Below are 56,526 nucleotides of genomic sequence, written 5' to 3' on the forward strand. Positions count from 1 at the left end.
CGTCGTGCCAGGCCTTGTGCGCCAGCAGGTCGTTGTCGGACTGCAGCCGGCGGTGGCGGGCCATCAGCTCGGCCTGCCCGAGCTGCACTTCATCGAGCATGGCGTTGAAGTCCTCGCTCAGCGTCTGCAACTCGGCGATGCGGGCCGCGGGCGCGCGCCGGTCGTAGGCGCGCTCGCTGCGGATCGAGCGGGTCAGCGCCGCGAGCTGGTTGAGCGGCGTGATGATCGAGCGCTCCATGCGCCGGGTCATCAGCGTGCCCACCGCCAGCGAGGCGCCGATGCACAGCACCGCGCCCACGGCGCCGTAGACCAGCAGCCAGGCGTACGCCGTGCCATCGCCGCGCAGATGCACCAGTCCGATGGTCCGCCCGTCGAGCAGCACGGGCGCCCGGGCCTCGGTGTGCATCAGCCACTCGCCGGCTTCGCGCATCAGGCGGTCCAGGGCGCCGCCGGTCGGCGCCGCATGGCTGGCCAGCACCTCGCCGGTGGGCAGCTGCACGCGGGCCTCGACCAGACCCTCGCGTCCGGCGATGTCGCGCAGCAGTTCGCTGGCGGCCTGTTCATCGCGGAAGGTGATGGCTGCGCCGACCGAGTAGCTCAGCGTGCGCGCCACCAGCGCCAGGTGGCGTTCCTGCACGCTGCTGAGCAGCACATGCGCGATCAGCGCCAGGGCCAGTCCGAAGGTCATCACCGCTGCGGTCGCCACCTGGAGGTGTCCCCGGCGCAGCAGGTTCAGGAAAGACACCGGGCGCGTCATGGTGCGACTCCTGTTCGGGGCAGACCGATCTTGAGGACCTGCGGGTGCACATGCAGACCACTGCGGGCGACCGCGTCGAGGTTGACCTCCACCCGCAGACCGTTGCCTCCCGGGCGTGGCACCAGGCAGAACAAGCCCCCGCTGCTGCAGAACTCGGCCCCTTCGCCCATGGTGAGCACGGGCCGCCCGGTCAGCTGGGCCAGCGGCTCCGCCGCTGCCGGACCGGCGCCCAGATAGACGGCGTCACAGTCGAGCGGCAGTGCGTCGGCCAGATCGACCAGTCGGACCGGCGCCAGCCGGCCGGATGCCACGCGCTCGTGCAGCGTGCGCAGCTCCAGCACGCTGCTGCTGCGTTCGTTGACACACAGCTGCAGCGGCTGTGACTGCGACTGCAACTGCGAATGTGGTCTGTGCTGCGGCCAGCGGGTGTGGGCGAGGATGCCGAGCACGGCGTCGACCACGGTCAACCGCAGTGCGGTGCTGCCTGTCCGGTGGTCGGCATGGCTGGACGCTGCGGAGACACTGACACTGACCCCGCTGGTCGGCGGATCCTGCCCCCATGGCGCAGACCAGACGGCCGTCGACAGGGTCAGACACCCCAGGCCGACTCCATGGCCGATCCGCGTGCGCCAGCGCAGCAACATGTCCTGACATCCGATCCTGAAGTGAAGGGCGGTCTCTGAAGGACCGGTGCTGGCGCATTGTGTGAGCCAGTCCCAGCACGATCAAGTACCACCCGCCGCAGGCGCAGAGTCGGTAACGATTTGTTCACAATCAGGCGATGTGATTCGCCTCGATCCGAAATTTCTGCACAACCTGGTTCAAGCGCTGCGATTCGTCGCGCAGGCTGTCGGCGGCGGCGGCGCTCTGCTCGACCAGGGCGGCGTTCTGCTGCGTGGCCACTTCGAGCTGGGTGAGCGCCTGACCGATCTGCTGGATGCCCTGGTTCTGCTCGGACGAGGCGGCGGCGATGTGCGTGATGATGTCCGAGACGTGGCGCACCGAGGCCACGAGGTCGTGGATCGTGCTGCCGGCCTCGCGCACGAGCTGGGCGCCCTGGTCCACGGTCGTGACCGAGGCACCGATGAGCACCTTGATCTCGCGCGCAGCTTCTGCCGAGCGCTGTGCCAGCGAGCGCACCTCGCTGGCGACGACCGCGAAGCCGCGGCCTTGCTCGCCGGCCCGCGCGGCCTCCACCGCAGCGTTGAGCGCCAGGATGTTGGTCTGGAACGCGATGCCGTCGATCACGCCGGTGATGTCGCCGATGCGGCGGCTCGATGCCGTGATTTCGTCCATGTTCTGCACCACCTGGGCCACCACCGTGCCACCACGGGTGGCGGCCTCGGCGGCCGAGGTGACGAGCTGGTGCGCCTGGGCCGCCGATTCGGTGCTGTGCTGCACGGTGCTGGTCAGCTGGGTCATCGAGGCGGCGGTTTCCTGCAGGCTGCTGGCGGTCATTTCGGTGCGGCGCGACAGGTCGGCGTTGCCGAGGGCGATCTCCGCGCTGGCGCTTTCCATCGACACGGCACCCGCGCGCACGTCCTGCACCAGCAGGCGCAGCGAACGGGTCATGTGGGCCAGCCCGCGCATCAGGTCGCCGATCTCGTCCTGGCGAACCGAGGTGTGCGGGTCGCTGAGATCGCCGCCGGCGATGCGGTGGGTGGTGTCGAGCGCGTGGTGCAGCGGCTGCAGGATGGCGCGGGCGGTCAGCGCCGTCGAGATGACCAGCAACACCGACAGCGCCAGCAACGTGGTCCCGACCACCGTGACGGTCTGACGCTGCCGGGCGGCAGCGGTCTCGGCGATGGCATCGGCGTGGCGGTAGTGCAGGGCCACGGTCTCGCGCTGCGCGGCGATGTAGGTGTTGAGCACTTCGCGCAGACGCGACAGCTCCGCCTCCGACACCTCCGTGCCGGCGCTGCGCGCGGCGGCCAGCTGCTTGCGCAGGTCGATGTAGACCTTGCGCGCCTGGCCGACCCTGGCCAGGGCGGCCACTTCGTCGGAGGCGGTCGCGCTGGCCTCGACGGCCTTCTGCAGCGCGCTGATGCGGGCGGACGTGGCCTCGATCTCGGGCTTCAGGCGCTCGCCGAGCCCGGTGTCGGTGCTGTTGAGCACCGCCAGCGCACGGGCCGCATTGGCCTCGGTCAGCCCCGCCCACTGGGTGGTCTTGTCGATCTTGTCGAGCTGGCTGGCGATGTCGGCGCGGGCCTCGTCGATCTCGGCGCGGGTGTGGAGCACCGACCCGCCCTCGACCAGCAACAGCAAGCCCGCGACGACCAGCGGGGGCAACCAGAGACGGGCGGAGATCGAGAGGGACTTCATGGGGCGCACACCTGGGCTGATCCGTGCAGTGAAATGTGAAACGAATGGGTTTCGGCGTTCGATGATCCGTGCAGCGCACCAGGATGGTTTCCTCAAATTCCGAGAGGAAATCGGATCAATTCATGGGCTAGATGGACCGTGTAGAGGTCGCCGGCACTGGCGACAATCGGCGGTGCCTAGAGCGAACCCTGAAGGAATTCCCATGCCCGCCTGGATGAACGCACTGGATCGCCATTTCCCGATCCGCTATCTGGTCATGCTCACCTGTGGCGCCATGGCGCTGGGTGGCGGGCTGGCCTGGTGGAGACTCCAGATGCCGCCTTGGGTTGCGCTGCTCGGTGTCGCGGGGCTGGTCATCGGCGTGCGCGACCTGCGGCAGTCGCAGCGCTCGGTGCTGCGCAACTACCCGGTGATCGGGCATGTGCGCTACCTGATGGAGTTCATCCGCCCCGAGATCCGCCAGTACTTCATCGAGAGCGACAACGAGGCCGCGCCGTTTTCGCGCCAGCAGCGCTCGCTGGTCTACCAGCGCGCCAAGGGCGAGCCCGACAAGCGCCCCTTCGGCACCCAGCTCGACGTGCACCGCGAGGGCTTCGAGTGGCTCAACCATTCGCTGGCCCCCACCACGCTGGCCTCGCACGACTTCCGCGTCACCATCGGCGCCGGCTGCGCGCAGCCCTACAGCGCCAGCGTCTTCAACATCTCGGCCATGAGCTTCGGTGCCCTCAGCGCCAACGCCATCCTTGCGCTCAATGGTGGCGCGAAGCAGGGCGGCTTCATGCACGACACCGGCGAAGGCTCGATCAGCGTGCACCACCGCACCCACGGCGGCGACCTGGTCTGGGAGATCGGCTCCGGCTACTTCGGCTGCCGCGACGACGCTGGCCGCTTCAGCGAAGAGAAGTTCATCGCCAATGCCCGCGATCCGCAGGTGCGCCTGATCGAGGTGAAGCTGTCGCAAGGCGCCAAGCCCGGCCACGGCGGCGTGCTGCCCGGCCCGAAGGTGACCATCGAGATCGCGCAGGCGCGCGGTGTGCCGGTCGGCACCGACTGCGTCTCCCCGGCTGCGCACAGCGCGTTCTCGACCCCGGTCGAGCTGCTGCAGTTCCTCGACCGGCTGCGCACGCTCTCCGGCGGCAAGCCGGTCGGCATCAAGCTGTGCATCGGGCATCCGTGGGAGTGGTTCGCCATCTGCAAGGCGATGCTGGCCACCGGGCTGCGGCCGGATTTCATCGTCGTCGACGGCAGCGAAGGCGGCACCGGCGCCGCGCCGCTGGAGTTCACCGACCACGTCGGCGCGCCGCTGCAGGAAGGGCTGCTGCTGGTCCACAACACGCTGGTCGGGCTGAACTTGCGCCAGCACATCCGCCTGGGGGCGTCGGGCAAGATCGTCAGCGCCTTCGACATCGCTCGCGCGATGGCGCTGGGCGCGGACTTCTGCAACTCGGCGCGCGGCTTCATGTTCGCGCTCGGCTGCATCCAGGCGCAGAGCTGCCACACCGGCCACTGCCCGACCGGCGTGGCCACACAGGATCCCGGCCGCCAGCGTGCGCTGGTCGTGCCCGACAAGATGGAGCGGGTGCGCCGCTTCCACGAGAACACGCTGCACGCCCTGAAGGAGCTGGTCCAGGCCGCCGGCCTGCGCCACCCGGGCGAGATCACCGCCGGGCACATCGTGCGCCGGGTGGACAACGGCCAGGTGCGTCTGCTGCGCAACCAGCTCTGTTTTGTCGCGCCGGGGGAGCTGCTCGCGGCCGTGCGTGGCGAGCGCGAGTGGCCGCACAAGGTCTACGAGATCTACTGGCCGCTTGCCCAGGCCGAGCGCTTTGCGCCCACCGACCCGAGCGACACCGCGCTCACGGTGCGCGAACTGGCGATCTGAGCGCCCGGCCTCCGGATCTCTCACCTCGGTTTCGCCCCTGCCGGCGTAGGGGCCTAGCAGGTTTCCGAGGGGCACCATCGGCTAGGATGCCCCCCGCGGGGGGCCTGGTAGCCATGCCGGGACGGGTGCGTGCACGCGACTTAGTCTGATTCTGTCCATGAACATATTGCTTTTTGTCGCCGGTCTGACGGCGCTGGTCGTCGGTGCGGACCTGTTGGTCCGCGGCGCCTCCAAACTGGCCTTGAGCTTTGGCATCTCGCCCCTGGTGGTGGGGCTGACCATCGTGGCCTTCGGCACCAGTGCGCCCGAGATGGCGGTGTCGGTGGGCGCGGTGCTGGAAGGCAAGACCGACATCGCCATCGGCAACGTGGTGGGCAGCAACATCTTCAACGTGCTCTTCATCCTGGGGATCAGCGCACTCATCGTGCCGCTGGTGGTGAACATCCAGCTCATCCGGCAGGAGGTGCCGATCCTGATCGGCGCCAGCCTGCTGCTGCTGGTTCTGGGCATGGATGGCAAGGTGTCGGTGCCGGAAGGTGCGTTGCTGTTCGGCCTGCTGCTGGCGTACACCGTCTTTCTGGTGGTGCAGTCGCGCAAGGAGACGCAGGCTGCGCAGGACGAATTCGCGGAAGAGGTCAAACCGGCACAAGCCGGTGCCTGGGACAGCAAGCTGCCGGTGCAGCTGCTGCTGATCGCGGCCGGCCTGGTGGCGCTGGTGTTCGGCTCCCAGTGGCTGGTGACCGCCTCGGTGGCGTTTGCCAAGGCCATGGGGGTGAGTGACCTGGTGATCGGCCTGACCATCGTGTCGGCCGGCACCTCCATGCCCGAGGTGGCGGCCTCGATCGCCGCCGCCATCAAGGGCGAACGCGACATCGCTGTGGGCAATGTGGTGGGCAGCAGCACCTTCAACATCCTGGGCTGCGTGGGCCTGGCCAGCATGGCGGCGGGTGACACCGGCCTGCTGATGTCGGCGGCCGTGCTGAACTTCGACATCTGGGTGATGCTGGCCGTGACCCTGGCCTGCTTGCCGGTGTTCATGACCGGCCGCGAGATTGCGCGCTGGGAAGGCGCGGTGTTTCTTTTTCACTACGTTGCCTATGTTGCCTACCTGATCCTGGCCTCGCAGCAGCATGCGCTGCTGGGCACGTTCTCGGTGGCGATGATGAGCTTCGTGGTGCCGCTCACCGTCATCACCCTCGTCGTGGCCCTGCTGCGCAAACACTGAGGCTGGTATGACCTTGCTCTGGCTTGCCCTGTTGCCCTGGCTGGCCGCGCCGCTGGTGCTGGCCCTGCCGGGCCGGCGCAGCGCGGCGGCCATGGCCGGCGCCGTGGCGCTGGCCGGCGTGTGTTTCCTGCTGGTGCTGGCGCCGGCCGTGTTCGCGGGCGAAGTGCCGGCCTGGCGCATGTCCTGGGTGCCCCAGCTGGGCCTGGACTTTGGGCTGCGCCTGGATGGTCTGGCATGGCTGCTGGCGCTGCTGATCACCGGCATCGGTGCGCTGGTGGTGCTGTACGGCGCCTGGTACCTCGATCCCAAGGATCCGGCCCCGCGTTTCTTCGCTTTCCTGCTGGTGTTCATGGGCGCCATGCTCGGCGTGGTGCTGGCCGACAACCTGCTGCTGCTGGTGCTGTTCTGGGAGCTGACCAGCCTGTCCAGCTTCCTGCTCATCGGCTACTGGCACCACCGTGCCGATGCCCGCCAGGGCGCCCGCATGGCGCTCACCATCACGGGGGCAGGGGGCCTGTGCCTGCTGGCCGGCGTGCTGCTGATCGGCCACATCGTGGGCAGCTACCAGCTCGATGTGGTGCTGGGCGCGCGCGCCGTGCTGCAAGCGCACCCGCTGTTCCCGCTGGCCCTGGTGCTGGTGCTGCTGGGGGCCTTCACCAAGAGCGCCCAGTTCCCCTTCCACTTCTGGCTGCCACACGCCATGGCGGCGCCCACGCCGGTCAGTGCCTACCTGCACTCGGCCACGATGGTCAAGGCCGGTGTCTTCCTGCTGGCGCGGCTGTACCCGGTGCTCGGTGGCAATGAATACTGGTTCTGGATCGTCAGCAGCACCGGCCTCGTCACCCTGCTGCTGGGGGCCTATGTGGCCCTGTTCCAGCACGATCTCAAGGGCCTGCTGGCCTACAGCACCATCAGCCATCTCGGCCTGATCACGCTGCTCTTCGGGCTGGACGAGCCGCTGGCCGTGGTGGCCGGGGTGTTCCACCTCGTCAACCACGCCACCTTCAAGGCGGGGCTCTTCATGAGCGCCGGCATCATTGACCACGAGACCGGCACGCGCGACCTGCGCAAGCTCGGCGGCCTGATGCGCTACATGCCCGCCACCGCCACGCTGGGCATGCTCGCCGCTGCGGCCATGGCGGGCGTGCCGCTGTTCAACGGGTTCCTGTCCAAGGAGATGTTCTTTGCCGAGGCCCTGGCCAAGGACAGCCACCACTGGATGGAGTGGCTGCTGCCGGTGGGCGCCACGCTGGCGGGCATCTTCAGCGTGGCGTACTCGCTGCGCTTCATCCACGACACCTTCTTCAACGGCGAGCCGAAGGACTTGCCCAAGACCCCGCACGAGGCGCCGTTCTTCATGCTGCTGCCGGTGGGTCTTCTGGTGCTGCTGTGCCTGGCCGTGGGACTGGCGCCGAACGCCGTGGTGGGGCCTTTGCTGGCGGTGTCGGCACAGGCCACGCTGGGGGCGCCGTTGCCGGCGTACAGCCTGTCCATCTGGCATGGCTTCAATGTGCCGTTGCTGATGAGCGCGGTGGCGATTGTCGGCGGCGTGCTGCTGTATGTCGTGCTGCAGCGCAAGGTCAACCTGCACCGCCTGGGCATCGTGCCCGGCTGGGTGGCGGCCGGGGGCAAGGACGCCTTCCAGGCGCTGCTGAGCCTCGGTGTGCGCGCCGCGCAGGGCCTCACCGCCTGGTTGCAGAACGGCAGCCTGCAGCGCTACCTGCTGCTGCTGGTGGCCCTGGCCCTGGCGGCCGGCCTGTGGCCTTTCTTGGGCGATGGCCCGTCGGCCCAGATGGCCGACTTGCACCTGCGCGACCTGCACTGGGCCGTGGCCGTGGTGGGCCTGCTGGGCATCGCCGCCACCGTGGCCACCGTCCTGGCATACCGCCAGCGTCTGCTGGCCCTGCTGCTGCTGGGGGCCGTGGGCCTGGTGGTGTGTCTGACCTTCACCTACTTCTCTGCGCCGGACCTGGCGCTGACCCAGCTCCTGGTGGAGGTGGCGACCATCGTGCTGATGATGCTGGCGCTGCATTGGTTGCCGGACGCCAGCCCGCCCGAGCCGTGCCGCTGGCGCGCCTGGCGCGATGCGGCCATCGCCATCGCCGTGGGCCTCGGGGTGACGGCCCTGGTGTGGATGGTGCTGACCCGCCCCGGGCAGTCCATCAGCGACTATTTCCTGGCCACCACCTTGCCGCTGGGCGGCGGAGCCAATGCGGTGAACGTGATCATCGTGGACTACCGCGGCTTCGACACCCTGGGCGAGATCACGGTGCTGGGCATTGCGGCGCTGATCCTGCACGCCCTGCTGGCCAACGTCCGTCCGAGCGCGGAGCCGGTGCCCGCCGGCGACGGCCATCCGCTGATGCTGCAGCTCATCGCGCGCCTGGTGCTGCCCTTCACGGCGCTGATCGCCGTGTATTTCTACCTGCGCGGCCACAACCTGCCCGGCGGCGGGTTCATCGCGGGCCTGGTGCTGGCCATCGGCCTGCTGCTGCAGGCCGTGGCCCACGGCAAACACTGGTCGGCACAGCGCCGCAGCCTGGACTACCGCGCCTGGGTCGGCTGGGGGCTGTTGCTGGCGGTGCTGACGGGCATGGGCAGCTGGCTGTTCGGCGCCCCCTTCCTGACCAGTACCTATGACTACCCCTGGCTGCCCGGTGTTGGCGGTGTGCCGCTGGCCAGCGCGGCATTGTTCGATGCCGGGGTGTTTCTCGTCGTGGTGGGGGCGACCCTGGTGATGCTGCTGTCCATCGCCCGCCTGACAGCGCAAGACCACCACACAGACACAGACACAAACACCGACAAGGCGCCCACCTGATGTTGCTGCTCCTGGCCCTGTTCATCGGCACCCTGACCGGCTGCGGCGTGTGGATGCTGCTGCGTGCCCGAACGTTTGACACCATCCTCGGCCTGACGCTGCTGTCCTACGCAGTGAACCTGTTCATCTTCGCCATGGGCCGGGTGAAGGTGGCGGCCACCCCGATCGTCCAGAAGGGGGTCGACGCCACGCTCAGCACCACCGCCGACCCGCTGCCGCAGGCCCTGGTGCTGACCGCCATCGTCATCAGCTTTGCGATGACCGCCGTGCTCGCGGGCATCGCCTTGCGTGCGCACCAGCACGCTGGCTCCGACCATGTGGACGGTCGCTGACATGGTGAACCACCTGCTCATCCTGCCGATCGTGTTGCCGCTGCTGGTGGGGGCGCTGCTGGTGCTGCTGGAAAAGGCGCAGTCCCGCTGGGTGGGGGCGGTGTCGCTGGCCAGCGTGCTGGCCCTGGTCTGGGTGGCCGTGCAGTTGCTGCTGCAGGCCGACACCGGCGCTGTGCAGGCCTACCTGCTCGGCAACTGGCGGGCGCCCTGGGGCATCGCCCTGGCGGCGGACCGGCTCACGGCCCTGATGCTGATGCTGACCTCCCTCGTGGCGCTGGCCTCGCTGGTCTACGCCCTGGGCGGTGACGACCGCAAGGGCCTGCATTTCCACGCCCTGCTGCAGTTCCAGCTGATGGGGTTGAACGGCGCGTTCCTGACCGCCGACCTGTTCAACCTCTTCGTCTTCTTCGAGGTGCTGCTGGCGGCCAGCTACGGCCTGCTGCTGCACGGCGCCTCGGCCGAGCGGCTCAAGGCCAGCGTGCACTACGTGGTCTTCAATCTGGCGGGGTCGGCGCTGTTCTTGATCGCCGTGAGCCTGCTGTACGCGCTCGCCGGCACCCTGAACATGGCCGACCTGGCGGTGAAGCTGCCGCAGCTCGGCCCCGAGAACACGGCGCTGGCACAGGCCGCCGTGTTGTTGCTGGTGGTGGTGTTCGCCGTCAAGGCCGCCTTGCTGCCGCTGTATTTCTGGCTGCCGGCCACCTATGCGGCGGCCCTGGCGCCCGTGGCGGCGCTGTTTGCCATCATGACCAAGGTCGGCGTGTATGCCATCGCCCGCATCAGCACGCTGATGACGGGCAGCAGCAGCGGCGGCAGCCTGGCCGGCCTGCTGACCACGGTGCTGCCGGTGCTGGCGCTGGCGACCCTGGTGCTGGCGGCCATCGGTGCGCTGGCGGCACAGCGGCTGCGCGGGCTGGTGGCCTACCTGGTGGTCGCCTCGGCGGGCACGCTGCTGCTGGCCATCGGCCTGGGCACGCCGGGCACGCTGGCGGCGGGGCTGTTCTATGTGGTGAACAGCACCCTCATCGCCTGCCTGTGGTTTCTGCTGGCCGACCGCATCGCCTGGGCGCGTGGCGGTGACGATGCCCTGCGCCCCCGCCCGCTCCAGTACGGCTGGGGCCTGTTCGGTGGCCTGTTCTTCGTGGCGGCCGTGGCCGTGGCGGGGGTGCCGCCGCTGGCTGGCTTCTTCGGCAAGGCGCTGCTGCTGCAGGCGGCGGGCACCACGGCACTGGGCGGCTGGGTGGTGGGCCTGGTGCTGGGCAGCAGCCTGCTGATGATGGTGGCCTTGGCCCGCGCGGGATCGCAGCTGTTCTGGAAGCCGGCGGCTGGCAGTGCACTGCCGCCCCTGGACACGCCCCCCCGCCTCCAGCACCACGCGGCCCTGTTCGGGCTGCTCGGCCTGGTGCTGGCCTGCGCCGTGTTCGCCGGGCCTCTGCAGACCTACGCCCAGGCCACTGCGCAGCAGCTCACGGACCGGCGCCCCTACCTCGACGCCGTCCTGGGCGCCCAGCCGGCACCGGCGGCCCACGATGTGCGCCAGGAAATGCGCGAGCGCGGGGAGCTGAAGTGATGAAACGCCTGCTGCCTGCACCGCTGCTGTCGCTGCTGCTCTTCGTGAGCTGGTTGCTGCTCAACGAATCGGTGTCCGTGGGCAACCTGCTGCTGGCGGGGCTGTTCGCCCTGGTCTTGCCCTGGTTCACCGAAGCCTTCCGGCCTGAAAAGCCACGCATCCGGCACTGGGGCCGTGTGCTGCGCCTGGGGGCGGTGGTGCTGCGGGACATCGTGGTCTCCAACATCGACGTCGCCCAGCGCGTGCTCGGCCCGGAGGCGGCCATCCAGTCGCGTTTTGTCTGGGTGCCGCTGCGCATCCGCGATCCGCACGGCATCGTGGCACTGGCCGGCATCATCACCATGACACCCGGCACCCTGTCCAGCGACCTCAGCCCTGACCGCCGTCACCTGCTGGTGCACGCACTGCACTGCCCGGACGACGCCGCCGAAGCCAGCCTGGTCGCCGACATCCAGGCCCGTTACGAAACACCACTGATGGAGATCTTCGAGTGATCGCCACCGTCCTGCCCTGGGTCATCGCCGGCTTCGCGCTGGCGCTCTTGCTGAACGCCTGGCGCCTGTTCAAGGGCCCCAGCCTGCCCGACCGCATCCTGGCGCTGGACACGCTGTACATCAACGCGCTGGCGCTGCTGATTTGCCTGGGCCTGCAGTGGCGCACGGCGCTGTATTTCGAGGTGGCGATGCTGATCGGTCTGCTGGGTTTCATCGGCACCGTGGTGCTGAGCAAGTTCATCCTGCGTGGAGACATCGTCGAATGACTGCCTTGCTGCTGGAATTCGCTGTGGCGGCCCTGCTCGTGGTGGGCGTGCTGTTTGCGCTGGTGGGGAGCTGGGGGCTGGCGAAGTTCGACGACTTCTTCAAGCGCCTGCACGGCCCCAGCAAGGCGACCACGCTGGGCGTGGGCTGTGTGCTGATCGCGGCCATGTTCTGGAACCGCCACAGCGGCCATGAACTGCTGATCACCCTGTTCCTGTTCCTCACGGCACCGGTCTCGGCCCATTTGCTGGTGAAGGCGGCCATGAAGCTCAAGCCGGGCAGCCGGCCGCCATTGCCGTAGGGGCGGGTGGCTGGATCGCCTGACCCGTCTGGTCCGAGACCGAGGGGAGGTGCTACGGGCCGCCACGTCGAAGCGTGACATCGACACGGCCAGATCAGGTGGCTGTGCAGGGCACGGATGCGGCGATGGCTTCGGGCGGAGTTCAGACTTCCCAAAACGACAACGACAACGACAACGACAAGACAGCCGGCCGCCGCCTCCGCGACGTGCATGTCCGCTGCTCCCCCGATCCCCGCGATTCCCACGTATGACCGCTTCATCGAGCCGTTGCTGCGCTGTCTGGCGCGCCGGTCCGAGGGTGTTGTCGCGCGCGAGGCGCTCGAACCTAAGCATGCTGAGTTGCTGGACATACTGGCCAGCGTGACGCCGGCGTTCTACGGCGCACTCGCCGGCCAGCGCGCCAAGAAGGGCGTGTTCATCACCACGTCCAGCTACACGGCGCAGGCGACGCAGTTCGCGCAGTCGGTCGAGGGGATCGTGCTGGTGGACGGGGTGCGGCTGGCGGAGTTGATGGTGGACCACGAGGTGGGGGTGACGGCGCGGGTGTTGAAGGTGCCGAAGGTGGATGTGGACTAATTCGACGAGTGACCTGCCAGGTTGTAGGTTAGTAACAATATTGTTATTATTTTCCGTATGGAATACCAGATCGAGTACTACAGCGACGAGGTCGCACAGGAGATCCTGTCGCTGCCGGACACGCTGGCGGCTCGGTACATCGTGCTCACCCGCCGGATGGCAGCGATCGGCGCGAACCTGGGGCCGCCACACACGGATTCGTTCGGCGAGGGGCTGTTCGAATTGCGACTCAAAGGGGCGGAGGGCATCGCTCGGGTTTTTTTCTGCACGCTGGTGGGGCGGCGGATCGTGATGCTGCATTCGTTCGTCAAGAAGACCCAGAAAACACCACCGCAACAGATCGACATCGCGCGCAAGCGCATGAAGGACATCAAACATGCGAACCCATGATCAAGTCGTTGCCGAACTCATGAACCGGCCGGGTGTGCGCCAGGAGGTCGAGCGCATCGAACGGGAAGAGGGTGCGCTGCTGGACCTGCTGCTCAAGGCCCGCCACGATGCCGGACTGACACAGGCGCAAGTGGCCGAGCGCATGGGCACCCAGCCGCCCGCCGTGGCCCGACTGGAGCGGTCACTGGCGACCGGCAAGCACTCGCCTTCGGTGGCAACGCTGCGCAAGTACGTGGAAGCCTGTGGGAAGGCGCTGGAGTTTCGGGTGTCGTGATGGAGGTGCGCCGATTCGACAACGTCTGGGATGCCATCGCCGACACGACCGAGGAAGCGGCGAAGCTAGGGCAGCGGGTGTGTGTGGAGCTGGAAGCGGCCTGACTGGTGGGTGGGTGGCTCAGCCGCTCAACAATATGCCCCCTGTGTGGCAAGGACAATTCCTCCACGGCTGCGGCACGCATGGCGGTCCAGTTCGTGTTGAGCATCGAAGGGTTGGGGGCGATCACTCCGGCTGGATCAGCGGGATCGCCCGCCGTCCGTGCTGTCGATAGATGTGGAAATCCGAATCGAGGGTGAACACCCGAGAGGCCGGGTGTGTCTCGCTCATGCGCACGAGGCAGGCGTCCGCGAGCGAGGCTGGAACGTTGTCGTAGCGTTTGAACAGGGACTGGACGGCCGTGATCTCGTCTTGCAGCGACAGGCCGATGCGGACGACCCCGCGATCCAGCAGCGCCAGTGCCATGGCCGGGTCGTGTCCACCCCGCGCCAGCAGGAAGCAGGTTTCCGCCACGACCGCCTCGCAGGTGAGCAACGGTGCCTGCAACTGCGCGAACTGTGCGCGTGCCCAGCGGTGATGGGCGTCATCGCGGCAGTGCAGCGCGACCCACGGGCCGGTGTCCAGCAAGACGGCGCCGATGGTGGCGCTCACCGCTGGCCGAACCCGTCGAGGTGGCGCGGATTCGAGGCCAGATCAGTTGGTCCGCCGCCGAAGCAGCCGACGAGGTCACCCGCCAGATCAAGGGCGCTGGGTGGGCGCGGGCTGGGGATGTCCGGGGTAGTGCTCAGGTAGGCGGCGACGGCGCGGCGCACGAGTTCGGACTTGCTCAGGTGCTGTCGTGCGCTGGCCTGTGACAGGGCGGTGTCCAGTGGCGGGGGGAGTTTGACGGACAGGGTGCGCATGGCCGGGCTTTCGGGCGCTGTGGGTTCGGGCATCTTATCGGGCAGGGTCTGGCTGTGCCACAGGGGAGGGCTGGCGTTGTGATGGCCTGCAAAACGTGAACTATTGCGCGTGAATTTGTGGATTCTGAAAAATCCGACGCGTGCGGGGGCATGGGTTGACGGGGTCTGCCTAGACTGGCGCGGTTTCTGGCGGGCTGTTCAGATTTCCCAAAACGACAACAACAAGACAGCCGGCCGCCGCCTCCGCGACGTGCATGTCCGCTGCTCCCCCGACCCCCTCGATTCCCACGTATGACCGCTTCATCGAGCCGTTGCTGCGCTGTCTGGCGCGCTGGCCCGAGGGCGTTGCCGCGCGCGAGGCGCACGAAGCCGCCGCCGATGCGCTCGGGCTGGACGCGCTGGCGCGGCAGCAGTTGCTGTCGAGCGGCGCGCAACTGATCTACAAGAACCGCGCCGGCTGGGCGCATGACCGGCTCAAGCGGGCGGGGTTGTCGGACAGCCCGCGGCGCGGCTGGTGGCAACTGACCGAGGCCGGGCGACGCTTCGTGGTCGAGCATGCCGGGCCGCTGAGCGCCGAGCAGGTCGCTGCGCTGGCGATGTCGCACCTGGAGGCGCGGCTGCGGCCCGTGGCGGCGGAGGCGGGGGACGACGCGGCGGTGGTGCAGTCGGTGGCCAGCCCGGAGGAGCGGCTGGGGCTGGCGCTGGAGGAAATCCGCCGCGCGGTCGTGGCCGAGCTGCTGGACACGCTGGCCAGCGTGACGCCGGCGTTCTTCGAGACGCTGGTGCTCGACCTGCTGCACCGCATGGGTTACGGCGCCAACCGGGCCGACCTGCAGCGGGTGGGCGGCTCGGGCGATGGCGGGATCGACGGGATCATCTCGCTGGATCGGCTGGGGCTGGAAAAGGTCTACGTGCAGGCCAAGCGGTGGCAGGGCACGGTGGGGCGGCCGGAGATCCAGGCGTTCTACGGCGCACTCGCCGGCCAGCGCGCCAAGAAGGGCGTGTTCATCACCACGTCCAGCTACACGGCGCAGGCGACGCAGTTCGCGCAGTCGGTCGAGGGGATCGTGCTGGTGGACGGGGTGCGGCTGGCGGAGTTGATGGTGGACCACGAGGTGGGGGTGACGGCGCGGGTGTTGAAGGTGCCGAAGGTGGATGTGGATTATTTTGATGAGTAATTTCGGGGTAAATCTTGATTAAAAATCTGTTTGATTTTGTTAGGCGAAAATATTTTTATGCCAAAGCAGTTTATCGTTCTAAATCAACCCATCCTGATGACTTATCAATAGAGTTGATTGACCTATTTGATGATAATCGACAAATTCGCGTGGCAATTATTGATAATGATCAGTTTTATTGGATTGACGCTATTCGACAAATGGGTTGTAAGGTTGAGTATTTCTCTGATTATACAAAACCATTGACGCAGTCAAATCAAAAAATTAAGCCAATTGATTTGAGTTCTTATGACTTGGTGATATGTGATCTGCATGGTGTTGGGGAACAGTTATATCCTGGTCTTGGTGGCGTTGGTGTTTTGATGGAGTTGAGAAATAAAAATCCGCTACAAGTTATTGTTGCTTACACTGGAGATCCTGGTGAGGTAGTTAAGCGCACCAAGAAAAAAGATATTGTTGACGCTACCTTTTGTAAGGATTGGTCGCCGGAGGATTTTTTGTTTAATTTGGATGAGTTGCTGAAAATTTATAAATTGCCAAAATATAGATGGGAGTTTATTAGAAAAAGACTTTCTTATTTGGAGGTTCCTGGGGGTAAGGTGGAGGCGGTAAGGCAAAAATATGTGGAAAATATAATACTTGCTCAAATGTTGAGGGAGAAGTTGAATTATTCTGCGCATGAGGCAAGAAATATAATAACGGGCGCCAGTGAGAATTCAATTGATTACCTTGGGTTGATTAATTATTGGGTAAGTGCTGGTAAGGTTGTTGGGTTGGTTTTGCCGTATATTTGGGAGAATGGTAAATGAATGACGGACAATTTTTAGAGAGATTTATAGTAGGACTTACGCAAGTTGAACTCAGTTAGCACAGAGCTTGGACTTTTGTAGCCATCTCAAATGTACGCCATCGGCACTGACGGTCGAGCTATTTCCTGCCGCATGTAATTCGACATCATCGCCTTCTTGATGCTGTAGATATTCGTCCTCATGTCTCTGGCCAGCGCGGACAGATGGTTCCACGCCAAGATGACACAGGCAATGTGATTCCTCTGCGCCCTGGCAGATCGACACTGGCATTTCTCCATGCCCAGCACCTGCTTGACCTCCCGGTGATACTGCTCGATCTTCCACCTGATCGCGCAGATCTCTCGCGTGTCGTCCACCGAAGTCTGTTCCAGATCATTGGTCACCACCCATTCCGTGCGACCGTTTCCCGTCGCCACCCGAAACAGCTTGACCTTGAGGCTGCCTGGAAACTTGTTCACCTTGACGAGCTTGCCGTGCGCGGCGCCTTGGTCGCTCCACTGCAACTCACTGACGGCCTGATAGGGCGCCTGCGCCTGACTGTCATCGACCAGGCGATTGCTCTTGAGCGGGCAGTAGAAGATCTTGCCCGCACGATGGATGTGCACCATCAGCTCCTTGGTGGCGTACCAGGAGTCCATCAGCACCACGCGGAATGGCAGCTTCTTGCCCGTCATGGCCTCGTCGAACATCTCCTGGACGTGCTGGAGCTTGGTCTTGTGGTCCACCTGCGGGGCGAACACTCGCCAGTCGATGATCCAGTAGCGACCGCTGCGGGGGTTGACGTACAAGCAGTTGACCACACCGATGCCCTTGATCAGGCCATGGGCATTGCCGCTGTACTGCCGCCGCACCAGCTCGATCGCATGGGAGTGGTTCTTGTCCGAGACGCTGTCGTCGAACAGCAAGAAAGCGTTCGGATCAGGTTCGATGGATTTCTCCACCTGCTCCCAGACGATGGCAGGCGTTATGTTTTCGTCTTGCAGGTAACGGTTGATGGCGTCATGCGAGAAATGCGGGTGATGGTCGGCGAAGTAGGTTTGGGTATAGTTGGTCTGGGTGGAGATCAGAAACTGACAGTAGTCGCGTCTTGTCGGCTTCATCATGGCTCCTGTTGAGTTGAGGCAAGCCAATTGTAGGCATATTTAATGAATCCGAACAGCCAGTTGAAACAAGATATTTCAGTGCACATCGGGTGCCGGATCAATCCATGGATCAGAATATGGCACTCAAAACTCAGTTGAGTTTGAAAGTTTCTTTTGCGTAAGTCCTAATTTAGATCTTTGTCTCGTGATATGCAAAATGGAATTCAGAATTTGCAAAAATGTTTAAGAAGGCCGCTGCAAGAGGTGAGTGAAAAAGAATTTGCGTCAGCGAATGCAACGTTAGATGAGATTAATAATGTTTGGGGTGATTTTGTCGGATGGGTTTTAATTGGAACGTTAGATGACTTGGATGGTGCTAGGAGAAACTGCGCTCCTGGAAGGGTTGATATTCAGTCAAAAATAATCAGAGAAAAAAAGAAAAAACATTCATTGCTTTTAACGAAGGGTGTGAAGCTTGATATAACTAACACTCATTCATTGGTTATAGAGACCTATATTCAGTATTTTGAGCAATTGATTGATCTTGTGCTTTCTAATGCAATAAAATATTCTGCAAAAGCTGGTTCTGTTGAGGTTTTATCAAATAAGTCGCCGTCTGGTGTTAGGTTGCAAATTTAGGACTTACGCAAAAGAAACTTTCAAACTCAACTGAGTTTTGAGTGCCATATTCTGATCCATGGATTGATCCGGCACCCGATGTGCACTGAAATATCTTGTTTCAACTGGCTGTTCGGATTCATTAAATATGCCTACAATTGGCTTGCCTCAACTCAACAGGAGCCATGATGAAGCCGACAAGACGCGACTACTGTCAGTTTCTGATCTCCACCCAGACCAACTATACCCAAACCTACTTCGCCGACCATCACCCGCATTTCTCGCATGACGCCATCAACCGTTACCTGCAAGACGAAAACATAACGCCTGCCATCGTCTGGGAGCAGGTGGAGAAATCCATCGAACCTGATCCGAACGCTTTCTTGCTGTTCGACGACAGCGTCTCGGACAAGAACCACTCCCATGCGATCGAGCTGGTGCGGCGGCAGTACAGCGGCAATGCCCATGGCCTGATCAAGGGCATCGGTGTGGTCAACTGCTTGTACGTCAACCCCCGCAGCGGTCGCTACTGGATCATCGACTGGCGAGTGTTCGCCCCGCAGGTGGACCACAAGACCAAGCTCCAGCACGTCCAGGAGATGTTCGACGAGGCCATGACGGGCAAGAAGCTGCCATTCCGCGTGGTGCTGATGGACTCCTGGTACGCCACCAAGGAGCTGATGGTGCACATCCATCGTGCGGGCAAGATCTTCTACTGCCCGCTCAAGAGCAATCGCCTGGTCGATGACAGTCAGGCGCAGGCGCCCTATCAGGCCGTCAGTGAGTTGCAGTGGAGCGACCAAGGCGCCGCGCACGGCAAGCTCGTCAAGGTGAACAAGTTTCCAGGCAGCCTCAAGGTCAAGCTGTTTCGGGTGGCGACGGGAAACGGTCGCACGGAATGGGTGGTGACCAATGATCTGGAACAGACTTCGGTGGACGACACGCGAGAGATCTGCGCGATCAGGTGGAAGATCGAGCAGTATCACCGGGAGGTCAAGCAGGTGCTGGGCATGGAGAAATGCCAGTGTCGATCTGCCAGGGCGCAGAGGAATCACATTGCCTGTGTCATCTTGGCGTGGAACCATCTGTCCGCGCTGGCCAGAGACATGAGGACGAATATCTACAGCATCAAGAAGGCGATGATGTCGAATTACATGCGGCAGGAAATAGCTCGACCGTCAGTGCCGATGGCGTACATTTGAGATGGCTACAAAAGTCCAAGCTCTGTGCTAACTGAGTTCAACTTGCGTAAGTCCTAAAATTGAATCAATTGGGCCTTTGGTCACGAAAGCGGAAGTTGGACGGCTTGGCGAGAATGGTTTTAGATCCGATGCGGCGAAAAGGCTTAATGTCCAAGGGCAAGGTGTTGGTTTGTTTAATGCAAAAAGACTTGCTAAATTGTTGGGTGCAACGATTGATTTTCGACCGGGAACAAAAGTTTTGTTTGATAGTTCTGGGGTGCCATTTGCATCTTTCTCTGTTTTAATAAATTTTCCGGATTCGCCTTTATAGGGTATTTGACTGAATTGATCGTTTTTCTGTGGCATCTGAGCATCGCCTTGGGGCTCAGCAGCGATCGGTTTATGTATTCAGCTGCGTGAAGAAAGCCAATGCCAGCGAGCAAAAGCAATACCGTCAAGCGAACGCTTGACCTGAAGAATCCCCCTCCGCTCACCGACGCGCAGAAAGCGCGGCTGGCCGCCGTGGCCGCCATGCCAGATGAACAGATCGACTACACCGACGCCCCGCACCTGCCCGATGCGGTCTGGGCCAAGGCGGGCGAGCTTCCGGGCGTCAAGCAGCAGATCACGCTGCGCATCGATGCCGACGTGCTGGACTTCTTCAAGCACACCGGCCGGCGCTACCAGACGCGCATCAATGCCGTGCTGCGCGCCTATGTGGACGCGCACAAGACGCACACACAGGCGAAGTAGGGCAGCCGGTCAGCGCCTGAGCACCGGCTTGAGCGCCACCCCCGTGTGACGCTTGCTCTTCACCACGGCTTGCCCGCTGCCCTCCGTCATCCTGGACGAAGCCACTCCTTCTTCAGAGGGATGGGCCGGACAAATCACGCCGCAGTACATTGGGCATCTTCTCCCGGAGGTCCGACCCCATGACGACCATTCAAATCGAGCTGCCCGATGCGACTGCCCAAGCAGCCCGTGCCGCCGGATTGCTGACGCCGCAGGCGCTGGAGCGGCTGCTCATCGAAGCCATTCGCCGACAGCAGGCGGCCGATGCGTTGCTGTCGATCGCCGATCGCGTGGCCGATGCCGGTGTCGAGCCGATGTCGATGGACGACCTCAACGCCGAACGCAAAGCCGCACGCGCAGACCGGCAGCAGCAACGTGCGGGCCGTCATTGACACCAATGTCCTGATCGCCGGGCTGTTGTGGCGCGGTGCGCCACACGCCTTGCTGGCGCAGGTTCGTCGCTCGGTACTTCATCTGGTCAGCAGCCCTGCGCTGTTGGTGGAACTGGCCGATGTGCTGGACCGCCCGAAATTCCTGAGCATCCTGGGCCGAGCGAGTACCACACCAGCCCAATTGCTGACCGAATTGCGCCAACTGGTCGAGGTGGTCGAGCCTGTGCCACTCGATCCGCCCGTCTGCCGCGACCCGGATGACGACGAGGTGCTCGCCGTGGCGAGCACGGCACGGGTGGAACTCATCGTGTCCGGAGATCAGGATCTGCTGGTGCTCGGGCAGTTTCGGGGTATTCCGATCGTCAGTCCGGTTGAGGCGCTGCAACGGATCAGCGCTTGAGCACCGGCCTGAGCGCCACCCCCGTGTGACTCTTGCTCTTCACCACAGCTTCCGGGGTACCGGTGACGACAACCTGCCCGCCGCCCGAGCCCCCCTCCGGCCCCAGATCAATCACCCAATCCGCCTCCGCGATCACATCCAGGTCATGCTCGATGACCACCACGCTGTGCCCGCCGTCCACCAGCCGGTGCAGCACGCGGATGAGCTTCTCCACATCCGCCATGTGCAGCCCCACCGTCGGCTCGTCGAGCACGTACAGCGTGTGCGGCGCCCGCTGCCCGCGCCGGGTCACGTCGTCGCGGACCTTGCTCAGCTCGGTCACCAGCTTGATGCGCTGCGCCTCGCCGCCGGACAGCGTGGGTGAGGGCTGGCCGAGCGTCAGGTAGCCCAGCCCCACGTCCTGGAGCAACTGCAGCGGGTGGGCGATGCTGGGCATGGCGGCGAAGAAGGCCACCGCCTCGTCCACCTCCATCTGCAGCACGTCGCCGATGCTCTTGCCCCGCCACGTCACGGCCAGCGTCTCGGTGTTGAACCGCGCCCCCCCGCACAGGTCGCACGGCACCTTCACGTCCGGCAGGAACGCCATCTCGATCGTGCGCAGCCCCTGGCCCTCGCAGCCGGGGCAGCGTCCGTCGCCGGTGTTGAAGCTGAAGCGCCCGGCGGCGTAGCCCCGCGCCTTGGCCTCCAGCGTCTCGGTGAAGAGCTTGCGGATCGTGTCCCAGAAGCCGATGTAGGTCGCCGGGCACGAGCGCGGCGTCTTGCCGATCGGCGTCTGATCGACTTCGAGCACCCGGTCGACATTGCTCCAGCCCTCCAGCCCGGTGCAGCCGACCCAGGCCGGGCGCTCGCCCGCCTTCTTCCCCGCGAGCTTGTGCGCCACGATCGCCTGCACGTTGGCCAGGAGCACGTCGCGCGCCAGCGTCGATTTGCCCGACCCCGACACCCCCGTCACCGCCACCAGCCGCGCCAGCGGCACCTCCACGTCCACGCCCTTCAGGTTGTGCAGCGACGCCCCGCGCAGCGTCAGCGCCGGCCCGTCCGGCTCGACCGGGCGGCGCGGGCGAGTGGGGTGCTTCAGCGGGGCGTTGAGGTAGCGGCCGGTGATCGAGTCCGGGTTGAGCCGGAGCTGTTCGGCGGTGCCCTCGGCCATGATCCGGCCGCCGCGCTTGCCGGCGCCGGGGCCGATGTCGATGATGTGGTCGGCGCGGCGGATGGTGTCTTCGTCGTGTTCGACCACCACCAGCGTGTTGCCGGCGCTGCCGAGCTTGTGCAGCGCGTCGAGCAGGATGCGGTTGTCGCGCGGGTGCAGGCCGATGGTCGGCTCGTCGAGCACGTAGCACACGCCCTGCAGGTTGCTGCCGAGCTGCGCGGCGAGCCGGATGCGCTGCGCCTCGCCGCCGGAGAGCGTCGGCGCGGCGCGGTCCAGCGTCAGGTAGCCCAGGCCCACGTCGCCGAGGAAGCTCAGCCGGTTGCGGATCTCGACCACCACGTCGCGGGCGATCGCCGACTCGCGGCCGTCGAGCTTGTGCGCCTCGATCCAGCGCCGGCCGTCGTCCACCGACTTGGCCGCCACCTCCGCGATCGACGCTTCGCGGAAGCGCACCGCCCGCGACACCGGGTTCAGCCGCGCCCCCGCGCAGGCGCCGCAGGTCTTGTCCTCCGCCAGCCCCTCGACCTCCGGCTCGGCGAACGTCTTCTCGCGGCCCTTGTCGCCGTCGTCCTTCACGCTGTCGTCGAGCGCCTTGCGCTGCTCGCCGGAGAGCTGTAGGCCGGTGCCGACGCACTCCGGGCACCAGCCGTGCTTGCTGTTGTAGCTGAACATGCGCGGGTCCAGCTCGGGGTAGCTGGTGCCGCAGCTCGGACAGGCACGCTTGGTGGAGAACACCTTGGCCTTGCTGCGGAACGCGGTGGACAGGAACCCCGCCGCCAGCGACAGGGACAGCGACTTGGCCGTCAGCGCCGACTTCAGCGGCGTCAGCAGGTGCAGTACGCCCTTGCCGTGGTCCAGCGCCTCGGCCAGCGCGGCGCGCAGCCGCGCCTCGTTCGACACGTCCACCAGCAGGTCGGCGACCGGCAGCTCGATCGTGTGCTCCTTGTAGCGGTCGAGCTTGGGCCAGGCGTCGGTCGGCAGGAACTCGCCGTCCACCCGCAGGTGCGCATAGCCCTTGCCCTTGGCCCACTTGGCGAGGTCGGTGTAGACGCCCTTGCGCCCGATCACCAGCGGCGCGAGCAGGCCGATGTGCTGGCCCCGGTGGTCGCGCAGCAGTTGCGCGGCGATCGACTCGGGCGTCTGCGGCTGCACGGCGACCCAGTCCTCGGGCGGGGCGTGGAAGTCGCTGCAGCTCGGGCAGAACTGCGTGCCGAGCTTGACGTAGAGCAGGCGCAGGAAGTGCCAGACCTCGGTGGTTGTGGCGACGGTGCTCTTGCGCCCGCCGCGCGACAGCCGCTGCTCGATGGCCACGGTCGGCGGAATGCCCCAGACGGCATCGACCTCGGGGCGTCCAGCCGGCTGCACGATGCTGCGCGCGTAGGCGTTCAGGCTCTCCAGGTAGCGGCGCTGGCCCTCGTTGAACAGGATGTCGAAGGCCAGCGTCGATTTACCGGAGCCGGACACGCCGGTGACGACGGTGAACTGGCCGCGCGGGATGTTGACGGACAGACCCTTGAGGTTGTGCTCGCGGGCGTTGACGATCTGGATGCAGTCGTCGTGCGCCTGGCGGGTACGGTCGCGGCGGGCCTTGATGAGGGTCTGCAGCGGCACGCCTTCCTCGACACGCAGCCCGCCGTGGCCGAGCGCGGTTTCGTACTCACGCAGCGCCTTGCCGGTGTGGCTGGTCGCATGCGCCCGCAGGTCGTCCGGCGTGCCCTCGGCCACCAGCTCGCCGCCCGCCTCGCCGCCTTCCGGCCCGAGATCGACGATCCAGTCGCTGGCGCGCACCACGTCGAGGTTGTGCTCGATCACCAGCAGGCTGTGCCCGGCCTCCAGCAGCTTGCGGAATGCCCGCATCAGCTTGGCGATGTCGTCGAAGTGCAGGCCGGTGGTCGGCTCGTCGAACAGGAACAGCGTGCCCTTCTTGGCCAGCTTCTGCTTGCTGGCGCTGGCGCTCTTGGCGGCCTCGGCCAGGAAGCCGGCGAGCTTGAGCCGCTGCGCCTCGCCGCCCGAGAGCGTGGGCACCGGCTGGCCGAGCTTGACGTAATCGAGGCCCACATCGGCCAGCGGCTGCAAGGCCCGCACCACCTCGCGGTCCTGCGCGAACAGCCGCACCGCGTCGGCTACGGTCAGCTCCAGCACGTCGGCGATGGACATCTCCTTGCCAAGCCGCTCGATCTTCACCTCGCGCAGCTCGGCGCGGTAGCGCGTGCCGTCGCAGTCCGGGCAGCGCAGGTACACGTCGCTGAGGAACTGCATCTCGACATGCTCGAAGCCCGAGCCGCCGCAGGTCGGGCAGCGGCCGTCGCCGGCGTTGAAGCTGAACATGCCGGCGGTGTAGCTGCGCTGCTGCGCGGCGGGCAGCGCGGCGAACAGTTCGCGGATCGTGTCGAAGGCGCCGACGTAGCTGGCGGGGTTCGAGCGCGCCGTCTTGCCGATCGGGCTTTGATCGACGAACACGGCGTCGCTCAGCCAGTCCGCGCCGAGCAGGCGGTCGTGTTCACCGGGCGACTCGGTGGCCTGCCCGAAATGCCGCGCCAGCGCCGGGTAGAGCACGTCCTGGATCAGCGTCGACTTGCCCGAACCGCTCACGCCGGTGACGCAGACCAGCCGCTGCAGCGGGAATTCGGCGGTGACGTTGCGCAGGTTGTGTTCGCGCGCACCTTCGAGCACGAGGCGCGGCGTGCTCGGCAGCACCGGGCGCGCCAGCCCCAGGCCGATCGTGCGCCGCGCGCCGAGGTAGGCGCCGGTCAGCGTCTCGGCGCCTTTCAGGTCGTCGGGCGTGCCATCGAAGACGATGCGCCCGCCCTGCGTGCCGGGGCCGGGGCCGAGGTCGATGATGCGGTCGGCGGCGAGCATCACGGCCGGGTCATGTTCGACCACCACCAGCGTGTTGCCCGCGTCGCGCAGCCGCGCCATCGCCTGGTTGATGCGGTCCATGTCGCGCGGGTGCAGGCCGATCGACGGCTCGTCCAGCACGAACAGCGTGTTCACCAGCGAGGTGCCGAGCGCGGTTGTCAGGTTGATGCGCTGCACCTCGCCGCCGGAGAGCGTGCGGCTCTGCCGGTCCAGCGACAGGTAGCCCAGGCCCACGTCGCAGAGGTATTTCAGCCGCGTGCGGATCTCGTCGAGCAGCAGCTCCAGCGCGTCGTCCAGCATCTGCGACGGCAGCTCCAGCCCGTCGAAGAAGCGCCGCATCCGCTCGATCGACAGCAGCATCAGGTCGTGCAGGCTCAGGCCGGGCAGGGCTTCGAGCTGCGCCCGCGACCACTGCGCGCCCACCGGCAGAAAGCGCTTGGCCGGCGGCAGCGCCAGATCCGCCTGCGGCTTCTCGCCGAGGCGCCACAGCAGCGATTCCAGCTTCAGCCGCGCCCCGCCACAGACGCCGCAGGGCGTGTAGCTGCGGTACTTCGACAAGAGCACGCGGATGTGCATCTTGTAGGCCTTGCTCTCCAGGTAGTCGAAGAAGCGCCGGATGCCGTACCACTGCTTGCTCCACTCGCCCTTCCAGTCCGGCGAGCCGTCGAGCACCCAGGCCTGCTGCGCCGGGCTCAACTGATTCCACGCCGTGTCGCGCGGGATGCCGGCGTCGCCCGCGTACTTGAGCAGGTCGTCCTGGCATTCCTTCCACGCCGGCGTCTGCAGCGGCTTGATGGCGCCGCTGCGCAGCGTCTTGCGCTGGTCCGGGATGACGAGGCCGAAGTCCACGCCGATCACCCGCCCGAAGCCGCGGCAGGTCTCGCAGGCGCCAAACGCCGAGTTGAACGAGAACATCGACGGCTGCGGCGCGCTGTAGCGGCGGTCGGATTCGGGGCAGTGCAGGCCGCTGCTGTAGCGCCAGATTTCGGCGCTGTCGTCTGCGCCGGCGTACACGTTGCAGCGCCCGCCACCGCGCTTGAGCGCCGTCTCCAGCGCCTCGTTGACGCGGATCGCCTCGGCGTTGCTGAACCGGAACCGGTCCGCCACGACATCGAGCACCTTGCGCGGCCCGGTCGGCGTGGCGACCTCGCGCTCGGCCTGCACACGGGTGTAGCCGCTGGCGGCCAGCCATTGTTCGATCTCGGCGGGCGTGGTGGAGGCGGGTAGCTCCACCGGGAAGGTGATGACCAGCCGCGGATCGCCGGCCGCCTCGCTGCGCGCCTTCAGGTCGGCGCGGATGCTCTGCGGATCGTCCTCGCGCACGGGCTGTGCGGTGTCCTGGTCGAAGAGCTGCGCGGCGCGGGCGAACAGCAGCTTCAGGTGGTCGTTCAGCTCCGTCATCGTGCCGACCGTGGAGCGGCTGGTGCGCACCGGGTTGGTCTGGTCGATGGCGATGGCCGGCGGCACGCCTTCGACCGCATCGACCGCCGGGCGGTCCATCCGGTCGAGGAACTGCCGCGCGTAGGCGGAGAAGGTCTCGACGTAGCGCCGCTGGCCTTCGGCGTAGAGCGTGTCGAACACCAGCGACGACTTGCCCGACCCGCTCGGGCCGGTGACGACCGTCAGCTCCCCCGTGCGGATGTCGAGGTCGAGGTTCTTGAGGTTGTGCTGGCGGGCGCCACGGATTCGGATCAGGCCGGTCATCAGAATGCTCTCGCGGGGCGAAAGCGGAACATTCTAGGGACGCGGCCCTCCGGTGCGTCAGTCCGGGACTTTGAGCGTCAATCCCGTCATGACGATCTGGTCCCCCGCCACCGGCGCCGTGGCGATCGCCGGCACGTTGGCGGCCGTGAGCGCCGTCGCGCTGGTGGCGCGCGGCGTGGTGCGCACGACCTGGCTGACCGGCAAGGCGGCGCCGGTACTCAGGTGGCTCCACATCGCGTTCAGCGCCTGGTTCAGGTACGGGTGCAGCGGCACGGCCCGCGTGTCGTAGCCGAGCAGCGCGCCGAAGGCGATGAAGGTGTCGAAGTGCTGCGCGTTGGTCACCTCGATGTAGCGCACCTTGGCGGCGTCGGCGGCGCTGTCGGTGAGCTGGTTCTTGCCGAAGTAGGCGCGGGCGGTGTGGTTCACCGGCAGCAATGTGTCGCTGCGGCCGGCGACGATGATCGTCGGCTTGCTGCGCAGCTTGGCCGTCAGTTGCACTTCGTTCACCCCGGCGATCACGCGGTCGGACTGCGCCTTGAGCGTGCCGGTGAGCGCTGCGCCTGTGGCCTCGTCCTTGCCGGTGACCAGCGAGCGCATGCACAGCGCGCCGTCGAGCGCGAAGTCGGCGGTGTTGCTGGTGGGCGAGACGGCCAGGAAGTCGAGCTTGGCGCCGCCGACCGAGCGGTCATAGACGAGGTTGGCGATGCCGGTGATCGGCGGCACGCCATTGCCGCTGGCGAACACGCCGGCCTGCGTCGCAGGGACTTGCGCGGCGACATCGCCGATGGCGGTCGTGTTCGCCATGCTGAAGCCGCACACGCTGTCGGTGACGCTGAAGCGGCCGTAGGTGTTGACGTAGGTGACGACGATCGAGTTCGTGGCGAAGCGGAAGTGCGACTGGTGGAAGAAGTTGGTTTCCGCCTGCCAGCCATAGGCGTTGAGCTTGGCTAGCGCGGCGTCGGCCTGCTCGGCCAGCGTGGCGCCGGTCAGCAGCCCGCGGGCGGCGAGGGCGGCGCAGCGGTTCTGGGCTGCGGTGGTGAAGGCCGCCGGCCAGAACGCGGCGGCGAGTGCCTGGCTCGCCTGCGTGGACAGCGCGGCGCAGGGCTGGTAGACGTTGGCGTAGGTGAAGTAGTCGATCAGCGGCTTGCTGTGCGTGGCGACATTGGCCGCGCCTTGCTGGATCGTCAGGCCGGTGTTGGCGCCGGGCTGGGCGTTCGGCTCCGACACGGCGACGCCGTCGATCAGGCCCTCGGTGTCCTGCTCGGCCGCGGCCAGCGCGGCGCCGCCGCCGTTCGACACCGACGAGGCGATGACGACGGTGTTGCCGGGCACGATGGTGCGGACCTTCTTGCTGGCGTCGGCGGCGGTGGCGGTGCCGTAGCGCTCGTTGAGGACGTAGAAGGCCAGCCGCACGGCGTCGAGTGTGTTCTTGCCCCAGTCCTTCTCGGGGTTCTGCTGCGAGTGGGCGTGCTTGTAGGCGACGCGGTTGGGTGTGGCGGTGTTGAAGGCGGCCACGTCGGAGGCCGCGGCGGCCGACTGGAAGATCGCCTGCGTGCCGGCGGTGGCGGCGTTCAGCATCGTGCCGTCGCGGGCCATGACGGCACCGCTGGTCAGGTCGTGCAGGCCGTTGCCCGAACCCTTGTCGGTGTAGGCGACCGCGCAGCCGCGCTTCAGGCCCCATTCGCCGGCCGTCCCGATGGCGCCGTAGACGCCGCGCGAGCCAGACGAGGTGGCGGTGACGATGCAGGGTTTCTTCGCGTCGAAGCTGTCGGGCACCTGGACCATCAGCGTGACGTTCTGCTTGCCCGTGCCGTCATCGACGGTGGCGATGTACTCGCGGCCGGCGATCTTGCCTTCACCCAGCGTGTCACCGCCGTTCAGGTCGATGTTCGGGCCATAGAGCACGCCCATGCCACCGGCGGCGGTGTAGTCGACCAGCGCGCGGTAGTTGTTGTAGATGGCGTTGCGGCGCAGCTCGGACGCGGTCGGCGTGGCGGGTGTGGCGTAGGCGGGTGCGGCACCCATCAGGCCGGTCTTGCCGAGGCCGGCGGTGAGCAGGTCGTCGGTCGTGCCGTCGTACACCTTCTCGACGACGGCACCGGAGAGACCGGCGGGCAAGGTGTTGACGTCCTCGCTGCTGGAGGCGCAGCCGCCGAGAACCAGGGCGGTCAGTGCGGCGGCGGCGATGGGGGTGCGTTTCGGGATCGACAGGATCGACGGGGTCGGCTTGTGCATTGGTATCTCCCACGAAAGGGTGCCCGGTCGGGACGCCGGGTGGGGACATCCTTGCCTTCCGGGTCGATTCACACCATGCCGAAATCCCCTGAACCAGCGTAAACCCCGAGTCGATCCTGGTGCGACCGTGGCGTGGCGCGGGGGATCATTGCACCAAGGTGGTGAGCGGGTTGAGCGCCGCAAGGTCCATCGGCTCGAAACGGCTGAAGCGCAGATCCTCCAGGATCCTGCGGCCGGCCGGATCAGCGTCCATGCCGCACAGCACGGCGCGCACTTCGTCGAGGCGTCCGGCCAGTGTGGGGCCGACGCAGAAGCAGTGCGAGGCGGTCTGGCTTTCGGTGGCGGCGACGATCTCCAGCGCGTCGCGGGTCGAGGCGCTCAGGCCGTGCCAGGTCTCGTTGAACACGAAGCCGACATCGGCCTGGCCCGCCAGCACCGCCTGTGCCGCCTTGAGGTGGTTGCCCGCCATCTGGAAACTGCAGTCGGCCAGGGGCACCTGCAGCTGGTTCAGCAGCGTCAGGCCGAGGAAATGCACGATCAGCTTGTCGGTGGCGGAGGCAACCTTCAGCGGCCGCGTGGCCGGCAATCCGACGCCGCGGCGCGCGACCAGCATCGTCTCGTCGAAGACCCCGGCCGGCCGGGCGACTGGCACGAACCCCAGTTTCTGCTGGTACTTCAGCGCGCTGAACGGGTTGGCGTAGACCAGGTCATAGCCCCCGGCCAGCACCCGTTCGCGCTCGACATTGAAGTTGTCGAAGGGATCGAAGCGCATCGCCAGACCCAGTTTGCGCTGCAGGTAGGTGTTGAGCAGAAACCAGCCGGCAAGGTTCTTGGCGGTGTCATGCGGACAGACGGACAGTTGGTAGCGGGTGGACATCGTGTGGAGCAGCAGGTCTGGGGATGGCGTCGATTCTCCGCAGCCGGGCTGACGCCGAAGGCCCGGAGACCCACGGAACTTCGGGGTTTCTCTTCACCCCATCAGCGCACAGGGCACGGACCAGAGCAGCTGCCCCGGCTGTTGTCCGTGGGGTTCGACCGTGATGCAGGTCAGCGAGGCCTTCTTCACGCGCACGATCGGGTGCGTGCTGCCCAGCAGGCGGCTGATCAGGTCGGAGAGGTCTGGCTCGTGGCCGACCAGCCAGAGCGAGTCGGCGTCCGCGGTGGCGCCGCTGTTGGCGCTGACCACCTCGCGCAGTTCGGCCAGTGCATGCAGCACCGGGGTGCCGAGCCGCAGCCAGTCGACGACCTGCGGGCGCGGACAGTCGGGCAGGTGCTGGCTGAAGTGGGTGGCCGTCTCGACGGCGCGCACCAGCGGGCTGCTGAGCAGGCGCTGCGGCTGTAGTCCCTGGCGCTCGCAGAAGCGGGCCACGGCACGCGCCTGGCCGAGGCCTTTTTCCGTGAGGGTGCGCTCGGCGTCGGGGATCGGCAGGTGCCGGTCCTGTGCGGTGGCGTGGCGGAGGAAGTAGAGGCGGGTGATCACGGTGGGCATTGTGATCCGGGCGTGGGGTGCCGGGAGGGAAGCTGTTGGAATCCGGCTCCGCGTCGCGTGGGGTCTGAACCTGGCGCTCTCTGCACCTCAGCCCGCGGCGATGGGATCGTCAGATTCCAACAGCGCCACCGTCAGCGCGCCGCACGGGGCGTGCGCTGCGCAGTCGTTGTCGTTGCCCGGTGTGTCCCGGGACAACATGGAATGCATTGACGCACGACGCCGCGCAGCGCAAGTAACCAGATCTGGCCAGTACCTTGGTCGGGTTTGGTGTTGCCGGTGGACTGGAATGGCTCCAGCGGCCTGAAAAACGTGAAGATTGCCCATTTATTGGCAGGGTTCCCCATGATCCGGGGGTTCCGTTGCAAGTGCTTTCGATGCGTACGGTAACAAACCTGCACCGGATCGTCACACAGTCGCGGGGTGTTCCTCCGGGCTGTCGATGCGGTCGGCGAGGACTGCGCCGGTGTAGCCGTGCTCGGGGTGGGGCACCAGGCGGATCCGGCCCCCATGGGCCCAGACCGCGTCCACGCCGTCGCGCCAGAAGCCCCGTGGCATCGACGGCATCGGTTGCGTGCAGACCAGCACACCGGCTCCATCGTCCGGCGTGCTGCGGGTCTCGATCGCCGCGCCCAGGCAGCGGCATTGCACTTCGCCCCGCACATTCGGCAGGGTCGGCAGGCCGCCGACGAAGGCGCCGGCGATGTCGGTGCTGCCGACGATGGTGGTGATCCAGATCGGCTGGCCGTTCACCGGTGGCAGCTGTTCCCACAGCCAGTCGTGGCACGCCGGTGCCAGCGGCGTGCCAGCCGAGCCGACAGCCCGCAGCGCGGACAGGTCGGTGGTGCGGCCCAGGTCGATGTCGGCCTGCATCACCCCGGTGTGGAAGGCGGCGCTGGCGCCGAAGAAGGTCACCCCGGTCTCTCCGACGAACTGCCACAGGCGTGTCCAGTCGGGCGCCTCGGTGCTGCCGGCCGGGTGGCCGTCGAAGAGGCAGAGCGTGGTGCCGCCGAGCAGTCCGCCGATCTGCAGGTTCCACATCACCCGGCCGGTGGACGAGGTCCAGTGGAAGCGGTCGCCGGTGTCGACCGAGGCGCCGAGGTTGTTGTGCAGGGTGTTGAGCTTGAGCATCTCCAGCACGACGCCGCCATGGCCATGGACGATGGGCTCGGGCCGGCTGGAGGCGCCGTTGGCGTAGACGATCCACAGCGGGTGGTCGAAGGGCAGCCACTCGGGCTCGAAGTCCGGGTCGCCGGCCAGCATCGGGCGCAGGTCATAGGCGCGCCGACCAGGGCGGGCGAACTCGTCGACCTCGGCATCCTTGTCGAGACAGGGCCAGATCACCACATGCCCGACGCTGGGCAGGCCGTCGAGCAGGGCGTGGACGAGCGGCAGGCGGTCATGGTCGCGACCGCCGTGGGTGGTGCCGTCGCAGGCGATCAGCACCTTGGGCGCGATCTGGCGGAAGCGGGCGAGCACGGCCGGTGCCTCCATGTCCGGCGAACACACCGACCAGACCGCCCCCAGGCTCGCGCAGGCCAGGAAGGCGACCACCGTCTGCGGCGCATTGGGCAGGTAGGCGGCGACCCGGTCATGGCGCTGCACCCCCATGCCGCGCAGCGCGACCGCCAGCGACGCGACCTCGCGGCGCAGCTCCGGCCAGCTCAGCGACAGCGTGCGGCCGGCGTCCTGCAGCTGCTCGTTGCGGAACAGGATGGCGGGCAGGTCGGCACCGTGTGCGGCGTCGGCGTGGCGGAAGACCTGGCGCGCGTAGTTCAGTTGCGTGCCGGGGAACCAGACGGCGTCGGGCGTGCGGGATTCGGCCAGGGCACGGGTCGGTGGCGTGGGCGACTCGATCTCGAAGTAGTCCCAGATGGACTGCCAGAAACCGTCCAGATCGGTGACCGACCAGTGCCACAGCGCGTCGTAGGTGTCGAAGCTGCGCTGGCGGTTCAGCCGCAGCCAGCGGAGGTAGCGGGAGATCTGCGGCTCGTGGGGCGCCATCATGTTGGATCCAGTATTCGGCTGCGATGCAGCTGTTACAGCAAAAGATGCCAACTTTTTATCAGAAATGGCGCCTTGCCGGCTATTTGGGTGCAGTTGCCCCTGGCCTGTCGATGTCGAGATAGGACCACCAGTTCAGCCAGAACGGTGCCCGCCGGTAGCCGATGACCTGCGGATGGGTCAGGTCGGTGATGAGCCGGTGCACATGGAAACGGTAGGGTGCGTAAGCCAGCATCAGCCGGTTGGCCTCGCGGAAAGCGGCCAGCCGCTCGGGGCCATCGGGCAGGGCGGTGATGCGCTCGTAGACTCGGTCGAATGCCGGCAAGCGGAACCTGGCCATGTTGCCCTGGCCCGCCGAGGGACCATAGCCGCTCTCCAGTGCCCCCTGCCCATCGGGCGAGCCCGCACTCGACCCGACCCGCCACAGCATGAACTTGCCGGCGCGGGTCGACTTGAGGTTCTCGCTCCACTGGCCGACCTTCAGCTCGATCTTCAGCCCGAGCGTGTCCATGTTCTTCTTGTAGATCTCGTCGAGCTGGCGGCTGGTCTGGTCGGCCTGCGTCAGCACGACGATGGTCAGCTTCGATCCGTCCGGCCGCTCGCGCCAGCCGTCGCCGTCGCGGTCCACATAGCCCCAGGTGTCGAGCAGCGCGCGGGCGCGGGCGGGCTGGTATTCGCCGATCTCGGTGCGCAGGGCGGGGTCATGGCCGTAGGTGCCGGGCTGGATGCCGGCCTGCGCGGGCATGGCTTCGCCGCGGCGGCCGAGGCGGATCTCGCGCTTGATGTCGAGCCCCAGGCTGATCGCGCGGCGCAGCGCGACCTGCTGCGGTGCCAGCCCGCCGATCACCGGGTCTTCCATGTTGAACACCGACATCGTCACGTCCGAGCCGGCGATGCGGTATTTGCGGATGCCCTTCTTCGCGAGGTGGGGCGCGAGTTCGCCTTTCACCAAGGCCTGCGGGATGTAGTCGGCGGGCACACGCTCCAGCAAGTCCTGCTCGCCGTTGAGGAAGGCGAGCCAGCGCGGCTGTGACTCCTCGATGATCGACACCTCCACGCGGTCGAGCATGGGGATGCGCCGGCCCTTGAAGCGGGCGAGCAGCGCGTGGCCCTCCACGTCGTCCGCATTGGGCGTGGCGTCGTAGAAGCGCTCGCGGTAGCCGGTGAACCGCTCCATGACGATCATCGAGCTGCGCCGCCACTCGGCCAGCCGGAACGGGCCGGTGCCGATGGGGTGCTCCATGATCTTGTCGCCGTAGTGCTCGACGACTTCGCGCGCCATCGCCTCCATGCCGGCCAGCGTGTAGAGGAAGCGCGGGCGCGATTCGCGCAGGCGAAAGCGCAGCGTGTAGCGGTCCAGCGCCTGCGCGCCTTCCACGGGCTGGTTGTAGTCGAATGGCTTCTTGGACTGGATCGCCGCGTCGCGCAGCGCCTGCAGGCCGAGGATGCCCTGCTCCTCCAGCGAGGTGTGGCCGGGGCTCTTGGTGGCGGGGTCGTAGTAGCGCTTGAGGGTGTAGACGTAGTCCTCGGCGGTCAGCTCGCGCGGCTTGCCCTTGAAGGCCGGGTCGTCGTGGAACAGGATGCCGGGGCGGATCTTCAGCGTGAACGTACGGTGGTCGTCGGCGATCTCGGGCATCGCCACCGCCGTGCAGGGCCGGATCAGGAACGGCCGCGCCAGGTGGTCGTACTCCAGCAGCGTCTCGAAGATGTGCGCGGCGATGGTGCGCGAGTAGATGTCGCTGAGCTGCACCGGGTCGAAGCCGGTCTCGGCCGCGTTGAAGGCGTAGCGCAGCACCTTCTTCGGTCCGGTGGCCGTGCCGGACTCGGCGGCGTGCAGCCAGTCCGGTGCGGCCATCAGGCCGGTGCCCGCCGCAGCGGCGGTCAGCAGATCACGTCGCGTCGGGTGCACAGGCATCTCCTCGGTGGGGGTCCGGTCAGCCGCGCGCGGCGTTGATCTGGTCGCGGGTGGCCATCGCCACGCGGCGGGCCGCCTCGGCGAAGTCCTCGCCCCGGCTGGCGTAGAGCACGGCGCGCGAGCTGTTGACGACGATGGTGCCGGTGTCGGTCAGGCCTGCCTTCACCGTCGCCTCGGCGTCGCCGCCCTGCGCGCCGACGCCGGGGATCAGCAGCGGCAGCGTCGGCGCGATGGCGCGCACGCGGGCGATCTCTGCGGGGAAGGTGGCGCCGACGACCAGCCCGATCTGGCCGGTGCTGTTCCATTCGGTCTGCGCGAGGTGCGCCAGGTGCTCGAACAGGCGTGGCTGGCCCGGCACGTCGGCCAGGCGCTGCATCTGCCAGTCGTTGCCGCCGGGGTTCGAGGTGCGGCACAGCAGGATCACGCCCTTGTCGGCGTAGGCCAGGAAGGGGTCGATCGTGTCGCGGCCCATGAACGGCGACAGCGTGACGGCATCCGCCCGGTAGCGCACGAAGGCTTCGCGGGCGTACTGCTCGGCGGTCGAGCCGATGTCGCCGCGCTTGGCGTCGAGGATCACGGGCACGTCGGGCGCGACCGCCTTCATGTGCGCCATCAGCTGTTCGAGCTGGTCCTCGGCGCGGTGTGCGGCGAAGTAGGCGATCTGCGGCTTGAAGGCGCAGACGAGGTCTTTCGTCGCATCGACGATGGCGGCGCAGAAGTCGTAGATCTTCGACGCATCACCCGCCCAGGCGCCGGGGAACTTCGACGGCTCGGGGTCGAGGCCGACGCAGAGGAGGGAGTGGTTCTGGCGCGTGGCGCGGGCGAGGTGGGTGGTGAAGGTCATGGTGCGGAAGTGGTGTGCGTGTCAGTCGGCTGGTCAGTCGATCGGACAGAAGAGGCGTGTCTTGGCGACCCAGTCGGTGCAGAGCTTGCGAAAGGACCGGCTGCGGTCGAAGGCCGTTTCCAGGTCCATGCGGGCCGACAGGGCCGGCTGGTCCGTCACGGGGTGATAGCCGCTGCGGTCGGTCTTGCGCAGGGCCAGCCAGCCTTTGGCATTGCGGGGTTGTTCGGCGTCTGTCCTGGCATCCTCGGCCGAGATGCGCAGGCTGCGGTGGCCATCCAGTGAAGCCGCTGCCGCGATGAACCAGGCTTCGTATTCACGGTTGGCCAGCACCACGGCCACGGGCCGGTGGGGAACGACCTGCTGCGCGCGCTCGCGCAATTGCTCGCCGAGCGCCTTCGGGCAGTCGTCGTCCGCATCCAGCAGCACCAGAATCCAGCCGGACTCGCCGCATTTGCTGGCCGCCAGTTGCAGGTGGCGGCTGAATTCCTGCGGTCTGTTCACCAGACTCATGCGGGGCACGCGGATGGGCGCGAGGATCTGCACCGGACAGTCCGGTGTTTGCCACTGGCCGATGCGGCGCAGCAGGATCGGCAGGGCATGCACCTCGCCATCGCCTTCGACGATGGCACAGACCTTGACGGTCACGGTGCGATCTCGCCGAACAGCGAGGCCTGGCGCTGCTGGGCCAGCAAGCTGTCGGGATCGGGCGTCAACTGGTTCAGGCGCAGAAGCTCACCCGCCGAGAACAGGTGCTGCTTCATCGCGTCCCTGGAGCTGGCATCCAGCGGCGCGATGCGGGTCTCGCTGCCTTCCGCGACGACGGCCCTCACGGTGTCTGCGTCCAGATCCGGGTCGTCCATCAGGTCCGGGCTGTGGCTGGTGACGATGATCTGTGTGCGCTGGGACGCGCGGTTCAGGGCCTCACGCAAGGCCCGGCTGGCGGCGGGATGCAGGGCGGTCTCTGGCTCCTCGATGCCGATCAGCGTCGGCGCATGGTCCGGGTTCCCCTGGAACAGCGCGGTCAGCACGCCCAGTGCCCGCAGCGTACCGTCCGACATGTTCTGCGCCGTGAAGCGCCAGGGATGCTTGGCACCGGCCATGCTCTGGCGGAACTCCAGCGTCTCCATCGGGCCGATCTGCTTGCGCTCGACGCCCTCGATCATCGGCACGACGATCTGCAGGTACTCCTGGATCCGGGCCAGCGAGTCCGGCGAGGTGCGCTCTAGGTGGCCGATCACGCTGGCGATGTTTTCACCCACCGGTTTGAGCAGCCGCCCGTCCTGCGGCTTCTGCGGGTCACGCATCACCTTGGGATTCAGGTTGTAGAAGCCCATGCCGGTCAAGGCGTCGAACACCGGACGAAAGGCCTTCAGTCCGGACAGCGACACCAGCGCGAGCCGGTCCGAGGTGATGGCGGGAAAGAAGTCCTCGCTGCTGGCCTTGATGCGACCACGTTCGATCTCGAAATGGGGGCCGTGGCCCTTGCCGCCGAGTGAGCATTCCTCGTTCTGGACTTCGTAGCCGCGGTCTGCGAGCGTGCCGACGTTGAAGGCGTAGTGCCCGGTCTGGCCATCCCGCAAGCGAAACTCCAGCCGGATGCCGAAGTTCGTGGGGTGGCCGCTGGATCGACGCCGCACTTCCGACAGCCCACCGCGCTCGTTCAGTGCAATGTCCAGCGAGCCGGTCAAGGCATCCCTGACCAGGTGCATCGCATCCAGGAAATTGCTCTTGCCCGACCCGTTGGCCCCGACCAGGTAGGTCAGCGCACCCAGTCGGACATCGCAATATCCGATGCTGCGGTAGTTGCGCAGCACCACACGGGTCAGGAAGATCGAGGCGGTCATGGGCGTCGATTGTGATGCCGGAGCGTGGCGCCGTGTCAGCCGCCGATGCGCCGCGCCAGCGCCGTCGCCATCCCCGTGTAGCTCCCCGGCGTCATCGCCAGCAGCCGGTCCTTCTCGTGCTGCGGCAGGTCCAGCGCCGCGACGAATCCGCGCATCAGCTCGGCCGTCATCGGCTGGCCGCGCGTGAACTTCTTCAGTTGCTCATACGGCTCGGGCAGGCTGTAGCGGCGCATCACCGTCTGGATCGGCTCGGCCAGCACTTCCCACGCATCGTCGAGGTCCGCCGCCAGCGCCGCCGCGTTCAGCTCCAGCTTGTCCAGACCGCGCAGCAGGCTGTCATAGCCCAGCAGCGCATAACCCAGCGCCACGCCCATGTTGCGCAGCACGGTCGAGTCCGTCAGATCCCGCTGCCAGCGGCTCACCGGCAGCTTCTGCGCCAGGTGCGTCAGCAGCGCGCTGGCCAGGCCGAAGTTGCCCTCGGCGTTCTCGAAGTCGATCGGGTTGACCTTGTGCGGCATGGTGGACGAGCCGACCTCGCCCTCCTTGGTCTTCTGCTTGAAGAAGCCCAGCGAGATGTAGCCCCACACGTCGCGCGCCCAGTCGATCAGGATCGTGTCCACGCGGGTGAAGGCGTCGAACAGCTCGGCCATGTAGTCGTGCGGCTCGATCTGGATGGTGTACGGGTTGAAGGTCAGCCCGAGCGGGCCTTCGATGACGTGGCGGCTGAACGCCTCCCAGTCGTGCTCGGGGTAGGCCGACAGGTGCGCGTTGTAGTTGCCCACCGCGCCGTTCATCTTGGCCAGCAGCTTCACGCCGGCGATGCGGGCACGGGCGTTCTGCAGGCGCGCCACGACGTTGGCGATCTCCTTGCCGACGGTCGTCGGGCTGGCGGTCTGGCCGTGGGTGCGGCTGAGCATGGGCACGGCGGCGAACTGCTGCGCCTGCGCGGTCATCTTGGCGATCACCTTGTCCAGCATCGGCAGCATCACCTCGTCGCGCGCGCTCTTGAGCATCAGCGCGTGGCTGGTGTTGTTGATGTCCTCGCTGGTGCAGGCGAAGTGGACGAACTCGCCCATGCGCTCCAGCTCGGCGTGGCCCTGGATGCGGCGCTTGATCCAGTACTCGACCGCCTTCACGTCATGGTTGGTGGTCTTCTCGATGTCCTTGATCGCCTGCGCGTCCTCTTCCTTGAAGTGGATGACCAGCGAGCGCAGCAGGCCGCGCGCGGCTTCGGACAGCGCGGGGAACTCGGCGAACCCGGCGTCCGACAGCGCGATGAACCACTCGATCTCCACCTGCACGCGGCGGTGCATCAGGCCGAACTCGCTCAGCAGCGGGCGCAGGGCGGCCACCTTGCCGGCGTAGCGGCCGTCGAGTGGCGACAGGGCGGTGAGTGCGGACAGGGGAAGGCTGGTGTTGTGCATGGCAGGCAGTTCTGAGGTCGGAGTGCAACGGGCGATTGTAGTTTTGCCCCACCTGTTCTTCGGGTGCAGGCCCACCAGGGATGGCGCGACGTCCGGGTGCGGGTGTTCAGGGGCGGCGACGGCTTGGTCATGTTGTGTGAAATAAATCACGGTAAGTGCACATTGGTACTTTTACGTTTTTTCACATGCCACGCTATTGCGCTGCTGCAAGGCCTATCCACGGGGTTGAGGACACGTGTGGGGTTCTTAAAATTTTGGGGGGGGGGGGGGGGGGGGGGGATGGGGGGGGGGAAAAGGGGGGGGGGGGGGGGGGGGGGGGGGGGGGGGGGGGGGGGGGGGGGGGGGGGGGGGGGGGGGGGGGGGGGGGGGGGGGGGGGGGGGGGGGGGGGGGGGGGGGGGGGGGGGGGGGGGGGGGGGGGGGTGAAAGAAATGGGGGTGCTGGGGTAGCGTCGGGAAATAATCGATTCTTGAACACGTGAACATGTCGGGACAACATGAATGACCACAGCTCCGGGACCGTGATGTCTCCTGCAGGCACCCACCGCCGCTATCTGACGGTGGTGTTTGCAGACCTGTGCGAGTCCACGCGGCTGGGCGCCTCGATGGAGGCGGAGTGGTATGCCGCCTTGCTGGCCGATCTGCGGCACGCTTACGCCGAGGTCTTCCAGCGGCATGGGGGCGAGGTCGTCCGGGTGCAGGGCGACGGTGCGCTGGCGATCTTCGGCTATCCGGTGACACGCGAGGACGATGCCCGCCGCGCCACGCAGGCGTTGCTGGAGCTGCACGCGGTGGTGCGTGCCATGTCACCCGAAACCGGCACCGGCGTGCGCCTGTCGCTGGCCCTGCACTCGGGGGTCCATTCGGGTCTGGTGCTGCTGGAGGGGGGGGACGCCGTGCGCGGCCGCCTCGATCTGGTGGGGACGGTGCCCAACCTGGCCGCCCGCCTGTGCGAGTCGGCCGGGCGCGACGAGATCGTGGTGAGCGAAGAAGCGCTCGGGCCGGAATACCGCTATTTCGAGACCAGCCCGCTGCGCTGCGTGCGCGTCAAGGGCCGGTCGGAGCCGATCGCGGCCTACTGCGTCCTCGGGCGGGCCGGCGAGGCCGGGCGCCAGCAGGCACGCCGCCGGCGCAGCCTGCTGCCCTTCATCGGCCGCAGTGATGTGCTGGAGGCGCTGGCGAGTCGTCTGGCGGCAGTCGGGACGGGCCGTGTGCAGTGTGTGGCGGTGCTGGGTGCGCCGGGTGTGGGCAAGACCCGGCTGGTGCAGGAGTTCCTGTCCCGCCAGACACCGCAGGGCTGCCGTGTCGTGCGCGGCGACTGCGAGAACCCGCTCAGCGCCGAGCCGTTCCAGCCCTTCCTGCAGATGCTGCGTGAACTCTTCGGGCTGTCGCACGGACAGGCTCCGGCGCAGGCGGCGGCCGAGGTCGTGCGCCGGCTGGAGGCGATCGCACCGGCGCTGATCCCCCACGGCGCCGTGCTGCTGCGGGCCTTGTCGCTGCCGGATCCGTCGGCGGTGTTCGGCGCACCGCCGCGCCGGCTGGTGGCCGATGCGCTGGTGGCTGCGCTGCGCGCGCTGCTGGCGGCCCTGGCCCGTCAGCAGCCGCTCGTGCTGGCGCTGGATGACTGGCAGTGGGCCGACGAGGCTTCGCGCCAGACACTGGCGGCCGTGCGGCTCCTGGAGGGGCTACCGGTCCTGGTGCTGCTCACGGCCCGCGAGCTGGCCCCGGCCGATCTCAATCTGATCGGGGCCGAGCCGCTGCTGCTGCTGCCGTTCAACGAGGCCGAGGCCGTGCAGACCGTGCAGCACCTGCTGCCGGGCATCGACCCCTTCGAGGCCGTGAACGTTCAGCGCTATGCGGGGGGCAATGCGCTGTTCATCGAGGAGCTGTGCCACGCGATGGCGCAGCCGGAGGCCGAGCGCCCGCCGGGTCGCCTGCAGGCCGGGGCGGCGTGGCTGCGCATCCTGATCGAGTCGCGCCTGTCACGCCTGCCGGACACGCAGGTCGAGCTGCTGCGGGCGGCGGCCGTCATCGGCAATGTCGTGCCGACCTGGTTGCTGGAGGTGGTCACGGGCTGTGGTGACGAGCATCCGCTGGTGCGGGCGCTGGCCGAACTGGATTTCATCTTCCCCGGCGCGCGTGCCCGGACCCTGCGCTTCAAGCATGGCCTGACACGGGACGTGATCTACGACTCGGTCGGCCTGCACGCGCGCCGTGCCATGCACCTGCGCATTGCCGAGGCCATCCAGCAGCACCGCCCGCCCGGCGATTCGGACGAGTCGCTGGAAGTGCTGGCCTACCACTACGGTGCTGCGGGACAGGTCGAGCTGGCTGCCCGCTTTGCCGAACTGGCGGGCCACAAGGCGCTGGCGGCGTCGTCGCTGGACCGGGCACGGGTGCAGTTCCGCGCGGCGCTGGTGGCGCTCGACCAGCTGCCGCCGTCGCGCGAGCGTCTGCTGCACTGGATCCGGCTGTCCCAGTGCCTCGGGCTGGCCTGCGTGTTCGATGCCTCGCGGCAGGATCTCGCGCTGTTCCAGCGTGCCGTGGAACTGGCCGAGCTGACCGGCGACGCCACCACGCAGGCCAAGGCGCTGTACTGGCTGGCCTATCTGCATTACGCGCTGGGCGAGTCCCATGTCTGCGTGCTGCATGGAGAGCGGGCGCTGGCCTTGGCGCGGCAGGTCGGTGACGGGCCGCTGGAGGTGCAGATCTGCGCCACGCTCGGGCAGGCGCTGGCCTCGTCGGCGGACTATGGCGCAGCGCTGGAGCTGCTCGGCGAGGCGTCGGCCATCAAGCGTCAGCACCACTCCGGCCGCGGCACGGCGGTGGGCCTGGCCTACACGCTGACCTGCATGGCGGCCGTGCATGGAGACCGGGGGGACTTCGGATTGGCCAGCGAGCTGTTCGACGAGGCGCTGGAGGTGGTGCGCGACACGGGGCACGAGGTCGGCGCCTCGATCCGTGGCTGGCGGGCGGCGGTGCTGCTGTGGCAGGGCCGCTGGGAGGAGGCGCGCCAGACGGCGGACGAGGCCTACCGCATCGGCGAACAGGTGCGCAGCCTGTTCTCGTTCTCGATGAGCCGTGCGGCCGGTGGCTATGCGCAGTGGAGGCTCGATGGCTCGGACAGCGCGCTGCAGGGTGTCCTCGACGCGACGGCCTGGCTGGCCCCCCGCGAAGGTGGCCTGTTCGAGTCGCTCAACCACGGCTGGCTCACCGACGGGCTGGTGCAGGCCGGGCGCATGGCCGAGGCGCGCCGCCACGCCGCACGTGCCCTGCAGCGCGGGCGCCGACGCGACTTGCTGGGCGGGGCGATGGCGGCGCGGGCGATGGCCTGGTCCGCCGCGCTGGCTGGCGACGCCGCCCGTGCGGAGCGTGGCCTGGCGCGTGCGCTGCAGGTGGCCTACCAGCGTGACTCGGCCCATGAGCTGGCGGTGACGCAGTGGACGGCGGCCCGCATCGCGCTGGCCGGCGGGGAGGCCGCCCGTGCCCGCGAGTGGCTCGATCCGGCCGAGGCGGCGTTCGAGTCGATGCGGATGCCGTGGCATCTGGCCCAGGCCCACGCGCTGCGCCCGCTCACGCGCTGAGCACCAGGGTGTTCGGCGACGCGGTGGCGCGCAGCGTGCCGGCGTCGAGCAGGGCGCTGATCAGCCCCAGCAGCACGCCCATGCCCATGCTGTAGCCGGGGCAGGCGTGGCGCGGGGCGGCGTCGCCCGGCCAGTCGCCGGGGGTGCGGCTGCCACCGAAGACGGTGTAGTGGTCGCGTACCTGGGCCGCCAGGTCGGCCTGGGTGGCCGAGGCGATGCCGACGACCAGCCGATCGCCTTCGCGCAGCGCGACACCCTGGAGCCGGTGGTCCTCGCGCACGGTCCGCCAGACCACCTCGGGGGTCGGGCGCTCCATCAACGCCTGGATCAGCGGCCGACGCAGGGTCGCATTGGCGAGCATGTAGCCGTGGGGCGGCGGGCCGTCGGCGTCGCGCAAGGCGGCTTGCAGATCCCACAGGGTGCGGGCATGGACCCACCGGCCCAGCACCGTGCGCAGGTTGCCCAGCACGGTCGGTCCGAAGCCGAGCATCACGCCGGTCACGGTGCGGCCGAGCAGGTCGGCGTTGGCGGCGGTGACGGTCCCACCGCCCAGCGCCTGGACGATGTCCCGTGTCAGCGGACCGAACTGCGCGGCAGGGGCCATCCGCAGGTACTCGGTCACCATCTCGCGCAGCAGCCGGCCTTGCTGGCGGCCATGCTGGCGCACCGTCTCGCTCGGGCGCGGCGAGAAGATGAACTTCGAGGCGGACACAAAATGGCCGGGGCAGGTCGGGACGGTGCGGGCACCGGTTTCCCACGGGCCGACTGCCATGTAGCTGCCGGCCGGATCGGGCAGTCCGAACCAGTGCGTGCAGAGCTGCCCGAGCACGGTCTCGCACAGCTCCGGCAGGTCGACCGGCACGCTGGCCGTGGGAACCGCCGTGCGCAGGGTGTGCAGCAGGGCGGCGGTGCGGCGGTAGGCCTCGTCGTAGGCCTGGTCCTCGCGGACCGATTCGATCACCGCGTTGACCGCGGGGGCGGTGTCGGCGTGGCCCGTGTCTGCGTCCTGGCCGAGGTAGCCCAGGCCGACCGAGCTGCGCATGCGCTCGCCGTAGCCGTGCACCGAATAGCGCTGGTGGGGATCGAGGAACACCTCGGTCACGGCCGACTTGCTGCCGACGAGCACGCCGTAGTCGGTGCGCAGGACGCCGCCTGGCTGCGCCCGCACGGTGGCCCAGGCGGCTTCGCGCAGCGCGCTGTCCTCCATGCGGAGTTTCCAGGTGGCGTAGTCGGTGGGCGGTGCGGGCGGGGCGGGGGGCGCGGACGCCGGTGCGGTCAGCCAGTGCCGCATCTGGCGCAGCGTGGGGATGGAGGGGGCGAACAGGTAGAGGCCCCAGCGCAGCTCGACCAGGGGGGCGCTGCCGAGGTCGATCGACATCGACCGGCCCTGCCAGGTGAACTGGAAGCTGCGCGGCGCTCCGCCAGGGATGGGGACGCCCAGGAAGGGGTCGCTCTGCCAGGACAGGCGCCCGCTGCTGTTGCCGCCGCTGAGCCAGCGCTGGATGACCTCGAACTGCTCGGCGATGCTGGCGTTGTAGGCCATGAAGAACAGGCCGCGCTCGCCGGAGGCGTCGGTGTAGGACATGCCGCGGCGGGCGATGCGTGGAATGGGCGCCTGCACGAAGTCGGTGGCGCGCGGGTTGGCCCGCCGCACATGCGACTGGAACGGGCACAGGCCTTCCGAGCGGCCGTCCGCGCCGGTGCTGCCGTAGTCGAAGTCGTTGGGCCGTGTCGGCGGAGGTGGTGTCACGGCCAGCGGGGTGCCATCGGGCTGGCGGCCCATCATCAGGGTGCGGAGGTCCGCGGCGCTGGGGGCCTGGGCGGCGTGCTGGGCCTGCAGTGCCAGCGCCTGGGCATCCAGCAATGCGTCGAGCCGCGTGACCTGCTGTGCCAGCTTGCGGATGACCAGGAAGCTGCCGTTGTCGAGCAGAGCATCCGGCACTCTCGGCACGCGGGCATCGCCCCGGTCGTTCGGATGGCCCAGCAGCAGCTCGCCCGGGGCGACCGTGTCGGACCAGCGTGGCCGGTCTGGGCCGGGGTAGGGCGCGAGGCTGGGCTGGCTGAAACCGTCCTGGAAGCCGAAATGGTCCCGCGACAGAGGGCGGTCAGGGGCGACGAGGTTGCGGTGCATCGGCTCGACCGCCAGCACCTTCAGGCCGGCGTCGGGGGCCTGCAGCCGTTCGATCTCGGTGCGCAGGGCGGGGTGCAGGGTGCCCGCCGGCAGCGGCCGTGGGGTCCGGAAGGCACCGCGCAGCTGCACCACCACATGCACCGACGACAGGGCAATCCGCGACGGACTGCCGGCCGGGGCATGGACACGGGGCGGCTGCCAGCAGTCCGGGTGGTTGCCGTACAGATCACCGAGCGCGCCCGCGCGCGCGGCCATGCCGTCGATGAACTCCTGCGGCAGGTGCGCGAGCCGGGCGGCGGGCAGCTTCAGGGCTTTCAGGCCGGCGTATGTGAACGCCACGCCCATGCGCAGGCCCTGGGGGTCGGCGCTGTTGGCTTCGGTGCTGACAGGCCAGCGGGCCAGCGCCTCCAGCGCCTGGGCGGACTGGGTGACCCGCAGCAGCACCAGCGCGCCGTGCGTGGTGTCGGACGGGCTGCTCAGGATGCCGCCCTGCACGTCGCCGGGGTGAATCCGTGTGGTGGGGGCGGGCGTGACAGGGGTGTCCGTGGCGGACCGGTTGAACCAGTCGATCACTGCGCCGTACAGGGTGTGCAGTCCGTCGCCTGGCGCGACCAGCACCGGCAGTCCGATCAGGCGCACTTCGCGCAGCACATCGTTCATGCCACGCAGCAGGATGCCTTCGTCCCCCGAGGCGTTGTCGGGGAAGATGTTCTTGAGTGCATGGAAAGAGCGGATGGCGCGCAGTGCCGTGGCGCCGATCATCTGCCGCTGGGCCGCGGGCAGCTGCGCGGCCATCTGCTGCCACTGCGCTGCGCTGAACTTGCGCGGCGTGCCGGGGCCGGTGGGCGTGACGAGGGATTTCATCAGGCGCTGGTCGACCACCGACGTGGCGGCCTCGGCGTAGAAGAACCCGTCCTTGACCTCGTTGTCCCGCACCCATTGCAGGTAGGTCTCGCAGGGTGTGCTGTGCGACAGGGGATAGCCCTCGCAGTGGCAGAGCATCAGGTCCAGCAGCGTGCCCAGGTCGCGCCAGATGACGCGCATGTAGGGCTCCCAGCCGCCGTCGAAGGTCACGCTGAGGAACAGGCGTTGGCGCAGCAGGCCGGCGGCCTGTCCCTCGGCGTCCGGCGGCACGATGGCGAAGCGGAAGAAGTGGACGATGTCGAAGCGGCCCACTGGATCCGGAAAGGGTGACAGCGGCATTGACGACTCGCGTGCAGCCTGCCGGATGCCGTTCAGCGTGGACAGCACCTGCTGCAGCCGTGCCACTTGGGTGAGCGTGTCGACGCTGTCGACGAATCCCGCCTTGATCGGGGCGATGAGACTGAGATTGGTGATGCCGGCGAGCTGGATGCTCGCGTTCTTGTCGCGCATGGAAGACCCCCTGGATTGCCTGTCGCGCCCGCAATCTAGGTCAATTGGCGCGGGCTGTCGTCCTCAACGTTGTGGATCTGGCGGAGGTCAGCGCCGCGCCAGGCGGTTCGCGCTGGGGGCGCTGAAAGGCAGGTGCTGTGCCAGCACCGGCGCCGCCACCGCCACGGTGGAACTGAAGTCATCGAACGCCACCCCCATCAGCAGCGACACCGGCTGCTGGCGCGCCAGGGTGCGCATGCCTTGGCGCTGCTGGAGCTGGCCCAGCTCGCGGCACACGGCGTTCAGGGTGCCGCGGCCGAGCTGTTCGTCCAGCAGCACGACCGTCCCGCCGGGCAGTCCGATGGCGCCCGCGCTGCCGTCGTCCCCTGGACCGCGGCGGAACTGGAGGCTCCACACCTGCAGACGGGCATCGGGACAGACCTGCGACACCGCGTCGGTGAGGCGCTGGCGCCAGTTCTGCTGCTCCTTGGCGGGCAGTTCGCTGGGCTGCAGCCACAGCGTATCCAGCCGATCGAGCAGGCGCTGGCCGATGTGCCGGTCGATCTGCGGGGGCACTTGCGGCAGCAGCGACTCGGCCGCCACCGGCAGTCCGGCCCAGACCAGCAGGGTGGCGGCGAGCGCCATGCCGGCTTGCTGCACCCGTCGACCCAGTGGCGACCTGCCGGAGCGGGTCGCCGTGCGCCACTGCTCCAGCAGGGGGTCGGGACTGCAGTGGAGCAGGGCGCCGTCGGGCAGCTCCAGCAGGTGAATGCCGCCTTCTCCCGTGCGTGCCCAGCCGATCTGGTGCAGGGGGATCTGCTGGCAGAAGGCCTGACCGCGCACCAGCAGACGCTCGCCGGCCAGCTCCAGCTCCACGATCTGTGCAGGCCACATGCTGCTGCCGAAGAGATCGGCTTTCAGGGTCGCCTTGCGGTCGTTGTCCGGGGTGGTGTCCATCGGCGGGCCTCCCACGCTTCGAGGCGTGCTGGTGTTTTCTGTGGGTTCACTTTAGCGATTCCGGTCTGGTTTGCCCCTCCCCTGGAGGGCTGAAAAGATATTGCTGAATGGCTGTTTCTGTTACGAGTCGTGGCTTCCGAAGCCGATCGTCCGGTGCAGGGGATATGCCATAGTGCGGCCGCAGGTGGCGCGCGCAGTGGGTGTGCGCACGGGTTGCACGTGTGCGACGAGGAGAGCGGACCATGGGATTGTTCGACTTCATCAAGAAGCAGTTCATCGACGTCATCGAGTGGACCGAGTCCGGCGACGGCACCGTCGCATGGCGGTTCCCGATGGCCGACAACGAGATCCAGAACGGCGCGGTGCTGACGGTGCGCGAGTCGCAGATGGCCGTCTTTGTCAACGAAGGGCAGGTCGCCGATGTCTTCGGCCCCGGTCGCCACACGCTGACGACGCAGACGTTGCCGCTGCTGACCAACCTCAAGCACTGGGACAAGCTGTTCGCGTCGCCGTTCAAGAGCGATGTCTACTTCTTCAGCACCCGCCAGCAGCTCGACCAGCGCTGGGGCACGCAGCAGCCGGTGACGATCCGCGACAAGGACTTTGGCGCGGTGCGGCTGCGCGCGTTTGGCAACTACGCCTGGCGCGTGGTCGATCCGACGCTGTTCATGAAGGAGATCTCCGGCACGCGCGACACATACACCGTGGCGGACCTCGACGGCCAGTTGCGCGGCTTCCTGCTGCAGCACATCTCCGACGCGGTGGCGCAGTCGGGTGTGGCCTTCCTGGACCTCGCGGCCAACCAGGTCGAGTTCGCTGCGCAGTTGAAGACCGCGACCGCCCCCGAGTTCGCCCGCATCGGCCTGAGCCTGGAGACGGTGACGCTGCAGAACGTCTCGCTGCCCGAGGAGCTGCAGAAGATCCTCGACCAGAAGATCGGCATGGGCATGATCGGCCAGAACATGGGCCAGTTCATGCAGTACCAGACCGCGCAGGCGATCCCGAAGTTCGCCGAGAACGCCGGCCAGGGCAGCGGCCTCGCCGGTGACGCGATGGGGCTGGGTGCCGGCATGGTGATGGGCCAGACCATGGCGCAGGCGATGCAGCAGGGCCTGCAGCCGCCCGCCCCCGCAGCTGCGCCGGTGGCGGCCCCTGTCGTGGCGCTCAAGCCCGACGAGATCATGGCCACGCTGGAGAAGCTCGCGGACCTGAAGGCCAAGGGCATCCTCACCGACGAGGAATTCAGCGCCAAGAAGACCGAGCTGCTCAAGAAGCTGGTCTAACGTGGCCGAGGGAGTCGGAGCCTGGCGGGCCTACCGGGCCGCGTGTCCGAACTGCGGCGGCACGGTCGAGTTTCGCTCGGCCGCGTCGGCCAGTGCGGTGTGCAGCTATTGCCGCTCGACGCTGGTGCGCGAAGGCGACGCGCTGCGCCGCATCGGCGAGAGCGCCGAACTGTTCGACGACCATTCGCCGCTGCAGCTCGGCGCCAGCGGGCGCTTTCAGGGCGAGCCGTTCACGCTTGTCGGCCGGGTGCAGTTCGCCTATGCCGATGGGCGGTGGACCGAATGGCATGCGCTGTTCACTGGCGGTGACGGGAGCAACCGCAGCGGCTGGCTGTCCGAGGACAACGGCGCCTACGTGCTGTCGTTCGACCGGCCGCTGAAGGACCGCGTCCCGCAGGTCGCCACGCTCTTCCCCGGCCAGAAAGCGCTGATCGACGGCCGCGCGTGGGACGTAGCGTCGGTCACGAAGGTGCATGTCCACGCTGCGGAAGGCGAACTGCCGCGCCCGCCGCAGACCGCAGGCACCGCAGCGTCGGCCGCCGAGTTTGTCATCGCCGACCTGCGCAACGACCGGGACGAGGTCGGCACGCTCGACTACACCGACCCCGCGCAGCCGCAATGGTCGGGCGGGCGGGCGGTGCGGCTGGTGGAGCTGAAGCTGACCGGTCTGCGCGACGGGGCGAGCGAGAAGACGCTGGCCGGTCGCAGCATCGAGTGCCCGAGCTGTGGGGCGTCGCTGGAGATCCGACTCGACAGCACGCAGTCGATCACCTGCGGCCAGTGCAAGGCGGTGGTCGATGTCTCGCAGGGCGTGGGCGCCGATCTGAAGCATTTCCAGCAGAACGCGGTCACCGAGCCGCAGATCCCGCTTGGCTCCGTCGGCACACTCAAGCTCGGGGCGCCGCAGCCGCTGCCCTGGCAGGTGGTCGGCTACCTGGAGCGCTGCGACCTGCCGGCGCCGGGCGACGACGACGAACAGACCTTCTGGCGCGAGTACCTGCTGTTCCACCCGACCGAGGGTTTCATCTTCCTCGTGGACACCGAGGAAGGCTGGAGCTGGGCGAAGCCGCTGACCGGCGTGCCGGTCGTCAAGGGCGAAGCGGCGACCTGGGCGGGGGCGCGGTTCAAGCAGCGCTGGACCTACCGCGCCCGGACGGTGTACGTGATCGGCGAGTTCTACTGGCGCCTGCGCCGCGACGAGACCGTGCAGGTCACCGACTATGACGGCGAAGGCGCCAACCGCCACAAGCGCCTCGGCCGCGAGCAGACGGCGGGCGCCGGTGGCAACGGCGAGGTGACGTGGTCGGCGGGTGAGGTGCTCGACGCGAAGGTGATTGCCACGGCGTTTGGTCTCGACTCGGTCACCGCCAAGGCCGTTCAGCGGGACGCCGCGCCCGTCGCCAGCGGGAAAGGCGGCCTCGGCTGCGCGGGGGTTGTCATCCTGCTGGTGCTGCTGCTGTTCATCGTGCTGCTGCTCAGCCGCTGCAGTTCGGACAACTGCGACCAGGTCCGCACCACCTTCGGCGCCGCGAGCGTCGAATACCAGCAATGCCTGAACAACCGCAGCCGCTCGTCGAGTTCGGGCGGCTCGTTCGGCGGGTTCAGCAGCGGTGGCGGCGGCCACAAGTAACGCGCGCAATGCACGCAACGTACCCAATGGAGACCCAGATGGACATGCTCAAACCCGACGTCATCCTCGGCTCGGTCCTTTACGCCGTCATCGGTGTGGCCGTGCTGTGGATCAGCTTCATCGTCATCGACAAGCTCACGCCCTACAAGCTCTGGGAGGAGATCGTCGAACACAAGAACCTCGCGCTCGCGATCGTGGTCGGGTCGATGTTCATCGCGATCGGGCAGATCGTGGCGGCGGCGATCCACGGGTGAACCGCGTGCAGCGGCGAGCGCCTGGTCTGATTTACAGTTGCTTGGGTATCGTGGTCACCCCAAGGAGTTCGAGCCATGCCGATGAATTACGCCCCCTACATCCAGCGCGATCCGGCCGTTTGTGCGGGGGAGCCCGTGATCGCGGGTACCCGGATCACGGTGCGCACGCTGCTGGCGAGTCTGGCTGAAGGGCTGTCGGTCGAGGAACTGCTGGCAGACTTTCCGACGCTGTCGCGTGATGCCATCCGTGCGGTGATTGCCTTTGCCGCGATCTCGGCCGAGGAAGACCTGCCGGTGCTGCCCGCACCGGTGCTGGCGTGAAAATCAAGCTCGACGAGAACTTGCCGGTGCGCATCAAGGCGATCCTGCAGGCCCGTGGTCATGATGTGGACACGGTGCCCGAAGAGCAGCTGAGCGGCTGTCCGGATGCCTCCGTTTGGGCGGCTGCCTGCGTCGAGGGGCGGATGCTGATCACGCAGGATCTCGACTTTTCCGATACGCGGCTGTTTGCACCCGGTAGCCATGCTGGTGTGGTGCTGTTGCGGCTGCGTGAGCCAGGTGCCCATGCACTGGTAACGGCCATGGGGCGCATTGCCGACGAAGTGTCGGGGTGGGTGCGGTGTTTTGTCGTGGTCACGGACCACAAGATTCGCGTTCGTCGTCCGGATGGTCCCGCATGATCCATCGGGTGCCGAGCGGCACCCTCAGCCGCTTGCGCAGCAGGTCTCTCCCGCCGAAGTCACCCTCCTCGCCTCCGTCTTCCTGATCGCCGCCTGCGGCCTCGTCTACGAGCTGGCGGCCGGGGCGCTGGCGAGCTACCTGCTCGGCGACTCGGTGCTGCAGTTCTCGACCGTCATCGGCACCTACCTGTTCGCGATGGGCGTGGGTTCGTGGCTGAGCCGCTTTGTCGAGCGGCAGCTGGTCGCGCAGTTCCTCGGCATCGAGCTGCTGGTCGGGCTGGTGGGCGGGCTGATGCCGGCGGCGCTGTTCGTGGCGCACAACCTGTTGCCGGGGAGCGCCACGACGGCGTTCCGGGTGCTGCTCTACGGGCTGGTGCTGCTGGTGGGGGCGCTGGTCGGGCTGGAGATTCCGCTGGTGATGCGCATCCTCAAGCGCCAGTTCAGCCAGCGCTATGCGCTCAAGGATCTGGTGTCGCAGGTGCTGACCTTCGACTACCTCGGCGCGCTGGTGGTGGCGCTGGCGTTTCCGCTGCTGCTGGTGCCGCACCTGGGGCTGATCCGCACCGGGCTGGTGTTCGGGTTGCTGAACGCGGGCGTGGCGGTGTGGACGCTGTGGCTGTTCCGGGGCGAGCTGCGGCGCTGGCGGGCCTTTGCGGCGGCGTGTGCGGCCGTGGTGCTGGCGCTGGGCGCGGCGATGGCTGGTGCGGATCGGCTGACGACCTGGTCCGAGGACCGTTTCTACGGTGACCGCGTGCTCTACAAGGCCACCAGCGATTACCAGCGCATCGTCGTCACGGGCGGCGACGCGGGGGTGCGGCTCTTCCTCAACGGCAACCTGCAGTTCCATGAACGGGACGAGTACCGCTACCACGAGGCGCTGGTCCACCCTGCGATGGCCGGCCACGGCGCGCCGAAGCGGGTGCTGGTGCTCGGCGGCGGCGACGGGCTGGCGGTGCGCGAGATCCTCAAGTACCCGTCGGTCGAGCAGGTCACGCTGGTCGAACTCGACCCGCACATGACGCGGCTGTTCGCCACCGCGCCGCGGCTGGTGGCGCTGAACGCCCAGGCGCTGTCCTCGCCGAAGCTGCGCATCATCAACGCCGACGCCTTCACCTGGCTGGAGGCGCAGCGAGGGCCGGAGGCGGTGTGGGACGTGATCGTCATCGACTTCCCCGACCCGAGCAACTTCGCCATCGGCAAGCTCTACTCCACCAGCTTCTATCAGGTGGTCGACCAGCACCTCTCGGCCGGCGGCTACGCCGTCGTGCAGACCACCTCGCCGCTGATCGCGCGGCGCAGCTTCTGGACCGTGGCGGCCACGCTGGAGGCGGTCGGGCTGGCGGTGACGCCGTACCACGCGCATGTGCCGAGCTTCGGCGAATGGGGTTTCCTGCTCGCCGGGCGCCGGCCGTGGCGCGCTCCGACCGCGTTGCCGGCGGGCCTGCGCTTCCTGACGCTCGACGGGCTGGCGGCGCTGCAGCAGTTCCCGCCCGACATGGCCCGCGTCGACGAAGAACCCAACCGCCTGTCGAACCAGCACCTCGTGCGGGTCTTCGAGGAGGAATGGGGCAAGGTCCACCAGTGACGACGAACATGACCGCGCGCCTGAACCGCCGCGACTGGCTGGCGCAGATGCAGATGGCCGCGCTGGGCCTCGTCGGCTGCCGCGCGGACGAGACGCCGCTGGCGGGCGGCTGGGTCGGCGCGGCGGCGCAGCGCGGGCACCGGCTGCGGACGCTGAAATCCGGTGCGCTGCCGGTGGCGGCGGTGCAGCGCCGGGCGCATGTGCTGGTCATCGGCGCGGGGGTGGCCGGGCTGGCGGCGGCGCGGGCGTTGGGCCAGGCGGGCATCGACGATGTCCACCTGCTGGAGCTGGAGGACGAGGCGGGCGGCAACGCCCGTGGTCACCGGATGGCCGGCATGGACTGTCCGCTCGGCGCGCATTACCTGCCGGTGCCGGGCGACGAGGCGGCCGAGGTGTGCGCGCTGCTGGCCGACTTCGGGCTGGCGCGCTTCGCGCACGGCCGCTGGGTCTGGGACGAGCGCCACCTGTGCCACAGCCCGCAGGAGCGGCTGTTTTTCGAGGGCGCGTGGCACGAGGGGCTGCTGCCGCCGGCCGAGCCGGGCTCCGACACGCTGGCGCAATACCGGCGGTTTTCGCTGCTGGTCAGCCAGGCGCAGCGCGAGGTCGGCTTCTCGATGCCCGCGCTGCACACGCCCTGGACGGCCGCACACGCCGCGCTGGAAGCGGTCACCTTCGCTGACTGGCTGGGGCGCCACGGCCTGGACGATGCGCGTCTGCGCTGGTACCTCGATTACTGCTGCCGCGACGACTATGGCGCCGATGCGGCCACGGTGTCGGCCTGGGCGGGGCTGCACTACTTCGCCAGCCGCCACGGTTTTCACCCGCCCGGCGACGAGGAGGCCGAGCGTGAGCCAGTGCTGACCTGGCCCGAGGGCAATGCGTGGCTGACGCGCCGGATGGCCGCGCCGCTGGCCGACCGGCTGCACACCGGCCGCACGGCGCTGCAGGTGATTGAAAGACTGTACGAGGTCGAGGTGCTGGTCTGGAACGAGGCGACCGGACAGGCCGAACGCTGGACGGCCCATCGGGTGGTGCTGGCGCTGCCGGTGTTCATCGCGGCGCGGCTGATGGGCACCGGCGCCTCCGAGGCGCTGCGCGAGGTTGCCGCCCAGGCCCACCATGCGCCGTGGCTGGTGGCCAACCTGCACCTGGACGCGCCGCTGCTGCCCCGGCTTGGCACGCCGTCGGCGTGGGACAGCATCGCCTACGGCTCGACCGGCCTGGGCTATGTCGATGCCCTGCACCAGTCGCTGCGCCCGCACGCCGGCCCGACGGTGCTGACGGCCTATCTGGCGCTGCCGGTCGCGCAGCGGGCGGCGCTGCTGGCCGACGACTGGCGGCCCTGGGCGCAGCGGGTGATCGGCGATCTGGCGGCGCTGCATCCCGACTTGCCGCAGCGGCTGCAGCGCATCGACCTGATGCGCTACGGCCACGCGATGCGGGTGCCCCTGCCGGGCACGCGCACCTCGCCGGCCCACCAGGCGCTGTCCAACCTGAAAACCCGCGTGACGCTGGCGCACGCCGATCTGGCGGGCTACTCGGTGTTCGAGGAGGCGTACACGCTGGGCGTGCAGGCGGGGTTCAGCCTGGCCCGGACCCTGCGGCGATCGCGCCACGCATGACCGCGCGCTGCTCGACCCGGGCCGGCTGAAACAGCCGCTCCAGCGCCGCCATCACCTGCCGCGCCTGCGCGGAGTGGTCACCGCTGCGGTTGCAGACGTAGACATCGAGCGTCACCGCCGCCAGTTCCGGCCAGGTGTGCAGCGCCAGGTGCGACTCGGCCAGCAGCACCACGCCGGTCACCCCGCCGGGCTGGCCCGTGGCACTGGCCGGAAACGGATGGAACACGGCCCCGACCGCCTGCAGCCCGGCGGCGCGGACCACCTGCACGCAGCCCGCGTGCAGACGCTGCGCGTCGGTGAGCCAGGTGGGCTCGCCGGTGCAGCCGTGGAACTCGGCACTGAGGTGCAGACCGTTCATGGCAGGGGGCAGGGGGCAGAGAGCAGAGGGCAGGGCGTGCCCATGAAAAAAAGCGACCACAGGGGTCGCTTTCTTGGTCGAGTCATCCGGGTGTCATCCGACGAGCGGACGATGCCCCGAGGGATCTCACTGCAGCTTGATCTCGACGTCCACGCCAGCCGGCAGGTCGAGCTTCATCAGGGCGTCGACCGTCTTGTCGGTCGGGTCCACGATGTCCATCAGGCGCTGGTGGGTGCGGATCTCGAACTGGTCGCGCGAGGTCTTGTTGACGTGCGGCGAACGCAGGATGTCGAAGCGCTGCATGCGCGTCGGCAGGGGCACCGGGCCCTTGACGATGGCGCCGGTGCGCTTGGCGGTCTCGACGATTTCCTGGGCCGACTGGTCGATCAGCTTGTAATCGAAGGCCTTCAGGCGGATGCGGATCTTTTGCTTTTGCATGACGGGTCTTTCAAAAAGAGCGGGGCGGCCCACCAAGGTCGGCCGCAAACAGGAAAGGGTGGCGGGGCACCTCGCGGCACCCCGCCACCGTCACACAAAAGCTCAGGCGATGATCTTGGCGACGACGCCGGCGCCGACGGTACGACCGCCTTCACGGATGGCGAAGCGCAGACCTTCTTCCATGGCGATCGGGGCGATCAGCTTGACGGTGATCGACACGTTGTCGCCGGGCATGACCATTTCCTTGCCTTCGGGCAGAGCGATCGAACCGGTCACGTCCGTCGTGCGGAAGTAGAACTGCGGGCGGTAGTTGGCGAAGAACGGCGTGTGACGGCCGCCTTCGTCCTTCGACAGCACGTAGATCTCGCCCGTGAAGTCCGTGTGCGGCTTGATCGTGCCCGGCTTGCACAGCACTTGACCGCGCTGCACGTCTTCGCGCTTGGTGCCGCGCAGCAGGATGCCGACGTTGTCGCCCGCTTGACCCTGGTCCAGCAGCTTGCGGAACATTTCCACGCCGGTGCAGGTGGTCGTCTGCGTGTCCTTCAGGCCCACGATCTCGATCGACTCGCCGACCTTGACGATGCCGCGCTCGATACGGCCGGTCACCACGGTGCCGCGACCCGAGATCGAGAACACGTCTTCCACGGGCATCAGGAAGGCACCGTCCACCAGGCGCTTCGGCTCGGGGATGTAGGTGTCCAGCGCATCGGCCAGGGCCATGATGGCGCCTTCGCCCAGCGGGCCCTTGTCGCCTTCGAGCGCCAGCTTGGCCGAGCCCTTGATGATCGGGGTGTCGTCGCCGGGGAAGTCGTACTTCGACAGAAGCTCACGCACTTCCATCTCGACCAGCTCCAGCAGCTCTTCGTCGTCCACCATGTCGGCCTTGTTCAGGAAGACGATGATGTAGGGCACGCCCACCTGACGCGACAGCAGGATGTGCTCGCGGGTCTGGGGCATCGGGCCGTCAGCGGCCGAGCACACCAGGATCGCGCCGTCCATCTGGGCGGCGCCGGTGATCATGTTCTTGACGTAGTCGGCGTGTCCCGGGCAGTCAACGTGCGCGTAGTGGCGGTTGGCCGTCTCGTACTCGACGTGCGCGGTGTTGATGGTGATGCCGCGGGCCTTCTCTTCCGGTGCCGCGTCAATCTGGTCATACGCCTTGGCGGAGCCGCCAAACTTCGCCGCCAGCACGGTCGTGATCGCCGCCGTCAGCGTCGTCTTGCCGTGGTCCACGTGACCGATGGTGCCGACGTTGACGTGCGGCTTGGTGCGGACAAACTTTTCCTTGGCCATTTTCTGATCTCCAGATCAAAGAACATTGCCGGTGAACGGTTTAATGTCTCGCGGCAGTCTGGAAGTCCGTTCACCACCGGCAGTGAACGGCAGACTCGCCGAAGACAGCAAAAAAGGACTGCCACCCGTTCTCCGGGTGGCAGCGGGCGGCATTGTACGCCGCCTCGCGCTTACTTGGAGCGAGCGGTGATGATCTGCTCGGCCACGTTGCGCGGCGCTTCGCTGTAGTGCTTGAACTCCATCGTGTACGTCGCACGACCTTGCGTCGCCGAGCGCAGCGAGGTCGAGTAGCCGAACATTTCCGACAGCGGCACTTCAGCCTTGATGACCTTGCCGCCACCGGGGATGTCGTCCATGCCCTGGACCATGCCGCGGCGGCTGGACAGGTCGCCCATCACCGTGCCGGCGTAGTCTTCCGGCGTCTCGACTTCCACGGCCATCATCGGCTCCAGGATCACCGGCTTGGCCTTGCGGCAGCCGTCCTTGAAGCCCATCGAGGCGGCCATCTTGAAGGCGTTTTCGTTCGAGTCCACGTCGTGGTACGAACCGAAGGTCAGCGTGACCTTCACGTCCACCATCGGGAAGCCGGCCAGCACGCCGTTCGGCAGCGTGTCGATCAGGCCCTTTTCCACCGCGGGGATGAACTCGCGCGGCACCACGCCGCCCTTGATCGCGTCCACGAACTCGAAACCCTTGCCCGGCTCCTGCGGCTCGATGGTCAGCACGACGTGGCCGTACTGGCCCTTGCCGCCCGACTGGCGCACGAACTTGCCTTCGACTTCGGTGACCTTGTCGCGGATCGTTTCGCGGTAGGCGACCTGCGGCTTGCCGACGTTGGCTTCCACGCCGAATTCGCGCTTCATGCGGTCGACGATGATTTCCAGGTGCAGCTCGCCCATGCCGGAGATGATGGTCTGGCCCGATTCCTCGTCGGTGCGGACGCGGAACGACGGATCTTCTGCGGCCAGACGGCCCAGCGCGATGCCCATCTTTTCCTGGTCAACCTTGGTCTTCGGCTCGACGGCCTGCGAAATCACCGGCTCCGGGAACACCATCTTTTCCAGCGTGATGATCGCGTCCGGATCGCACAGGGTTTCGCCCGTGGTCACGAACTTCAGGCCCACGCAGGCGGCGATGTCACCGGCCAGAATTTCCTTGATTTCCTCGCGCTGGTTGGCGTGCATCTGCAGGATGCGGCCGATGCGTTCCTTCTTGCCCTTGATCGGGTTGAAGACGGAAGCGCCGGACTGCAGCACGCCCGAGTACACACGCACGAAGGTCAGCTGGCCGACGAACGGGTCGGTCATCAGCTTGAAGGCCAGCGCGGCGAACTTCTC

General features: G+C 67.4%; 49 protein-coding genes (2 of these 49 running past the window's edge). 26 read left to right on the forward strand and 23 right to left on the reverse strand.

Annotation, left to right across the window (positions count from 1 at the left end; genetic code table 11):
- The 3 genes from dgcN to U5O44_RS01310 form a co-directional block, all read right to left on the reverse strand.
- Window positions 1-757, reverse strand: the 5' portion of a protein-coding gene (gene dgcN, locus U5O44_RS01300) for a diguanylate cyclase DgcN/YfiN (RefSeq protein WP_322586658.1). It extends 533 nt beyond the left edge of the window; 757 of the gene's 1,290 nt are visible here — the first part of the coding sequence; its start codon is at window positions 755-757; its stop codon lies off the left edge, out of view.
- Window positions 754-1,401: a regulatory sequestration protein YfiR gene (gene yfiR / locus U5O44_RS01305; protein ID WP_322586659.1), complete on the reverse strand. Its 648-nt coding sequence runs from the start codon at window positions 1,399-1,401 to the stop codon at window positions 754-756. Before yfiR ends, dgcN begins: the two co-directional genes overlap by 4 nt.
- 130 nt (window positions 1,402-1,531) lie before the next feature.
- The gene (locus tag U5O44_RS01310) at window positions 1,532-3,079 is read right to left on the reverse strand and encodes a methyl-accepting chemotaxis protein (RefSeq protein ID WP_322586660.1); all 1,548 of its coding nucleotides are present in this window, start codon (window positions 3,077-3,079) and stop codon (window positions 1,532-1,534) included.
- A 202-nt stretch (window positions 3,080-3,281) separates the two neighbouring features.
- On the opposite strand from U5O44_RS01310, the gene U5O44_RS01315 reads away from it, so the two are divergent.
- From U5O44_RS01315 to U5O44_RS01365, 11 genes are all read left to right on the forward strand, one after another.
- Entirely contained in the window at window positions 3,282-4,961 is a 1,680-nt protein-coding gene (locus tag U5O44_RS01315) for an FMN-binding glutamate synthase family protein (RefSeq protein ID WP_322586661.1), read from the forward strand.
- 157 nt (window positions 4,962-5,118) lie between these two features.
- Window positions 5,119-6,186 (forward strand): calcium/sodium antiporter, encoded by a 1,068-nt coding sequence (locus U5O44_RS01320; RefSeq protein ID WP_322586662.1) that lies wholly within the window; start codon window positions 5,119-5,121, stop codon window positions 6,184-6,186.
- Window positions 6,187-6,193: 7 nt separating this feature from the next.
- Window positions 6,194-9,004: a monovalent cation/H+ antiporter subunit A gene (locus U5O44_RS01325; RefSeq protein ID WP_322586663.1), complete on the forward strand. Its 2,811-nt coding sequence runs from the start codon at window positions 6,194-6,196 to the stop codon at window positions 9,002-9,004.
- On the forward strand, window positions 9,004-9,336 hold the full coding sequence (locus U5O44_RS01330; protein WP_322586664.1) for a Na+/H+ antiporter subunit C: 333 nt from the start codon (window positions 9,004-9,006) through the stop codon (window positions 9,334-9,336). The genes U5O44_RS01325 and U5O44_RS01330 overlap by 1 nt, the downstream gene beginning before the upstream one ends.
- On the forward strand, window positions 9,320-10,906 hold the full coding sequence (locus U5O44_RS01335) for a monovalent cation/H+ antiporter subunit D (protein ID WP_322586665.1): 1,587 nt from the start codon (window positions 9,320-9,322) through the stop codon (window positions 10,904-10,906). Before U5O44_RS01330 ends, U5O44_RS01335 begins: the two co-directional genes overlap by 17 nt.
- Window positions 10,906-11,400 (forward strand): Na+/H+ antiporter subunit E, encoded by a 495-nt coding sequence (locus U5O44_RS01340; RefSeq protein ID WP_322586666.1) that lies wholly within the window; start codon window positions 10,906-10,908, stop codon window positions 11,398-11,400. Before U5O44_RS01335 ends, U5O44_RS01340 begins: the two co-directional genes overlap by 1 nt.
- The gene (locus tag U5O44_RS01345; protein WP_322586667.1) at window positions 11,397-11,666 is read left to right on the forward strand and encodes a K+/H+ antiporter subunit F; all 270 of its coding nucleotides are present in this window, start codon (window positions 11,397-11,399) and stop codon (window positions 11,664-11,666) included. Before U5O44_RS01340 ends, U5O44_RS01345 begins: the two co-directional genes overlap by 4 nt.
- Window positions 11,663-11,965 (forward strand): Na+/H+ antiporter subunit G, encoded by a 303-nt coding sequence (locus U5O44_RS01350; protein WP_322586668.1) that lies wholly within the window; start codon window positions 11,663-11,665, stop codon window positions 11,963-11,965. The genes U5O44_RS01345 and U5O44_RS01350 overlap by 4 nt, the downstream gene beginning before the upstream one ends.
- 210 nt (window positions 11,966-12,175) lie before the next feature.
- A complete protein-coding gene (locus tag U5O44_RS01355) occupies window positions 12,176-12,541 on the forward strand; it encodes a restriction endonuclease (RefSeq protein WP_322586669.1) in 366 nt (121 codons plus the stop codon).
- Window positions 12,542-12,598: 57 nt separating this feature from the next.
- The gene (locus U5O44_RS01360) at window positions 12,599-12,931 is read left to right on the forward strand and encodes a type II toxin-antitoxin system RelE/ParE family toxin (protein ID WP_322586670.1); all 333 of its coding nucleotides are present in this window, start codon (window positions 12,599-12,601) and stop codon (window positions 12,929-12,931) included.
- Window positions 12,918-13,205: a helix-turn-helix domain-containing protein gene (locus tag U5O44_RS01365; protein WP_322586671.1), complete on the forward strand. Its 288-nt coding sequence runs from the start codon at window positions 12,918-12,920 to the stop codon at window positions 13,203-13,205. Before U5O44_RS01360 ends, U5O44_RS01365 begins: the two co-directional genes overlap by 14 nt.
- Before the next feature lie 225 nt (window positions 13,206-13,430).
- Here U5O44_RS01365 and U5O44_RS01370 read toward each other — a convergent pair whose 3' ends face one another.
- Both U5O44_RS01370 and U5O44_RS01375 read right to left on the reverse strand, forming a co-directional pair.
- On the reverse strand, window positions 13,431-13,856 hold the full coding sequence (locus tag U5O44_RS01370) for a type II toxin-antitoxin system VapC family toxin (protein WP_322586672.1): 426 nt from the start codon (window positions 13,854-13,856) through the stop codon (window positions 13,431-13,433).
- Window positions 13,853-14,107, reverse strand: a complete 255-nt coding sequence (locus tag U5O44_RS01375; RefSeq protein ID WP_322586673.1) for a ribbon-helix-helix domain-containing protein — start codon at window positions 14,105-14,107, stop codon at window positions 13,853-13,855. The genes U5O44_RS01370 and U5O44_RS01375 overlap by 4 nt, the downstream gene beginning before the upstream one ends.
- 254 nt (window positions 14,108-14,361) lie before the next feature.
- Between U5O44_RS01375 and U5O44_RS01380 the strand changes: the two genes are divergently transcribed.
- Together U5O44_RS01380 and U5O44_RS01385 are read left to right on the forward strand one after the other, a co-directional pair.
- The gene (locus U5O44_RS01380) at window positions 14,362-15,285 is read left to right on the forward strand and encodes a restriction endonuclease (RefSeq protein ID WP_322586674.1); all 924 of its coding nucleotides are present in this window, start codon (window positions 14,362-14,364) and stop codon (window positions 15,283-15,285) included.
- A gap of 14 nt (window positions 15,286-15,299) precedes the next feature.
- The gene (locus U5O44_RS01385) at window positions 15,300-16,094 is read left to right on the forward strand and encodes a response regulator (protein ID WP_322586675.1); all 795 of its coding nucleotides are present in this window, start codon (window positions 15,300-15,302) and stop codon (window positions 16,092-16,094) included.
- An 86-nt stretch (window positions 16,095-16,180) separates the two neighbouring features.
- On the opposite strand, the gene U5O44_RS01390 is transcribed toward U5O44_RS01385, so the two are convergent.
- The gene (locus U5O44_RS01390) at window positions 16,181-17,194 is read right to left on the reverse strand and encodes an IS701 family transposase (RefSeq protein WP_322586630.1); all 1,014 of its coding nucleotides are present in this window, start codon (window positions 17,192-17,194) and stop codon (window positions 16,181-16,183) included.
- Between the two features lie 246 nt (window positions 17,195-17,440).
- On the opposite strand from U5O44_RS01390, the gene U5O44_RS01395 reads away from it, so the two are divergent.
- Together U5O44_RS01395 and U5O44_RS01400 are read left to right on the forward strand one after the other, a co-directional pair.
- Window positions 17,441-17,815 carry a hypothetical protein gene (locus U5O44_RS01395; protein ID WP_322586676.1) on the forward strand — a complete coding sequence of 125 codons (375 nt, stop codon included), beginning with the start codon at window positions 17,441-17,443 and terminating at the stop codon, window positions 17,813-17,815.
- Between the two features lie 167 nt (window positions 17,816-17,982).
- A complete protein-coding gene (locus U5O44_RS01400) occupies window positions 17,983-18,996 on the forward strand; it encodes an IS701 family transposase (protein ID WP_322586630.1) in 1,014 nt (337 codons plus the stop codon).
- A gap of 27 nt (window positions 18,997-19,023) precedes the next feature.
- Here U5O44_RS01400 and U5O44_RS01405 read toward each other — a convergent pair whose 3' ends face one another.
- Window positions 19,024-19,341: a hypothetical protein gene (locus U5O44_RS01405; RefSeq protein ID WP_322586677.1), complete on the reverse strand. Its 318-nt coding sequence runs from the start codon at window positions 19,339-19,341 to the stop codon at window positions 19,024-19,026.
- Between the two features lie 63 nt (window positions 19,342-19,404).
- On the opposite strand from U5O44_RS01405, the gene U5O44_RS01410 reads away from it, so the two are divergent.
- From U5O44_RS01410 to U5O44_RS01420, 3 genes are all read left to right on the forward strand, one after another.
- Complete coding sequence (locus tag U5O44_RS01410) at window positions 19,405-19,728, forward strand: BrnA antitoxin family protein (protein ID WP_322586678.1); 324 nt, start codon at window positions 19,405-19,407, stop codon at window positions 19,726-19,728.
- A 179-nt stretch (window positions 19,729-19,907) separates the two neighbouring features.
- Complete coding sequence (locus U5O44_RS01415; RefSeq protein WP_322586679.1) at window positions 19,908-20,159, forward strand: hypothetical protein; 252 nt, start codon at window positions 19,908-19,910, stop codon at window positions 20,157-20,159.
- Complete coding sequence (locus U5O44_RS01420) at window positions 20,065-20,559, forward strand: putative toxin-antitoxin system toxin component, PIN family (protein WP_322586680.1); 495 nt, start codon at window positions 20,065-20,067, stop codon at window positions 20,557-20,559. The genes U5O44_RS01415 and U5O44_RS01420 overlap by 95 nt, the downstream gene beginning before the upstream one ends.
- On the opposite strand, the gene uvrA is transcribed toward U5O44_RS01420, so the two are convergent.
- From uvrA to purB, 10 genes are all read right to left on the reverse strand, one after another.
- On the reverse strand, window positions 20,549-26,272 hold the full coding sequence (uvrA, locus tag U5O44_RS01425) for an excinuclease ABC subunit UvrA (protein WP_416222104.1): 5,724 nt from the start codon (window positions 26,270-26,272) through the stop codon (window positions 20,549-20,551). The genes U5O44_RS01420 and uvrA overlap by 11 nt on opposite strands.
- 57 nt (window positions 26,273-26,329) lie before the next feature.
- Entirely contained in the window at window positions 26,330-28,507 is a 2,178-nt protein-coding gene (locus tag U5O44_RS01430) for a 3-hydroxybutyrate oligomer hydrolase family protein (RefSeq protein WP_322586681.1), read from the reverse strand.
- Between the two features lie 145 nt (window positions 28,508-28,652).
- A complete protein-coding gene (locus tag U5O44_RS01435; protein WP_322586682.1) occupies window positions 28,653-29,384 on the reverse strand; it encodes a PhnD/SsuA/transferrin family substrate-binding protein in 732 nt (243 codons plus the stop codon).
- A gap of 93 nt (window positions 29,385-29,477) precedes the next feature.
- Window positions 29,478-29,987, reverse strand: a complete 510-nt coding sequence (locus tag U5O44_RS01440; protein ID WP_322586683.1) for a SixA phosphatase family protein — start codon at window positions 29,985-29,987, stop codon at window positions 29,478-29,480.
- A gap of 414 nt (window positions 29,988-30,401) precedes the next feature.
- On the reverse strand, window positions 30,402-32,000 hold the full coding sequence (locus U5O44_RS01445) for an AMP-binding protein (RefSeq protein ID WP_322586684.1): 1,599 nt from the start codon (window positions 31,998-32,000) through the stop codon (window positions 30,402-30,404).
- Window positions 32,001-32,079: 79 nt separating this feature from the next.
- Window positions 32,080-33,912, reverse strand: a complete 1,833-nt coding sequence (locus tag U5O44_RS01450; protein ID WP_416222105.1) for an ABC transporter substrate-binding protein — start codon at window positions 33,910-33,912, stop codon at window positions 32,080-32,082.
- A 19-nt stretch (window positions 33,913-33,931) separates the two neighbouring features.
- A complete protein-coding gene (gene pyrF / locus U5O44_RS01455; RefSeq protein WP_322586686.1) occupies window positions 33,932-34,756 on the reverse strand; it encodes an orotidine-5'-phosphate decarboxylase in 825 nt (274 codons plus the stop codon).
- 33 nt (window positions 34,757-34,789) lie between these two features.
- Entirely contained in the window at window positions 34,790-35,401 is a 612-nt protein-coding gene (locus tag U5O44_RS01460; RefSeq protein WP_322586687.1) for a DUF4276 family protein, read from the reverse strand.
- On the reverse strand, window positions 35,398-36,600 hold the full coding sequence (locus U5O44_RS01465) for an AAA family ATPase (protein ID WP_322586688.1): 1,203 nt from the start codon (window positions 36,598-36,600) through the stop codon (window positions 35,398-35,400). Before U5O44_RS01465 ends, U5O44_RS01460 begins: the two co-directional genes overlap by 4 nt.
- A gap of 35 nt (window positions 36,601-36,635) precedes the next feature.
- A complete protein-coding gene (gene purB / locus U5O44_RS01470; RefSeq protein ID WP_322586689.1) occupies window positions 36,636-38,024 on the reverse strand; it encodes an adenylosuccinate lyase in 1,389 nt (462 codons plus the stop codon).
- Between the two features lie 521 nt (window positions 38,025-38,545).
- Here purB and U5O44_RS01475 point away from each other — a divergent pair.
- Window positions 38,546-41,605 (forward strand): ATP-binding protein, encoded by a 3,060-nt coding sequence (locus tag U5O44_RS01475; protein ID WP_322586690.1) that lies wholly within the window; start codon window positions 38,546-38,548, stop codon window positions 41,603-41,605.
- Here the strand turns inward: U5O44_RS01475 and U5O44_RS01480 are convergent.
- Window positions 41,595-45,110 (reverse strand): Dyp-type peroxidase, encoded by a 3,516-nt coding sequence (locus tag U5O44_RS01480; RefSeq protein WP_322586691.1) that lies wholly within the window; start codon window positions 45,108-45,110, stop codon window positions 41,595-41,597. The genes U5O44_RS01475 and U5O44_RS01480 overlap by 11 nt on opposite strands.
- Before the next feature lie 87 nt (window positions 45,111-45,197).
- A complete protein-coding gene (locus U5O44_RS01485; protein ID WP_322586692.1) occupies window positions 45,198-46,046 on the reverse strand; it encodes a DUF7092 domain-containing protein in 849 nt (282 codons plus the stop codon).
- A gap of 242 nt (window positions 46,047-46,288) precedes the next feature.
- Here U5O44_RS01485 and U5O44_RS01490 point away from each other — a divergent pair, with 242 nt between their 5' ends.
- The 7 genes from U5O44_RS01490 to U5O44_RS01520 all read left to right on the forward strand — a co-directional run bounded on the left by U5O44_RS01490 (window position 46,289) and on the right by U5O44_RS01520 (window position 53,100).
- A complete protein-coding gene (locus U5O44_RS01490) occupies window positions 46,289-47,329 on the forward strand; it encodes an SPFH domain-containing protein (RefSeq protein WP_322586693.1) in 1,041 nt (346 codons plus the stop codon).
- Window position 47,330: 1 nt separating this feature from the next.
- The gene (locus U5O44_RS01495) at window positions 47,331-48,959 is read left to right on the forward strand and encodes a DUF4178 domain-containing protein (RefSeq protein WP_322586694.1); all 1,629 of its coding nucleotides are present in this window, start codon (window positions 47,331-47,333) and stop codon (window positions 48,957-48,959) included.
- A 38-nt stretch (window positions 48,960-48,997) separates the two neighbouring features.
- Complete coding sequence (locus tag U5O44_RS01500; RefSeq protein WP_322586695.1) at window positions 48,998-49,213, forward strand: DUF350 domain-containing protein; 216 nt, start codon at window positions 48,998-49,000, stop codon at window positions 49,211-49,213.
- A gap of 75 nt (window positions 49,214-49,288) precedes the next feature.
- The gene (locus U5O44_RS01505) at window positions 49,289-49,534 is read left to right on the forward strand and encodes a DUF433 domain-containing protein (protein ID WP_322586696.1); all 246 of its coding nucleotides are present in this window, start codon (window positions 49,289-49,291) and stop codon (window positions 49,532-49,534) included.
- Window positions 49,531-49,893, forward strand: coding sequence for a DUF5615 family PIN-like protein (locus U5O44_RS01510; RefSeq protein ID WP_322586697.1), 363 nt, complete (start codon window positions 49,531-49,533; stop codon window positions 49,891-49,893). The genes U5O44_RS01505 and U5O44_RS01510 overlap by 4 nt, the downstream gene beginning before the upstream one ends.
- Entirely contained in the window at window positions 49,880-51,478 is a 1,599-nt protein-coding gene (locus U5O44_RS01515) for a polyamine aminopropyltransferase (RefSeq protein ID WP_322586698.1), read from the forward strand. The genes U5O44_RS01510 and U5O44_RS01515 overlap by 14 nt, the downstream gene beginning before the upstream one ends.
- Window positions 51,479-51,486: 8 nt before the next feature.
- Window positions 51,487-53,100, forward strand: a complete 1,614-nt coding sequence (locus U5O44_RS01520) for an FAD-dependent oxidoreductase (RefSeq protein WP_322586699.1) — start codon at window positions 51,487-51,489, stop codon at window positions 53,098-53,100.
- On the opposite strand, the gene speD is transcribed toward U5O44_RS01520, so the two are convergent.
- From speD to fusA, 4 genes are all read right to left on the reverse strand, one after another.
- Entirely contained in the window at window positions 53,060-53,458 is a 399-nt protein-coding gene (speD, locus tag U5O44_RS01525; protein ID WP_322586700.1) for an adenosylmethionine decarboxylase, read from the reverse strand. The two genes, U5O44_RS01520 and speD, sit on opposite strands and share 41 nt — an antisense overlap.
- 126 nt (window positions 53,459-53,584) lie before the next feature.
- On the reverse strand, window positions 53,585-53,896 hold the full coding sequence (rpsJ, locus tag U5O44_RS01530) for a 30S ribosomal protein S10 (protein ID WP_110401797.1): 312 nt from the start codon (window positions 53,894-53,896) through the stop codon (window positions 53,585-53,587).
- A gap of 102 nt (window positions 53,897-53,998) precedes the next feature.
- Window positions 53,999-55,189: an elongation factor Tu gene (gene tuf, locus U5O44_RS01535; protein WP_322586701.1), complete on the reverse strand. Its 1,191-nt coding sequence runs from the start codon at window positions 55,187-55,189 to the stop codon at window positions 53,999-54,001.
- 170 nt (window positions 55,190-55,359) lie between these two features.
- A protein-coding gene (gene fusA, locus U5O44_RS01540; protein WP_322586702.1) for an elongation factor G crosses the window boundary here: on the reverse strand, window positions 55,360-56,526 show its 3' portion. The gene runs 936 nt beyond the window's last position; only the last 1,167 of its 2,103 coding nucleotides appear in the window; its start codon lies beyond the right edge, outside the window — the gene reads right to left on this strand; it ends in the stop codon at window positions 55,360-55,362.

The sequence above is a fragment of the Sphaerotilus sp. genome, from assembly GCF_034519685.1.
GTDB lineage: Bacteria > Pseudomonadota > Gammaproteobacteria > Burkholderiales > Burkholderiaceae_C > Sphaerotilus.

What these genes read in the sequence shown, in the direction of transcription:
- yfiR (WP_322586659.1), bottom strand. Translation starts at nt 1,401, where the DNA reads ATGTTGCTGCGCTGGCGCACGCGGATCGGCCATGGAGTCGGCCTGGGG.
- U5O44_RS01310 (WP_322586660.1), bottom strand. Translation starts at nt 3,079, where the DNA reads ATGAAGTCCCTCTCGATCTCCGCCCGTCTCTGGTTGCCCCCGCTGGTC.
- U5O44_RS01315 (WP_322586661.1), top strand. Translation starts at nt 3,282, where the DNA reads ATGCCCGCCTGGATGAACGCACTGGATCGCCATTTCCCGATCCGCTAT.
- U5O44_RS01320 (WP_322586662.1), top strand. Translation starts at nt 5,119, where the DNA reads ATGAACATATTGCTTTTTGTCGCCGGTCTGACGGCGCTGGTCGTCGGT.
- U5O44_RS01325 (WP_322586663.1), top strand. Translation starts at nt 6,194, where the DNA reads ATGACCTTGCTCTGGCTTGCCCTGTTGCCCTGGCTGGCCGCGCCGCTG.
- U5O44_RS01330 (WP_322586664.1), top strand. Translation starts at nt 9,004, where the DNA reads ATGTTGCTGCTCCTGGCCCTGTTCATCGGCACCCTGACCGGCTGCGGC.
- U5O44_RS01335 (WP_322586665.1), top strand. Translation starts at nt 9,320, where the DNA reads ATGTGGACGGTCGCTGACATGGTGAACCACCTGCTCATCCTGCCGATC.
- U5O44_RS01340 (WP_322586666.1), top strand. Translation starts at nt 10,906, where the DNA reads ATGAAACGCCTGCTGCCTGCACCGCTGCTGTCGCTGCTGCTCTTCGTG.
- U5O44_RS01350 (WP_322586668.1), top strand. Translation starts at nt 11,663, where the DNA reads ATGACTGCCTTGCTGCTGGAATTCGCTGTGGCGGCCCTGCTCGTGGTG.
- U5O44_RS01355 (WP_322586669.1), top strand. Translation starts at nt 12,176, where the DNA reads ATGTCCGCTGCTCCCCCGATCCCCGCGATTCCCACGTATGACCGCTTC.
- U5O44_RS01360 (WP_322586670.1), top strand. Translation starts at nt 12,599, where the DNA reads ATGGAATACCAGATCGAGTACTACAGCGACGAGGTCGCACAGGAGATC.
- U5O44_RS01365 (WP_322586671.1), top strand. Translation starts at nt 12,918, where the DNA reads ATGCGAACCCATGATCAAGTCGTTGCCGAACTCATGAACCGGCCGGGT.
- U5O44_RS01375 (WP_322586673.1), bottom strand. Translation starts at nt 14,107, where the DNA reads ATGCGCACCCTGTCCGTCAAACTCCCCCCGCCACTGGACACCGCCCTG.
- U5O44_RS01380 (WP_322586674.1), top strand. Translation starts at nt 14,362, where the DNA reads ATGTCCGCTGCTCCCCCGACCCCCTCGATTCCCACGTATGACCGCTTC.
- U5O44_RS01390 (WP_322586630.1), bottom strand. Translation starts at nt 17,194, where the DNA reads ATGAAGCCGACAAGACGCGACTACTGTCAGTTTCTGATCTCCACCCAG.
- U5O44_RS01400 (WP_322586630.1), top strand. Translation starts at nt 17,983, where the DNA reads ATGAAGCCGACAAGACGCGACTACTGTCAGTTTCTGATCTCCACCCAG.
- U5O44_RS01405 (WP_322586677.1), bottom strand. Translation starts at nt 19,341, where the DNA reads ATGCCACAGAAAAACGATCAATTCAGTCAAATACCCTATAAAGGCGAA.
- U5O44_RS01410 (WP_322586678.1), top strand. Translation starts at nt 19,405, where the DNA reads ATGCCAGCGAGCAAAAGCAATACCGTCAAGCGAACGCTTGACCTGAAG.
- U5O44_RS01415 (WP_322586679.1), top strand. Translation starts at nt 19,908, where the DNA reads ATGACGACCATTCAAATCGAGCTGCCCGATGCGACTGCCCAAGCAGCC.
- U5O44_RS01420 (WP_322586680.1), top strand. Translation starts at nt 20,065, where the DNA reads ATGCCGGTGTCGAGCCGATGTCGATGGACGACCTCAACGCCGAACGCA.
- uvrA (WP_416222104.1), bottom strand. Translation starts at nt 26,272, where the DNA reads ATGACCGGCCTGATCCGAATCCGTGGCGCCCGCCAGCACAACCTCAAG.
- U5O44_RS01430 (WP_322586681.1), bottom strand. Translation starts at nt 28,507, where the DNA reads ATGCACAAGCCGACCCCGTCGATCCTGTCGATCCCGAAACGCACCCCC.
- U5O44_RS01435 (WP_322586682.1), bottom strand. Translation starts at nt 29,384, where the DNA reads ATGTCCACCCGCTACCAACTGTCCGTCTGTCCGCATGACACCGCCAAG.
- U5O44_RS01445 (WP_322586684.1), bottom strand. Translation starts at nt 32,000, where the DNA reads ATGATGGCGCCCCACGAGCCGCAGATCTCCCGCTACCTCCGCTGGCTG.
- U5O44_RS01450 (WP_416222105.1), bottom strand. Translation starts at nt 33,912, where the DNA reads ATGCCTGTGCACCCGACGCGACGTGATCTGCTGACCGCCGCTGCGGCG.
- pyrF (WP_322586686.1), bottom strand. Translation starts at nt 34,756, where the DNA reads ATGACCTTCACCACCCACCTCGCCCGCGCCACGCGCCAGAACCACTCC.
- U5O44_RS01465 (WP_322586688.1), bottom strand. Translation starts at nt 36,600, where the DNA reads ATGACCGCCTCGATCTTCCTGACCCGTGTGGTGCTGCGCAACTACCGC.
- purB (WP_322586689.1), bottom strand. Translation starts at nt 38,024, where the DNA reads ATGCACAACACCAGCCTTCCCCTGTCCGCACTCACCGCCCTGTCGCCA.
- U5O44_RS01475 (WP_322586690.1), top strand. Translation starts at nt 38,546, where the DNA reads ATGTCTCCTGCAGGCACCCACCGCCGCTATCTGACGGTGGTGTTTGCA.
- U5O44_RS01480 (WP_322586691.1), bottom strand. Translation starts at nt 45,110, where the DNA reads ATGCGCGACAAGAACGCGAGCATCCAGCTCGCCGGCATCACCAATCTC.
- U5O44_RS01485 (WP_322586692.1), bottom strand. Translation starts at nt 46,046, where the DNA reads ATGGACACCACCCCGGACAACGACCGCAAGGCGACCCTGAAAGCCGAT.
- U5O44_RS01490 (WP_322586693.1), top strand. Translation starts at nt 46,289, where the DNA reads ATGGGATTGTTCGACTTCATCAAGAAGCAGTTCATCGACGTCATCGAG.
- U5O44_RS01500 (WP_322586695.1), top strand. Translation starts at nt 48,998, where the DNA reads ATGGACATGCTCAAACCCGACGTCATCCTCGGCTCGGTCCTTTACGCC.
- U5O44_RS01505 (WP_322586696.1), top strand. Translation starts at nt 49,289, where the DNA reads ATGCCGATGAATTACGCCCCCTACATCCAGCGCGATCCGGCCGTTTGT.
- U5O44_RS01515 (WP_322586698.1), top strand. Translation starts at nt 49,880, where the DNA reads ATGGTCCCGCATGATCCATCGGGTGCCGAGCGGCACCCTCAGCCGCTT.
- U5O44_RS01520 (WP_322586699.1), top strand. Translation starts at nt 51,487, where the DNA reads ATGACCGCGCGCCTGAACCGCCGCGACTGGCTGGCGCAGATGCAGATG.
- speD (WP_322586700.1), bottom strand. Translation starts at nt 53,458, where the DNA reads ATGAACGGTCTGCACCTCAGTGCCGAGTTCCACGGCTGCACCGGCGAG.
- rpsJ (WP_110401797.1), bottom strand. Translation starts at nt 53,896, where the DNA reads ATGCAAAAGCAAAAGATCCGCATCCGCCTGAAGGCCTTCGATTACAAG.
- tuf (WP_322586701.1), bottom strand. Translation starts at nt 55,189, where the DNA reads ATGGCCAAGGAAAAGTTTGTCCGCACCAAGCCGCACGTCAACGTCGGC.